Here is a 56,478-nt window from a genome sequence, read left to right on the forward strand (position 1 = left end):
GTGAGTCCGGCGCCGACGGCCACGCCCGCGCTCGTGCCGACCTGGCGCAACGCATTGTTGAGTCCACCGGCGAGACCGGGGCGCGCGGGCCAGGCAGCCATGGTCTCGCCGACGATTGCCGCGGTCATCAGGCCGAGTCCGACGCCGATGCCGAGGAGCCCGGGCACCAGTCCCACCAGACCGGACACCCGACCGAGAGTCGCCAGTCCGACGGCTCCGGCGACGAATCCGCTCGCGGCGACGGCGCGTCGTCCCCGGGCAGCGACGAGTCGGCCGGACATCGGCCCGAGGATCACGAACGGCGCGGTGCCGACCAGCAGCAGGGTGCCCGCCGGTCCGGGCGCCAGATGCAGGTCGTCCTGCATGTGCACGGTCACGACCTGCAGGGTTCCGTTGGCGCCGCTGGTCATGATCGCTGCGGCGACCACCGAGGCCGCAAGGGATCGCGGGCCGGTCGGACGTCCGTGTTCGCTTCGCGCGCGGCGCTCCGGAAGCAGGCGCCGAGTCCCGATCACGGCGACCAGTACGAGTGGGATGTCGATCCAGAACACCGCCCGCCAGTCGAACGCCGCGACCAGGCCGCCGCCGGCTCCCGGTCCGATCGCTGTCGCCACGGCGCTGACCCCCGACCAGATCCCGAGCGTGCGGGCCCGCGGCGCGGGGTCGGTCCAGGTGGTGGTCAACGCTGCCAGCCCGGCGGGAAGCATCGCCGCGGCGGCCAGTCCCTGCAGCAGGCGTGCGGCGAGAACCGCCGACCACGCCCACCCGACGGCGCCGAGCATCGAGGCGGCCGCGAAGACGAGCAGGCCGCCGAGCAGGACGCGGCGCGGTCCGATGCGATCCACGAGCCATCCCGCAGGCAGGAGTCCGACCGCCAGTGGCACCGTATAGGCGCCGACGAGCAGCGACCACTGATCGCGGCCGATCGCATACGCGCGACCGAGGCTCGGCATCGCCACGTTCATCGCGAGCACGTCGAGGAGCACCAGGAACATGGGTGCGCACAGCACGGTGAGGAGCAGGGGAGAGCCGCGGTGAACGGCGGTCGGTGTGGTGGATCTGTTCACACTCGACATGGTCGGCGCCGAATACTTCGACGCCGGCCGAAGTGTCGGGCCGCGATACTGGTATCATGCACGCTCACCCGGATCTGGCCGCCGTCGCCGAGTTGTTCGCCGACTCCTCGCGCGCCCGCATGCTGATGGAGCTCATCGACGGTGCGGCGCGACCGGCAGGCCATCTGGCGACGATCGCCGGGGTGTCGGCGTCGACGGCCAGCTCCCATCTCGCCCGCCTCGTCGAGGCCGAGTTCGTCACCGTCGAGACGTCCGGTCGCACCCGGCGGTACCGCATCGTCGACCCGCGGGTCGTCGCCGCGATCGAGGGGCTGCTGCCGCTGGCCCGCACGGAGCCGCCGACCGGGTTGACCGCGGTCCGCGCCTGGGACCGGCTGCGGGTGGCACGATCCTGTTACGACCACCTCGCCGGCGGGCTCGGCGTCGACGTCCTGGCCGGTCTCGTCGAGTGCGACGCCCTGGTCCGGATCGACGGTGTACCGGGCACCGGACTCGGATCGTCCGACGAACTGAGCTCGTCCGTGCCCGTCGCGCCCTACCGGGTCGGCCCCCGCGGAGCCGAGGTGTTCGGTGTGATCGGCGTCGACCTCGGTGCACTGAACGCCGACAGACGACCACTGATCAGGGCGTGCGTCGACTGGTCCGAACAGCGACATCATCTCGCGGGTGGGCTCGGCGCCGCCGTGATGACCGGGATGATCGGCCGAGGGTGGGTCGAGCGACGCACCGGTCGTCGGGATCTGCGTGTCATCGAGCCGGAGGCGGTCGCGGCGTGGTTGACCGGCGGGTCGGCTTCCGCTGACGCCTCATCCGCTCCGTGATCAGCCGATGACCTCGTCCGAACGATTCCTCGCCAGGCAGACCGCGGGTCAGATCCGCCGCGCGGTTCCGGTGACCACGATGCCGCCCGAGGCCGGTACCCGGACGCGAAGGAGACTCGGGCGGCCGACGTGCTCACCCTGGCGGATGACGAACTCGCCCCCGTCCGGAACGCGGTCGATCGCGCGGAGATACGCACCGGTCGACGCCGCCGACGATCCGGTGGCCGGGTCTTCGGTGATCCGACCGACCGGGAAGAGGTTCCGTGCGGCGAACGCGCCGTCTCCGAGGTCGTGCAGGACGGTGATCGTTCCCGCCCAGCCGTTCTCGTCGAGGAACGCGGCGACGGTCGGCGGCCAGAACCGGAACTGGTCGAACACGTCGCGGTCGCCGACGACGAGGACGGGATGCCAGTTCCCGGCGAAGGACTCACGGGCCGGAAACCTCGGATCCAGATCGGCCGCAGTGAGTCCGAGTGCGTCGAGCAGATCGGCGAGCACGTGATCGTCGAGGTCACGGACCCGTGGTTCGACGCTGGTGAACGACACCGCGATCTCGCCGTCCACCACGGACGCCTCGAGCGAGACGTCGCCCGCCGACGTGTGGAAGAGGTAGTCGCCTGCTCCGTGGCGTCCGGCGAGGACGGACGCCGTCGCCACCGTCGCGTGTCCGCAGAAGGGGACCTCGGCACGCGGGGAGAAGTAGCGGATGTCGACTTCGGAGCGACCCGCATCGCTCGCCCTGACCGACCGGACGAAGGCGGTCTCCGCGTAACCCACGTCAGCGGCGATCGCGAGCATCTCCGCGTCGTCGAGCGCGGACGCATCGAGCACCACACCCGCGGGGTTACCGCCGTGATCGGCAGCAGGGAACGCGGTCATGCGAAGGACGTCGGTCATGCGGCGAGCGTACGCGCGGACGCCGGGAGGCCGTCACCGCGGGCGTTCGTCGATGGGGTCTGCTGCACGGATAGGTGACAGTTTCGGTGTCATGCCGCGGTGAGCGCGGCGGTGTTGAGAATGGCCTCGAATTCGATAGGTGTCAACCGGCCCAGGCGGGCTTGCCGACGTCGGCGGTGGTAGGTCCGTTCGATCCAGGTGACGATCGCGATCCGCAGCTGTTCACCGGTGGCCCAGCGTTGGCGGTCGAGAACGTTGCGTTGCAGCAGCGCAAAGAACGATTCCATCGCGGCGTTGTCCCCAACAGCACCGACCCGCCCCATCGATCCGACCAGACCGTGCCGATTCAATGCGAACACAAACAAACTTCCGTGCACGGAATTGAGATCCCCTGTCCGAGTGGACAACACAACCGGCAACGCTGCCTCTCGGCGGGCGATGGCGTTGTTGAGCGCATTCACGGCCAGGCCGGACTGCATGCGGGAGTCGATGCTGTATCCGACGATACGACCGGAGCAGGCGTCTTTGATCGCGCAGAGATACAGTTTGCCCTCGTCGGTCCAGTGCTCGGTGATGTCGGTGAACCACAGTTGATCGGGTGCGTCGGCGGTGAAGTTGCGTTCGACCAGGTCGTCATGCACCGGCGGGCCCGGTGTTTTGCCGGCCCGGCCAGGCTTCTTCCCGAAGCTCGACCACCACCGATTGGCCGAGCAGATCCGCCAGGCCGTTCGTGAGCTCATCGGCTGACCAGCATGTTCTGCTTCATCGGCGAGGAACCGGTACCCGAACTCCGGGTCATCACGATGGGCGTCGAACAGGGCATCCGCCCGTTGCGCTTCGACACGATCAGAGGTGGTGACCGGGTCTTTGAGCCACCGGTAGTAAGGCTGGCGGGAGAGCTTAAGCACCCGGCACGTCACCGTCACAGGAATCCCAGCTTCGGCGAGCTCTGTCACGAGCGGGTAGAGCCTTTTCCCGGCAGGTTCGCCTGCGACAGATACGCCGCGGCTCTGCGCAGGACCTCATTCTCCTGCTCCAGCAACCGGATTCGCTTGTTCGCTTCCCGTAGCTCCGCCCACTGCCCGCTCGTCACCCCGGGCTTGTTGCCGTCGTCGATATCGGCGCGGCGCATCCACTTCTGCAAGGTCATCGGGTGCACCCCGAAGTCCTTCGCAATCTGCTCGATCGTCACACCGATTTCACGGTCCCGGGCAACCCGAACCACGTCATCACGGAACTCTTTCGGATAAGGCTTGGGCACGATGGTCATCCTTCCAGGCCGGCCTTCCCAGGCAAGCCAGATCAGATGTCACCTATCCGTGCAGCAGTCCCATGCTGTCCGAATCCATGCCGTCATCGGCGGTCGACGCACTACGTCGTCGTGGTGGCTCGCGGTACTGGTTTCGGCAGCGCCGGAGTGCGGGGGGGGCTGGCTATCTCAGTTAGAAGTGGCTCCACTGTGGCGGTTCGAGCTGTCCCCGCCTGCGTTGGCGGGCGGTGGGGTGTCGAAGTTGGCGTGCCGCCCGACGGCGGCGTCGAAGACGACCATGCACAAGGCGAGGTTCTCATCCGGCGATATCCGTTTGTCGAGGTAGGTGGAGAGCGAGCTCTCGCGAACGAACGCGATCCAGCCTGCGAACGCGACTTCAGCGGCGGCGCGATCATGGCCGTCGACGGCGACAGCACCGAGTAGCGAGTCGGCGACTTGACGGAAAGCCTGGTCAACGGGACGGCGGACCGCGGGATCCGCGGAGATCGAGCTTCGGTTGGCGGCGACCACCAGCGGCAGGTTTGCGGCATAGAAGTCGAGGTAGTCGCGGAGGAGTTGCTCGAGCCATGCGCGGGCAGTCGGCGCCGGCGATGCGGGGCGGGTGCGCACTTGCTGGTGCGCTCTGGACCAGATACCGCCGAACAGCTCGGCTTTGGTGGCGAAGTAGTGGTAGAGCAACGCGCGTGTGACCCCGGCATGTTCGGCGATCTCCTGCATGGATACCTCGTCGACGCCGCGTGCGCTGAACAGTCGCTCGCCGACGTCAAGTATCGCCTCTCGGCGCTGATCGGGTGTGAGGCGTCGTCTACGGGTGGGCATCTGGTCACTGTAGTCGCGTGTCAGGTGAGGTGTTGATGTCGACGCGGAGTGCGCGTACCGTCCTATTTTACATCTGTTGAATAGGAGATTCTGGTGAGGCGGATACTCAGCATGTGGCTCGCGGTCTTCGGAGTGCTGATGATAGGAATCGCGTTGGCGCACTTTCTATTCGGTCAGGTCACCTATATCGGTGGCGGCGAGGTCAACGCAACCATGGACTCCGACCTGCGCTTCCTCAATGTTCTGTTCGTGGCATACGGTGCCGCCTTCGTTTGGGCGTCGCGAGATGTCGTCGGCCGGGCCCGGGAGATCAATGTCCTTGGCCTGTTGTTCTTCGTCGGCGCCATCGGCCGCGTGCTGGCGTGGATCCTCTCGGGTGCGCCCACCCCGTTCTATGTGGCCATGCTCATCGTCGAGTTTGTGATCCCCGTTGTGCACTACTTCGCGCTCCGGATGCTGACGACGTCGTCACCGGCAGGCGCCCCGGCCTCTGGTTAGGTAGCAACCGCTGCAGCCTCGGAATCGCTTCCGAGCCGACGCCCGGATACTCGTGCCCGCCACCCGGGCGTCCGCCGGATCTTCGCGAACAACTCCACCTTCGATCCCATCATCGACCACCACCTGATTCGGCTCGTGAAAGTGAGTTCACGAGCAACCATCAGGTGGGCCAGACCAAACCGTCGCAACACCACCGGCGAGTCGCAAACGGGGCCAAGTCAAACCGTCGAGCCGGGGCCTACTCACGCTGTCACGACCAGTGCGGGCGCGCCGACTCCTTCTGCGAGGTCCGGCGGTGCACTCAGGCCTGCGGCGTCCAATCCTGCATCCGGGCCGACGTCGCCGACACGATGCGTGACGGTGCGATCGTCATGGCGGCGTCGCGCAACGAGGCCAGCGGTCCGGACGTCTGCATCACTCGCCCGAGGAGTCGAGCCTGACGTGCGATCCGGCGGCTGCGAGGCCGACGAACTGCGTCGTAGTCGGCGAGTGCGTCGGCGACCGCACCGGCAGTCGGAGCCGTGATGATCGGCCGTAGGCACCGCGCGAGGACTGCCGCGTCTTCGAGACCCTGGTTCGCGCCCTGGCCCAGATCCGGAGTCATGGCGTGTGCGGCGTCACCGATGAGCACCCTGCCGCCGAGAGCGTACGAGTCGAGCCGACCGCGCAGATACTCGATCGGCAGATAAGAGATCCGCGCGTCATCGGTGGTCGCGATCAGCTCGGGGATCGGATCGTGCCAGGAACCGAACGTCGAGCGGAGGACGTCGAGGCCGGGCCGCGCATCGAACGGCACAGACAGACATGCGAACCAGTAGACGCGGCCGTCGCGCAGCGGCGCGATGCCGAATCGCTGTCCGGCGCCGACGGTCTCGCCGCCGTCGCTCACGGAGACGGCGCGCGTGGTGATACCGCGCCAGGCGCCGTAACCCGCGTGATGAGGTGCCGCGGCAGCGGGCCACGCGGACCGCACGCGGCTGCGCAGTCCGTCCGCGCCGACGACGACGTCGAATCCGCCGATTCGGGTGCCGTCGGCGACCCTGACTCCGGTGTCGTCGGCCGAGTCGACGCGGACGCCGTGCCGAATGTCGATACCGTCGCAGGCAGCGACGAGCACTCGATGAAGATCGGTGCGGTCGACGATGCGCAGCTGTTCGGTGACTCCGGGTGTGAACACCGTCATCCAACGGCCGTCCGGACGCCGGGTGCCGCTGCGGCCGGGAGGCGGCGCATCGGCGGCGATCTCACGCACCGCGTCGCCGAGGCCGAGTGCGTCGAGTGCTCGGAATCCGTTGCCGAACATCGAGAGTCCCGATCCGGCCTCGGTGAACTCGGGGGCCTGTTCGAGGACCGTCACGTGCGCCCCGTCGCGGTGCAGTGCACTCGCGAGAGCCAGCCCACTGATACCGGCACCTACGATGAGGACCTTCATCGGCTCCGTTCTCCGCATGGAGAAGACGCTAGCACGGTATCTTCGCCATGTGGAGAAGACGACACGCGAACGGCTGCTCGACGAGGGGCTGGAACTGCTGGGCCAGAGCGGTTTCCGAGCCTGGTCCGCGCGCCGGGTAGAAGATGCGGCCGGCGTGCCGCACGGCTCGGTCCGACATCACTTCGTCGACCAACGCGGTCTGGTCACCGCGATGGTCCATCGTCTGGTGGAGCTCGACGGCCCGCGCGACGGCGAACAGCCCGCCGACCAGATCCGCCGCTGGCTCGGCGACGACCTGTCGCGGACCAGGGCCCGCTACGAGCTGATCGTCGCATCGATGCACGACGACGATCTGGCCGCGGAGATGGTGCGCGGTCGCGATGCATTCGTGGCCTCGATCGTCGCCGTGGGCCTGCCCGAGACCGAGGCGCGCGAACTGGTGGCCGCATTGGACGGACACGTGCTCGACGCAGTGCTGCGCGGTCGCGATCCGGCGGCCGCGGCGGCGGAGACCGGACGTATCATCGGACGGTTCTCGATGCCCTGACCGGTGATCGGTCACTCGCTGCCGGGGGAACAGCGGCGACTCCGGGTTAGGCGGCGTCGAGAAGCGTCGCCAGGAGCGCTTCGACGGCCGAACCGGAGCCGCGGGGCGGGCCATGGGGCAGGAATTCGGGTTCCTGCCCGACGTGGTGGAGTGGATTCACCTGCCACGGGCGGGTCGATCCGGACGGTCGCCACCCGACGCGCCCGGTATGCGGGCCGTCGTGCACGATGCCCGTCTCCCATTTCCCGGGGCCCTTCCCCTCGGCCCGGTTGTGTTTGCCGCACGCCGCACCCAGGTTGATGATATCGGTCGCGCCGCCGTCCTCCCACCGTTGGACGTGGTGGGCTTCGGTCCGGGAGAACGGGACATCGCATTCGGGGCCGCTGCACCCGCGATCGCGGGCGAACAACGCCAGCCGCTGCGCCTTCGACGCCAGGCGCTTTCCCCGTCCGAGGTAGAGGATTTCGCTGGTGTGGCCTTTGAACACGGCCAGGTGTGGGGTGGCGTGGGCGGCGACCTCGACCAGATCCGTCACCGGAACCCGCGCCCCGGTCGCCGTGTGCGCGACACCGGCTTCGGCGGCCAGCTCCTGGTCGGTGACGGTCACGACCAGCTCGGCCGGTATCCGATCCGGACGGCCGAGCGCACCGTGTCCCAACACGAAGTCGAGCATCGCGGCCAGCGCATCATGGTTGCGTTGCGCGGTGCTGCGGGTATCGCGCTCGACGGCGGTGGCGAGAACCTGCGGGTCCAGACCGTCCCGGTCGACGGCCCCGAACAGGGGCGTTTCATCGTCGGGGTTGTTCATCCCGGGTGCGGCCCACGCGGTCAGGACGACGTCGAGTTTTGCCCGGAAAGTCGGGGTGAGTGATCCGCGGAGCTTGGACATCAACCGGGCATCTTGCGGGGCCACGGTGAACCCGCGGGTGCGCTTGCGGTCGCGGTCGTCGGTGAGTTCCCCGTCGGGGTCGAGGTGACCGAGGAGTCGCTCGCCGACGGTGCGTACCCCGTCCGGAGACAGTGTGCGCGCGGTAGCGGCGAGGTGTTCTTCGGCGGCGGTGACGGTGTCGGCGTCGATTGCTGCGGGGATCTTGTCGATCACGTCGGCGATAGTGCGGACGTGTGCCCGGTTGATGCCGCCCTCGCGGAGGGCGTGGGCGGTCGCCTCCAAACGGGCGGGAAGTCGTTGGCCGCCGATCCCGAGGAACTCGCCGGTGGCGAACATGAGTTTCATGCGGGTGTTGGCTTCGGGTGCACCCACCCGGAGACCGGTCGTCATGTACTTCTGCACGTTTTGGAAGCCGCGGGTGTGGAAGGCGTACTGGTCGTTAATTTCGATCATCAACGAGGTGGTGGCCGCTTCGTGGCGGTTGCGGATGCGTTCGTTGGTTTCGGCGGCGGCGAGGAGGTCTTCGCCGGTGAGGGCGGCGAACTTGGTGTCGTTGAGTTTGGCGAACGCGGCCTCGGCGAGCGCGAGGAGAGCTGCGGGTGAATCCGGGAGTGCCGGGCCGTCGTGGGCGGGTTCGGTCATCGGATTCACCCCCTTGTAAGTGCTGGTCATAGCCGTTTCGACCTTTGACCACACACTAACAAGCACCTACGACATTCTCGTTCTCGAACCGACCAGTCGGGGTCAGCCGCGAGACGGATCGAATGGAGTCTCCTGATAGACGCAGTAGTTCAGCCAGTTCGCATACAGGAGATGACCGTGACCGCGCCACCGATTGCGAGGTTCAGCGGCGGGATCGTCGCCGGGGAAATAGTGTGCGGGCACGGGGACCGCGACGCCCTGATCGGTGTCGCGACGGAACTCGCGAGCCAGGGTGTCGGCATCGTACTCCGGGTGACCGGTCACGAAGACCTGTCGCCCGTCCGCGGTCGCCGCGAGGTACACGCCGGCCTCGTCGCTCGTCGCCAGGACGTCCACCTGGCCCGTCGCCTCGATGTCGGCGGCGTACACGTCGGTGTGCCGTGAGTGCGGAGCAAGGAAGACGTCGTCGAAGCCGGTCAGAACGTGCGACGTGGAACCGGTGAGACGATGCTCGAACACCCCCGAGATCTTCTGCGGCACTTCGTGTTTGCCGACGCCGTAGTGATGGAAGAGTCCGGCTTGAGCGCCCCAGCACACATGCAGGGTCGACTGGACGTTGGTTCGTGTCCAGTCCAGGATCCTGGTCATCTCCGGCCAGTAGTCGACGTCCTCGAACTCGAGCTTCTCGATCGGCGCACCGGTGATGATCAACCCGTCGAAATGCCGGTCGGCCACTTCGTCGAAAGTCGAGTAGAACGACTCGAGGTGAGCCGCGGACGTGGTGCGCGAGGTGTGAGTCGCGGTGTGGAGCAAGGTGATCTCGATCTGGAGCGGCGTATTGCTGAGTAGCCGCAGAAGTTGCGTCTCTGTGGTCACCTTCAACGGCATCAGATTCAAGATCGCGATGCGCAGAGGACGGATGTCCTGGTGTCCGGCGCGTTCGTCGGACATGACGAAGATGTTCTCCGCCTCCAGGATCGCTCGGGCGGGCAGGTCGTACGGCATCGTGACAGGCATCGTCGACCAGTCTAATCCGCCGACTCGCGAGCAGAGCGGCCACTTCGAGTACGCGGTGCCGCGTTTCGGATGCGTTCATCCGGGTACTCCGAGAGACAGACGGCCCGCGACCTATCGGCATACGGAAGAGACGTCGGATTCATCGCGCGAGACGCCGAACACCATCCCGAGAACCCGTGGAGGACAGCAGTGGACCTCGAAGCGACAGCGCACCTGCAGAGTGACCATCGGCGGTTGCTGAGACTGCTGGACGGCCTCGACGGACCACTGCCATCGGGTGCGTCCGCCGTCGAAGAACGGCGCACACGAGCCGTGGCACTGCTCGTCGCCGAATCCCGCCATCAGTCTGTCGAGGAAGACGCGTTCTGGCCGATAGTCCGCACGGCACTGGACTGCGGCGGCCGACTGGCCGATCGGGCGCTCGCCGACCACGTCGAGAACCGGCGACTCATGCGGGCCGTCGAGGACTCGGAGGCGGGAAGCGCCGAGTTCGAAGAGGCGCTCTGTGCTCTCAGTACCGCACTACGTGAACACCTCGTGTTCGAGTTGCAGGAAGTATGGCCGCAGCTGTGGACCGCGGCGCCGTCGCAGCCGCTCCGTGATCTGCTTGAGCATCTCGAACGCTGAGGCGATGTCCGCGGCGACTCGATGACGCTCCGCGTCGCAGCGAAGACATCGACGACATCGAGCGATGCGTTCGAACCGACGAAGAGCCGTACCGGCCATTGCGAGGGCGAGCGCTGTCGTCGAGGGGTTCGGCGACGGCCATCGTTCGACCGTCGGCTGCAGAGGTCACGGGCCGCGAACCCCTGAGGCGTTGTCATCACGCCCAGGTCCAGTCTCTGATCTCCGGCAGATCGTCGAAATGTCGGCGGATATAGGAATGGTGGCGCTCGAGCTGCGACCGGCACAGTCGTGCGAGTCGCTCGGCGTCTTCGCTGTCGGCACCTGCTCGTCGAATCGCCTCCAGCACCAGGTGGTACCGACTCATGCGATTGAGGACCACCATGTCGAACGGTGTCGTCGTGGTGCCTTGTTCGGAGAACCCGCGAACGTGGAATCGCCCGGCGTCCGGGCGTCCGTGCAGGAGCTGGTGTAGCGCGCGAGGGTAGCCGTGAAACGCGACGACGACATCGACCGTGGTCGTGAAGACGTCGGCGAACTCGGCGTCGGAGAGTCCGTGGGGGTGCTCTCCCGGTGGCAGCAGCGCCATCAGATCGATGATGTTGACCACGCGGGTGCGCAGGGCCGGCATGTGCTCGCGAAGGAGGGACGCCGCGGCGAGGGTCTCGTGAGTCGGCACATCGCCCGCGCATGCCAGGACCACATCCGGCGCCGCACCGTCGCTCTCGTTTCCGGCCCAGTGCCAGATCGAGGCGCCGGCGGACGTCTGGGTCGTCGCCTCTTCGTCCGTCAGGTATTGCAGATGGGGCTGTTTGTCCGCGACGATCAGATTCACCTGGTCCCGGCTCTCCAGACAGCGTTTGGAGACCGCTAGCAGCGAGTTCGCATCGGGCGGAAGCCACACTCGTACTACGCCGGGCGACAACGACAGGACCGTATCGATCAGTCCCGGGCCTTGATGCGAGAAGCCATTGTGGTCGTTACGCCAGCACGTCGATGTGAGCAGGATGTTCAGTGACGACACCGGTTCGCGCCAGCCCAGTCCTGCTGCGTGTTGAAGCCACTTCGTGTGCTGGACGACCATTGACGCGCTGATCATCGCGAACGCTTCGTAACTGGCGAACAGTCCGTGTCGTCCGGACAGCAGGTAGCCTTCGAGCCAACCTTGACAGAGGTGTTCGCTCAGAACCTCCATCACGCGTCCCGACGGTGCCAGATGATCGTCATCGGATGACGCCGGCAACTGCCAGCACCGCTCGGTCGCCTCGAACACCGCATCCAGCTTGTTGCTCGCCGTCTCATCGGGGCAGAACAGTCGAAACGTGCCGCCGTCGTCGGTTGTACGGTCCGCGCGGTACACGTCGCGCAGGTACTCGCCGAGCACCGTCGTGGTGGGGTAGGTCACCGTCCCAGGTGTGTCGATGCGTAGCGAGTACGGGGCCGGATCGGGGAGCGTCAACGGCTCACGGCGCAGACCGCCGTTCGCGTACGGCGTGCTTCCCATACGCAGCGATCCGTCGGGGGCGAGGACGCTCACGTCGTCGACGACGGCGCCGCGGTCGTCGAACAGTTCATCGGGACGATAGGACCGAAGCCAGGCGTCGAGCTGGCGGAGACGCGCCGGATCGTCCCGGACTCCAGACAACGGAACCTGGTGCGCACGATGGGTGCCTTCGACGAGGTGCCCGTCCACGCGGCGTGGCCCGGTCCATCCCTTCGGCGTCCGCATGACGATGGCGGGCCACCGTGGCGCGGGCCGGTCGGTCCCGGCACGCGCCTCGGTCTGTATCCGACGGATGTCCTCGTATGCGGCCCCGACCGCCTCGGTCAACTGGACGAAGACGTCCCGTGGATCGGTGCCCTCGACGAACACCGGTTCCCAGCCCTTGCCGTGAAGATCGGCGCGGACGTCCGCATCGGCTCTCCGACCCATGACCGTCGGACCGGAGATCTTCGCATCATTGAGGTGAAGGACCGGGAGGACCGCGCCGTCGCGGGCGGGGTTCAGAAACGCGGTCGAGTTCCACGAAGCGCTCAGCGGGCCGGTCTCGGCCTCGCCGTCACCTACGACGCACGCCACGACCAGGTCGGGGGAGTCCAACGCCGCTCCGACCGCGTGCGCGAGCGAGTAGCCGAGCTCTCCGCCCTCGTGGATGCTGCCCGGTGTCTCGACGCTGACGTGGCTGGGGACGCCGCCTGGCGTCGAGAACTGTCGACACAGTCGCAGCAGTCCCTGCTCATCGCGACCGACGTCAGGATAGATCTCCGAATAGGTGCCTTCGAGATAGACGTTGGCTATCAACGCCGGTCCGCCGTGGCCGGGACCGGTGACGAACAGCCATCGCGACTCCGTCCGCTTGATCAACCGGTTGAGGACTGTGTAGATCGCCGACAGTCCAGGGCTGGTTCCCCAGTGTCCGAGAAGACGCGGTTTGATGTCGCTCGGTGTGAGCTCCGAGCGGAGGAGGACGTTTCCTTGCAGATAGATCTGCGCGACGGTGAGGTAGTTGGCGGCGTTCCACCACCTCAGATCGGCATCGATGTCGGCGGACGAGTAGTCCGGCAGTCGCGCTCGCGCCGACCGTGTCGGGTCCGGGTCTCGCCGGAGTGCGGTCTCGCGTGTCACCGAGCCGACCTCCGCGTCGAATCGGCGCCGTCGGTCTGGTCGAACATCGTCCACTGCCCGTCTTGATCGACTTCCATGCGGTAGCCAATGACGTGCGACGGGACTTCGATCTGATGGAACCATTCGTACGCGTCTTGAGCGTTCTCGAACTCCGCGGTCTCGATCACGTCTTCATTCGGATTCAGTACTCGATACATCGCCATCGTCGGGCTCCCGTCTGGTCGGTTCGTTCGTCCTGTTCTCGTCTCCGGATGCACCGCGAACGCTGCCGGGACCGATGTCGCTCGCTGTGGGTCGAAGAGATCCTCGGGTCGACCCCGCGTCGCCTCCTCGGCGCAGAGACGTCTCGGGTCGGCAGCCGCTGGCAGTGCAAGGCGTGGACTTCTGACATCCTCGGGCTACCCGTCGTCCAGGGATCGCAAACACCACGCGTTCGGGCCGGTACGAATCCGCCGTCGCCCTCATGTACGCGCTCGCGATCTGGGCCGACGATGTTTACGACACGGCGTGCGGGGAACCCTCCGTCGAGGGCCGCATGCGGTGGGCCGACGTACGCCGGCCCGCGGACCGCGTCGGCCAGTACCGACGGCAGGACTGGACGGAGTACCCATGACCGAGCAGAACGACCCCACCGACGGCAACGATGTGGACGACAGCGACCAGTTGCAACCCGAAGACACCCTCGACGCCCCTGAGCTCAGTGACGTTCTCGACCGCGGCTATTCACCACCCGACCACGAACCGGCCGGGCACGAGCACCGGTCCCTGGACGACAGACTGGCCGAGCAGGAACCGGAGGTCGACGCGAATCCGGGCGAGCGGGATCCGGACTTCCCTGAGACGGCCGAAGCCGGGGAATTGCGCGCGGGCCGCCTCGTCGATTCCGCGGGACGCGGCGATCCCGTTGTGGATTCAGAACTCGTCGCCGACGACGTCGGAGTAGACGGTGCCGGAGCGAGTGCCGAAGAAGCGGCCGTGCACGTCACCGACCCATCGGAATAGGCGCAGGAGCGCGATCACCGTCGGGCCGCGCCTCGCACCGCGCTGATGCGGAGCGTGCGCGCCGCGAGAACTCCGCATCTCACCGGGCCCGGCGACGTGTGCTGGGCGGCTCAGTCTGCGTAGCGAGAAATCCATCCCGGACCGTACCCGGCCGCGCCGACAAGATAGAGCCCGCGACCGGCTCGCTCCCACGTCGCAGAGTAGTCGTGGACCGGCTCGATCTCCCAACGCTGCGCGGCACTCCGACCGTCGAATGCACTCAGACGCGGAATGTTCGGCTCTTGTTGAGCATCCGGAGCGCCGGCGAAGATCAGGCGTCGGCCGTCGTATCCGAGAAGCGACCGTCCGAACCTCGTCACGAGCGCCCTTCCTTCGCTTCCGGTGTCCGCATCGACGACACGCCAGGTGCGGAAGAAGACGTCCGCGGCATCGAAATCGTCGGTGGCGACCGCGAGTTCGCCGTCGCCGATGCTCTCGACGACATCCGCGCGGTCATAACGCGACCACAGCAGTTCGCCTGACCGCCCGCTCGCGACCGCGAATCGCCGGGTGATCCACTCTTCGACCGGCACCCGATCGCGGTCGATTGTCATGGGCTCGAACTCGTTCGTCATCAGGGTCCAGCCGGGCAGGTCCGGGCCGTGGTGACCGGTCTCGTCATAGAACCGTACGGTCGGCTCGCTGGCCGAATCGATGGCGAAGCCCCCGTCGAAGAGGACATAAGACTCCGGAATGTCGCCACTGGTCCAAACGAGGAGACCGTGGTACTTGGACGCGTACTTCCGGTACGCGTTGCGGGCGTACTCCTCCTCCGGCACGGGGTCGGCCGACGAGTAGACCTGTGCTCCGGTGTCGACTCGGTAGATCGAGAATCCGGCTGCGCGATCGCCTTCCATAGCGACGACGCGGGAGCCCGCGGCCGAGCGCAGTGAGCTTCGGCCGGCGGGGACCGTCGTCGACCAGGATCGATCGCCCGATCCCGAGTAGCCGACGAGGGCGGTCTCGCCGACGGCGACCTCGCTCGCGTCCGGAGCACGATCGTAGGTCGGATCCGGTACCAGACGCTCCTCGATCAGGCTGAGTCCGTCGTCTCTCGTCGCAGCAGCGACGAATCCGTCGCCCACGGCCGCAACGGTGACCGGACCACGCACGTGAATAGTCTGTCTGGAGAGTTCCCTCCCGGAACGGAGGTCGAAGAAGTGCACCCGAGAGACGATCTCGCCGCGGTCGCGGACGTTCTTCGTGCACGCCACAACCTCGTCGCCCCCGACATCGCACCGCTGCCACCGTCCCACGGTCGTGGCGCTCCAGATCTGCTCGCCCGAATCGGCATTCACTGCCGCCAATGTCGCCGTCGGACTGTACGGTTCGGCATAGCCCGACACGACGAGCACATCTTCCGATTCCGCCTCGATGGAGATCCCCGCACGATCGGACTCCGCACCCGCGAGCTGGTCCGCGGTGATCCGCCAGGCCTGTTCCGGCACCGATGCCATGGTCTGCAACGTCGAATCACCCGGCGACTCGCGTTGCGGCCACAACGCGGCGGCCACAACGACGACTTCGGCGAGCATCAGGAGAACGACGATGATCGGCACACGACGCGAAAGGAGCATGCGATTCCTCCAATCATCGCTAGACGCCGGATCGACGGACTTCGGACAACTCTCGTATAGTAGCCCGAACGGATGACACACATCACACTGTGTCGACGGTGGAGGAGGCTTCGATGATCTGTCCGCACTGCAGTAGCAGCGTGCGTTATCGCGAACGCCCCGACCATGTCTGCGGCGTCTGTGATCGCGAGTTCGCACTCGATCCGAAGTCGGAGCCGTTCCAACTGAACGATCTCCGTCTGCTACGTCTCGCGGACAAGCTCCGCACCGATGATCAGCTGAAATACACTTTCGAGCAGCTTCGTTACGCGGCCGGTAGACGCACGGTCGGGACGGACATCCGATCGGGCTGGCGGTTCGCCTTCTGGGGTACGGTCGGCGGATTACTGATCGTCACCCTCGTTCCGGGCCTACCCCTGGCCATGGGGTTCGTTCCGAGCGTCTTCGACGTCTCGGAAGGGACCGGCGTCAAATGGCTCTTCATCGTGTCGGCCTGCGCCATCGCACTCAGCATGATCGTCAACGGAGTGCGCCGCCCATGGATGATCCGGAACCACCGGATCGCGTTGGACGGTTCGCTCGACGACTTCGCGGACACGGTGTCGAACCGGTGGCGCACCGTGTACGGCACGGACGTCCTCGGCGCGGTCGACGAGCGAGACGCCACGATCTCGGGTTCGCCGACGCCGCGATACGCGGTTCTGTGCCCCGATCGCAGCGTGCTCGTCTGTCTGTCTGCGAATCACGTCGCACTCAATCGCGGTCTCGCACTGCTCACCGACCCCGATCAGGTGCCGCCGACGATCCCCGTGCTGGTGCTCCACGATGCGAGCCCCGCGGGCCTGCGATTCGTCGCTGACGCACGACGACGGTTCGGATCCCGCGCGGTGGACGTCGGCCTCAGTCCGCGGCACGCGCTCGCGCGCAGATTATGGCTGCGCGAGCCCCAGCTCTCACCCGACGACGTCGACGCGTTGCCGACTGACCTCTCCGACGACGAACGCGACTGGCTCGGCATCGGATGGTGGTCTCCGATCGCCGCGGTGCCGCCGCGCAAGCTGATCGCCGCCGTCGACCGCGCCGTCGACCGGTTCGAACCGGGTACCGCCTCCGCCCGCGAGATCGGATTCCTCACCTGGCCGACAGCGGGCTGACGGTCACACCGCGCAATTCGGCGACGTCTGCATCTTGCTCGGCCCGCATGCCGGCGCGTCGGCGCGTACGACGTCGCCGACGGTGTTCGGATGGGGAAGGAACATTCTCGAAGCCCCTGAAGAATTCGCCCCCGATGCGGTGCGCACACTGGCCGAGGGTCGTATCAGTTTGAGACGAATCGTAGGCGGACAGTCGCTCCGTCGTAGTCTTCGAATTCATGTCACAGGTCACAATTCTTCGCCTCCGGTCGATTTCTTCGCGGGTATGGCGCGAATGAGTTCGCGTTTGACCGCAAATATGAATCGGCAGCGGAGTCGCATTATGTCGGGCGGAGAGTCTGGAAGGAGCGTAGTCCTCCCACCGTATTGATCGGTGATCTCCCGATCGAAAGGTCAGGGTGCGAACGGAACTCTTTCCTGTCTTTTGTATCGCACCAGAAGAATCCATTTCGGGTTCGACGAATCGCACCCGAATGCTGATGCTGTTGATTTCAGAAAGGAACTATGTCATGAGTGAAGACGTTGGAACACCGCCCGTCGGAAACCCGGCCGCGATAGGGCTGCCGTCCTTCGTGGTCGGGTCGATCGCACTAGGCCTCGTCCTCGTCGGCTACGTCCCCGCGACCGCGACCGGGGCATCGATACCGATCATCTTCGCCGCCACCGGAGTCGGTCTGATCGTGGCGGCAGTCTGGTCGGCCGTAGTGGGCGCGAGCGCCGTCGCCGCGATCTTCGGGATCTTCTCCGGATTCTGGCTGAGCTACGCGATTCTCGTGATCGGTCTCACCCATAACTGGTACGGCATCGATCCCGCCGATGCGGTCGCCACCCAGAAGCTGTTTCTTCTCGCCTGGTTGATCGTCATCGTCGTGCTGACTCTTGCGACGCTTCGTCTGCCGTCGGCGTTCACGCTGCTGTTCGCGCTCATCGACGTCGCGCTGCTGCTGGTGCTGCTCGGCACCGCCAACGCGAGCACCGCTCTGACGAAGACCGGCGGATGGGTGGTGCTGGCCTTCGCTCTGGTCGGTGTCTATCTGTTCTTCGATGTGATGTCACAGGCCACGGGCGGCAAAGCGCTGCCCGGAGGGCGCCCGCTCCTCGGAAGCCGACGTTCGTGATGCAGACGACCCGGATCAGTCCTCGACGTCGAGGGTGAGTCTCGAGAGGCGTCGTCGACAGCGGCGCCTCTTCGGTCACAGTCCGCGACAAAGGGCCGTCGGGATAGGGGCGATGACCGCATAGGCGGTCTCACTGCTCGAAGTCGGCGAGGATCCTCTCGGTGAGCGCGTCGGCGGACTGAGGATTCTGCCCCGAGTAGAGATTGCCGTCGACGACGACGAACGGCCGCAGTGGCAGCGTGGCCTTTCGGTACTCGACGCCCGCAGTCTTCACTGCATCCTCGAGGAACCATTTCGCCTTCCACGCGAATGGATTCAGGCGTTCCTCGATATTCGAGAGGCCGGTCATCCTTCGCCCGTTGAAGGCATTCGTACCGTCGGACTTCTTCGCCGCGAGAATAGCCGCGGGCGCGTGGCACAGAAGGGCGAGCGGCCTGCCCGAATCGAGGCGCCGCGTCAATAGGGCACCGGACGTCTCATCGACGGCGAGGTCTTCCATCGGCCCGTGGCCGCCCGGGTAGAACACGACGTCGTAGTCGTCTTCGTCGACGACGTCGAGTGCGATGGGCGAATCGAGCTGTGGCTGGATGGAGGCCAGGTACTGACGCATCACCTTGCGTTTGGACGGCATCCCGCCGGCGATCCCGAGGCTCAGTTCGTCGAGTGTCGGCGGAACGGCGCCCGGCGTGGCCACGGTGACATCCCACCCGGCGGCACGAAACAACCGGTGCGGCTCGGCCAGTTCTTCGGCCCAGTAGCCGGTGGGGTGCACCGTTCCGTCCTTCAGCGTCCATCCGTTCGCCGCCGTGACGACGAAGACGACTTTGGCCATCGCACGCGCCCCCTCTAAGGTTGACATTGTCAACTTCGACAGTAGGGAGACATCATGGCGACGTCAACCGGCCACGGTGGACATCATCACGGCAACCTGCGCGAGGCGCTCATCGAGGGTGGGATCGAGATGCTCGAGGCGGGGGAGACGTTCAGCCTTCGCGCCGTGGCCCGGCGAGCGGGCGTCTCACAGGCCGCTCCCTACCGGCACTTCGCCGACAAGGAGGATCTCGAGGCCGCGATGGCAGCCAGGGGATTCGAGAAGCTCCAGGAACATCTGGCAGTGGCCGCGGCGAATGAGGCGTCCGCCGAGGGCGGTGCGCGGCTCGCGCAACTGACGATCGCCTACGTCGCGTTCGCGACGCAGCACCCCAGCCTGTACCGCCTGATGCACTCCCGCGCCCACACGTCCGACGGCGCACGCATCCCCGAGTCTGCCTCGGTGTTCGCGCTCATCGAAGAGATGGCCGGGCGGGAGTTCCCCGACGTCGACGCCCATGGGCTCGCCACCGGAGGGTGGGCGCTGGCCCACGGGTTCGCTTCCCTGCACATCGACGGGCAGATCGCCGTACCGTCCGGGACGTCCGTCGACGACCGCATCCGAGCAGGACTGGCCGCATTGGCCGCCGCATCGTGACGCCGTCTAGTTGACAGTGTTAACTCGGCCTCGTACGTTGTTGTTAACATCGTAAACTTGAGGGCGCCGAGTGCTTCGACGGCCGCCGACAACCGCGATCAGAAGGGGCCTCCATCATGCAGACGATCCTCGGGGCCGGTGGGCCCATCGCCGACGGGCTGGTGCGCGAACTGCGCCGTACGTACGACGGCGATATCCGTATCGTCAGCCGACGACCCGCTGAGGTGACCGCGGGCGATCAATTGGTCGCGGCCGACCTCACGGACGCCGCCGCCACCTCTCGGGCCGTCGCGGGCAGCGATGTCGCCTACCTCACCGTCGGTCTGCCGATGGACTCGGATCTGTGGGAACGGCGGTTTCCCACGATGATGCGCAACGTCCTCGACGCGTGCATCGAGCACGGCGCGAAGCTCGTATTCTTCGACAACACGTACATGTACCCGCGAACCTCGACGCCGCAGACCGAATCGACGGCGTTCGAGCCGGTGGGCCGCAAGTCCCAGGTTCGTGCCCACATCGCGACGATGCTCCTGGCCGAACAGGCGGCCGGGCGCGTGGAGGCACTCATCGCGCGCGCCCCCGAGTTCTACGGTCCGGGAAAGACCACGAGCCTGACGAACACATTCGTCCTCGACCGCATCCGAGAAGGCAAGCGGCCGATGGTCCCGGTCAGCGCGAACACGAAGCGCAGCTTGATCTGGACGCCCGACGCCTCGCGCGCGATGGCACTGCTCGGCAACACGGCGGACGCATACGGTCAGACCTGGCACCTTCCGATCGACCCGGATCGGAAGACGTACGCGGAACTGATCGGCCTGGCGGCCGAGGTCGGGGGAGGGAAGATCGGCTACACCGTCCTGCCGCGGTTCGCCTTCGCCGTGGGCGCGCGGCTGCGCGCGGAACTGCGAGAAGTTCACGAACTCGTACCTCGCTACGAGGTGGACAACGTCTTCGACTCATCGAAGTTCGCCGACCGTTTCCCGGAGTTCGTCGCGACGACGTACCGAGACGGCATTCGCGAAATTCTGAACTGAGTACGCCGGGCGCCGTCGAACTGGGCGGTGCACCCGAACGATGTCGACGTGCGATCGCGGATTGGTCGACTCTATCGGAGGCAACCGGCAACGAGCTGTGTACGAGCGGGACGAGTCGTCACGGTCGGTACCATCGTGAGGTGTGAGTCAGTCGGTCGAGCAACGCTGGAACCACAACATCCACTATCACCGAATAGTGTTGGGGGCTGTACCTGCGGGAGCACGTTCCGCGCTCGATGTCGGGACGGGTGACGGTCTCCTCGCAGGGGAGCTGGCTCAACGAGTACCCGAAGTCACTGCGATTGACATCGACCGCGACGTCGTGAGTTCCGCTCGCGCGGAGTTCGACGCGGTCGACTTCGTCGTCGGCGACGTCATGTCTCCCGAGTTCGGCGGACAGTTCGACCTCGTAGCGTCCATGGCTGCCGTGCATCATCTGGGAGACCCGTCGGCCGCATTGCGTCGCCTCGCCGACCTGACCTCGCCCGGTGGAACCTTGGTCGTGGTCGGCCTCGCGCGGCCGACCGGATGGAGCGACTACGCCATGGACGCGGTCGGCGTCGTCCAGCACAAGTGGCTGTCGTGGCGCCGCGGCCTGTGGGAGCATTCCGCGCCCACTGTCTGGCCGCCCGCGCATTCGTACCAACAGGTACGTCGATCCGCACGGCTCGAGCTGCCGGGAGTCTCGTGGCGCAGGCTCCCGCTGTTCAGATACTCACTGGTCGGGCGGAAGCCGTGAGCGAGGCGCGCTCCTGACCCGACCTGGTCGGTGCTCAACGGGTTCGTGTGTTGCGACGTGTCCTCACGTATGTCGACGTGACCGTTCAGCGGGTGCCGACGATGACTGCGCGGAACGCGATCGTGCGCGGCGGGTCGCACGATCTTGAGCCGACCGGTCGCAGCGGTTCGATCGATGTCTCCCGTGAACGGCACCGCGGGAGATCACGAGTCTCCGCACGCCGGGTGGCTCGAGACGCTGTGATCTCCCGCAGTGCCGGTGGGAAGGATCCTCGGTGAATTACTCGTCGACGACGGCGCCCGCGCAGTTCACCAGGCCGCCGTCGATGACGAACTCGGAGCCGGTGGAGTACGAGGACTCGTCGGAAGCCAGGTACACGACCAGATTCGCGACCTCGTCGGCCTCGGCGATCCGTCGGATGGGGGCGGCCAGGGTCGACAGGTCCATTCCTTCGGTCAGGGGAGTCTTGACCGTGCCGGGGTGGACCGAGTTGACCCGCACGTTCTTCCCGCCCAATTCGGCGGCGACGGACTTGGTCAGACCGCGCACCCCGAACTTCGACGCGGCGTATCCGTGCTGACCGGCGCTGCCGGTGAGTCCCGCGGTCGACGAGATGTTGACGATCGACGCCGGGGCCGACCGGACCAGTTCGTCGCGGGCCGCCTTGATGCCGAGGAACGAGCCGGTGAGGTTGATCCCCAGAATGGTGTTCCACTGGTCCACCGAGTAGTTCTCCAGGAATCCGAAGTTGACGATTCCGGCGTTATTCACCAGTACGTTGAGCTTTCCGAATGTGCCGACCGCGGTGGCGACTCCATTGGCCCAGTCGTCCTCGCTGATGACGTCGAGGTGCACGAACGCCGCGCTCTCGCCGAGTTCCTTCGCGAGCGCTGCACCCTTCTCGTCGAGGATGTCGCCGATCACGACCTGCCCGCCTTCGCGGACGACTGCGCGGGCGTGTGCGGCACCCATGCCCTGAGCTGCTCCGCTGACGAGAGCGACCTTGCCTTCGAGTCGGTTGACCATGTGATTGTGCTCCTTACCTGGTGGCGGGGTAGCGGGGTGGGGCGGACCGCCCCGATGACGTGGTGATCGGGTGGGACGACCGGGGCCGTCCCACCCGAAGTCGTGTTACTGCTGAAACAGCGGTGGGATGAGGGCGAGCTCGTCGCCGGTACCCCTGACCGGATCGAGGTAGTTGTCGAGGCTGCGCACGGCATCGACGTTGTCCCTCAGATCCTCCGGCGTGTAATCCGGGTTGAAGTAGCCCTCGCCGACGATGAAGCCGACCCGTGAGACCTTGCCCGACGACGTGCTGAAGACGTCGCCGTTCACCTGCGTGTCGCGGTGGGCGAGCCAGAGCACGGTCGGCGACACAGCCGACGGTGGTCCCATCGGCACCCGGCCCGACTTGAGGTCGTCACGCCAGTCGTCGCTGGCGGACTCCTTGCCGCCGAAGAACGCATCGCGGTTCATCCGGGTGACCGCCATCGGTGCGATGGCGTTGACATGGATGCCGGTGCCTGCGACCTCCTGGGACAGGGCCTTGGTGAATCCGGCGATTCCGAGTTTGGCGGCTCCGTAGTGGACGAGGGTCTCGTTGCCTGCGAAGCCGGCATTCGACGTGGTGTTGACGACGCGGCCGTAATCGTTCGCGAGGAACGTCGGCCACGCTGCGCGAGTCACGAAGTACGTGCCGTTGAGGGTCACCGACACCATGTCGCTCCACAGCTGAGGGGTGATGTCCTCGAGCTTGTGATAGTTGATGATGCCGGCGTTGTTGACCACCACGGTCAGCGTGCCGAACTCGTCGAGCGCATGCTTGACGAGTTCGGCGGCCCCCTCTTCGGTCGCGATGTTGTTGTCGTCCGCGACCGCGGTGCCTCCTGCGGCGACGATCTCGGCGACCGCCTCCTTTGCCACGTCCAGATCGATGTCGTTGAGCACGACGCGCGCGCCGCGCGCCGCGAACTGCTGCGCATGGGACCGGCCCAGTCCTCGTCCGGCTCCGGTGACGATGACGACGTCGTCGTCGAATCTCAGTTGTCCACTCGGCATCGCGAGTCCTCTTCTCTGTGTACAGGTGGTGTCGTGGAGTGCCGGGCCGAAGACAGCGGGCAGGTCGGCGCGTCACGTCGGCGTCGTACCCGGGTCGGCCCGGCGTGGACTGCCGCAGCGGCAGTCCACGCCGGACTCCGGCTCCTCTTGTGCGGTCGGTCGCCTACTCGGCGGCGGCCGTGTCGAGCGTCTTGACGGGTGCGCGGCTGTAGAAGTCGTCGTCGGCGGAGGTCGGCATCTCGATGCCGTAGCGCTTCTGCAACTCGTCGGTCATGTCGATGAGCTTGCCCATGTCGTACTGATTGATGTTGCGGTGCGTCTCGATCAGGTTGTCGTTCTTCAGGACCGGGTCGTAGTTCATGATCTCGTCCCGGAACTCCTGCCCTTCGCCCGTCATCAAGCGCTTGGCGTCCCAGACGGCGAGCTGGATCAGGCGGTCCCAGGTGAGGTAGGTGAGTCCGGGGAAGTGCACGGCACCGGCCGCGTACAGCCCTTCGACCTTGCTCGACAGGGTGCCGAGGTGGAACTTGGGTGCGCCCTGACTCCAGTCCACGAGTTCGGGGTCGAGCCACGGAATGTCGAACCGGTACCCGGTCGCCAGGATGATGAGGTCGACCTCCGCGGAGGTACCGTCCACGAAGTGGACGGTCTTCCCGTCGACCGCCTGGATGTCCTGGTGCGCTTCGAGGTGTCCGTGCGCGATCTGGTACAGCACCTGATCATTCATGACCCAGTGCGTGGCGCCGGGTTCGTGGTCGGGCTTCGGCAGACCGAACGACGTGAGGTCGCCGACGCTCTCCAGGGTCAGCTGCATGGCCTCGGCCTCGGTCAACTCGCTGAGGGGAGTGACCGCCTGGGGAACTGTGCCGGTGCGGCTCAGCACCTGCAGGATCGGCTGACCGAAGATGAGCTTCGGGAAGAAGTGATACCCGCGGCGCACGGACAGGTGCGCCATCGAGCCCGCGATCGCGGCGTCGACCACGATGTCAACTCCGCTGTTGCCCGCACCGACGACCAGGACTCGCTTGCCGACGACCTGATCGATGCGCTTGTACTTGCTGCTGTGGATGATCTCGCCCGTGAAACCGTCGAGTCCCTTGATCTCGGGCTGGTGCGGGGTGCTCTGGAGACCGCAAGCCCACACGACGCCGCGGTAGAGGGTCTCGGCGCCGTCCGCGGTCTTGACGACCCAGCGCTGGCCGTCCGCGGTGTCGATCGGATGGGCCTCGGTCACCTCCTTGCCGGTGACGACGTATTCGTCCAGACCGTTGTCGCGAGCGAACGCGTGCATGAAGTCGCGGACCTCGTGCCAGGTGGGAAAGACCGGGATACCGTCCGGCATGGGGTATCCGACCATGGCGCTGCTGACGCGATCGGAGATGAAGTTGCACGACTCGTACACCGGGCTGTGCGGGTTGTCGATGTTCCAGATTCCACCGACGGCGTCGTGCCGCTCCAAGATGTCGATGTCGAGTCCGGCCCGCCGGAAGGCGCGGGCGGCGATCAGGCCGTTCGGGCCTGCGCCGACGATCGCGAAGCGATTCTCTCGATTTTCCATGGATCTTTCCTCTGTAGCTCTCGTTCTAGATGTCGATGGGTCGGGGAGTGGTCGCCGACGGGATCAGCCGAAGTCGTAGTAGTCGACCAGACGGCCGTCGGCGAACGTCATGAAGGTGACCAGCTCAAGGGCGATGAGCTCCCCCTTGGTGCCGAAACCGGGGACGTCGGCCAATGGAGTGCCTCCCCAGGTGTGTCGCAGAACGACGGTGTCGTCGCTGACCTGCTTGATGAGCGTGCGCTGGGTGAATCCCTTGTCCGGCAGGATGGCGGTGAAATCCCGCATCATCTGGATGGCCGGGGCGGCTCCGGTGTTGTCCACACCGCGAGGGGTGTGCCGCATTCGGATGTTCTCGTCGAGCAGCCCGCCGAGGTAGTCGTAATCCTCGGTGTTGTACGCGGTTATGTACGCGTCTGCGAGCTTCTCGAGGTCGGTCATGGGTTGGACGTCCATCTGGCTTCTCCTGTCTGGTCGGTATTCATTCAACCTACCGACCGTTTGAATAACTGTAGCGCCGATCACAAGCGATGCAAAGTCCCGTGGTGATGCACGTGCGCCGGTGCGCAGATCGTCGCTACTGTCACCTGGCGTTTCATCAGTCCACGGGCCGAGTTCCTGTGTGAAATCGGGTCGAACACGCGCATGGCAGGCGGGCTGCGCTCGACTGTCGACCGCGGCTGTCCGCTGCGTGTCGTCGCTGATGCTGGTGCGCGCAGAGGCGGACCCTACCGCGTGTCGGAGCGCCGAAAGAGGCCGGCCTGTTCAAACTAACGTTTGGCTTAACCCTTGCCGAGTTGAGAGTATGTGCAGTCAGAGACGATCCCGCGTCGACGCGGCACTGAAAGAGACTGGAGAAGACGGTGACATCAGAAGCGGCAGCCCAACCGGCGCGTCGGAAGAGGGGGCGTCCGCCCGCGGCGGGCAAGTCGAAGAAGGATCTCGACGGGGGCAAGTCTCGCGACCGCGAAGTCGTCGCCGCCGCGGTCCGACTCTTCTACAGCAAGGGCTACGCGGCGACCTCCATTCAGGACATCGCCGACGAGCTCGGTCTGCTCAAGGGGAGTGTCTACTACTACATCGACACCAAGGAGACCCTGCTGCGCAGGATCTTCGAGACCTCGCACGAACAAGTTCGGGAGATCGCCGAGAAGTACCAGGCGCCGGAAGACGGATCCGCGTTGGAGCGATTCCGCGGATTCCTTCGCGAATACGCGCTGTGGTACCTGAGGAACATTCCGCGCGCGAGCCTGTTCGCGCGGGAATGGCGGCACGCCAGCGATGAACTCCGAGCGGTGATGCTCGAGCAGCGCAAATACTACGACCACGCGCTCCGTGCGCTGATCCTCGCCGTGGGCGACGAGCGGAGGCTCGAGGTGGCCGACGACGCATCGATGATCAGTAACTTCATCATGTCGGCGGTGTCGTCGCTCCCTGACTGGTTCCACCCCGACGGGAGCCGCAGTGCCGAAGACGTTGCGACGCACTACGTCGACTACGCCACCCGAGTGTTGACGGGCGGCGACGTTCAACCGGGCTGACGCCGCACCCGCGTCCGATCCGATGAGGTGGCCCAGGGCACTTCGCCGACGGGGGAGCGGGGGTGCTCACTGGTGTGATATTCTACCGACCGGTTGATGGAAATTAGGAGGGCGCTTTCGTGAGCATTGACAAGGTCGTCGCGTCGGTCGGAGAGGCGATCGCCGGGATCGGCGACGGTGCAACACTGATGGTGAGTGGTTTCGGGCCGCCCGGTCAACCGACGGAGTTGATCGACGGCGTCCTGGAGAGCGGGGTCGGTGATCTGACGATCATCAACAACAATGCCGGTGCCGGCGGGCGAGCGATCTCGGATCTGTTCGCCGCCAAACGAGTTCGAAAGGTCATCTGTTCCTTCCCGAAGGCCATCGGATCGACTGTGTTCGACGACCTCTATCGAGCCGGTGAGATCGAACTGGAACTCGTGCCGCAGGGCACCCTCGCCGAGCGCATCCGCGCGGGCGGAGCGGGTATAAAGGGCTTCTTCACGCCGACCGCGTACGAGACCGAACTCGCCGAGGGCAAGGAGACCCGAGTCATCGACGGGACCCCGTGCGTGCTCGAGATGCCACTGCACGCCGATTTCGCACTCGTGCGCGCCGACACCGGTGACCGCTACGGCAACCTGACCTACCGGAAGACCGGCCGCAACTACGGGCCGCTGATGGCGGCGGCCGCGGACGTGACGATCGCGGAGATCGCGCATCTGGCCGATCCCGACGACATGGACGCCGAGACGATCGTGACCCCGGGCATCTACACCGACCGACTCTTCGTCGTCGACGGAGGCACCACCGAACAGGAGAAGTCATGAGTCGTTGGACGCGCGACGAACTCGCCGCCCGCATCGCTCTCGACATTCCCGACGGCGCGTACGTCAACCTCGGGATCGGCATGCCGACGATGGTGGCCGACCATGTGCCGGAGGGGCGCGAACTCGTGTTCCACACCGAGAACGGCATGCTGGGGATGGGGCCTGCCGCGGTGGGCGACCAGGTCGACGAGGACCTCATCAACGCGGGGAAGCTCTATGTCACGGAGTCGGTCGGCTGTTCGTACTTCCACCACGGCGACTCGTTCTCGATGATTCGCGGCGGCCACATCGAATACTGCGTCATCGGCGCGTACCAGGTCGGAGCCCGCGGCGACCTGGCCAACTGGCGCACCACGTCCGCCGACGTCATTCCGGGTGTCGGCGGGGCGATGGACCTCGCGGTCGGGGCCCGCAACGTCTACGTGAGCATGGACCTCTTCACCAAGACCGGAGAGTGCAAGCTCGTCGCGGACTGCTCCTACCCGCTGACGGCGCGGCGATGCGTCGACCGCGTGTACACCGATCATGGAGTGTTCGAACCGAACGGCACCGGATTCACCGTGATCGAGCTCAACGGCGCCGCGACCCTGGACGAGATCCAGGCGCGCTGCGTCGTTCCGCTCGTCTCGGCCGGCTGATCGTCGCCGACTGCGCCGACACCGCACCGTCGGCCTCACATCTTCTGGAAGGTTTCACCTATGAGTCTTGTGACGATCGAGCGGCTCGACGACGTCGCGGTGGTCCGGATCGACCATCCTCCGATCAATGCAGGCGACGCCGAGCAGCGGGCGGCTCTGCTCGCGGCGATCACCACGGTCAAGGGCTGGTCGGGACTCCGCGGCGTCGTGGTGACCACTGCGGGACGACACTTCTACGCGGGCTCGGAACTGCGGGAGTTCGACGCCCCGCTCACCGACCCTCAGCTGCCCGCGGTGATCGCCGCGGTCGAAGGGTTGGACGTCCCCGTGGTCGCGGCACTGCGCGGTCTCGCGCTGGGCGGCGGACTCGAGTTCGCGCTCGGCTGCGACGGGCGGATCGCCACCCCGAATGTCGAGCTTGCGTTCCCCGAAGTCGGCTTCGGCATCGTCCCGGGCGCGGGTGGGACAGTGCGCTGCGCGCGCCTGATCGGTGTCGAGGCCGCATTCGACCTGGTGACGACGGGCCGACGCGTCGCAGCGACGGAGGCGTGCGATCTGGGACTCGTAGACGAGATCGTCGACGACGGCGAGTTGCTCACGCGAGCACTCGCGGTGGCGGGTTCACTCGGTGCCAAGCGAAGACTCGTCGACGTCGACCCCGAGTCTGGCTTCGCCGACCGAGACGATCTCCTCGATCGGCTGCCGCGGCGGCATCGGCCGAACGTCCGCATCGCCGGTGAACTCGTCGTCGACGGCGTGTCGCTGCCCGCGGCGGAGGCGCTCGCCGCCGAGCGCGCACGATTCGACGAGCTCCGGGTGTCCGACGAGTCGAACAGCCTGCGCTACCTTTTCTTCGCCCGCCAGGCCGCAGCCAGGGCCCTGCGGTCGCGGTCTGCGGCCGTGCCGGTTCGGCGCGTCGCTGTGGTCGGAGCCGGAACCATGGGGGCGGGTCTGGCGCAGCTGTTCGCGGACAACGGCTACGGGACAGTCGTCGTCGACGGATCTGCGGACGCGCTGTCCCGGATCGCCGGCGACACCATCCAGACCTCGACGTCGCTGGCCGTGTGCGCCGACTGTGATGTCGTGATCGAGGCGGTCTTCGAGGACATGCAGGTGAAACACGATCTCCTCCGACAGTTGGACGGCATCGTCCGCACCGACGCGATCATCGCCACCAACACGTCATATCTGGACATCGACGAGATGAGCGCCGCGCTGTCGGATCCCGGTCGCTTCGCCGGACTCCACTTCTTCAACCCTCCGCAGCGCAATCGACTCGTGGAGGTCATTCCGGGGTCGTCGACCAGCGGACAGACTCGTTCTACACTCGGAGCCCTGGCGACGGCGCTCGGCAAGGCCGCGGTACCCAGCGGCGTCGGCGACGGATTCATCGGCAACCGGGTCTACTCCGACTACCGCACCCAGGCCGAGTTCCTCGTCGAGGACGGGGCGAGCCCCGCCGATGTCGATCGAGCCATGGAACGATTCGGCATGGCGATGGGGCCCTTCGCCGTCGCGGACATGTCGGGCCTCGACATCGCGTGGTCGCGGCGTAAGCGACTCGCGCCGACGCGCGACCCCCGACTCCGGTACGTCCCCGTCGCAGACCGACTGTGCGAGACGGGCCGGTTGGGTAAGAAGACGGGCGCCGGGTGGTACGCCTACCCGGACGGCGCGCGGCGCGGAGCGGAGGACCCGGTCGTCGCCGAACTGATCGAGCGGTGCCGGGCGGAGGCCGGAGTGACCCCGCGGACGGTCGACTCCGCAGAGATCCAGCGGCGCGTTCTCGGCGCGATGGTGGCGGGTGCGACGGCCGTGTTCGACAGCGGTGTCGCGGAACGCGCCGGTGACATCGACGTCGCTCTGACCGAGGGCTTCGCCTTCCCGAAGCACCTGGGCGGTCCGGTCAGGGCGTTCTCTCGGCTGACCCGAGACGACCAGCTGTCGGCGCTGGCCGGAGTCCACTCGTCGGACCCGGTCGCCTATGCGTCGCTGGCCGATGCGTCGGTCGGCGCGATGCCGGCACCCGTCGAACGTCTACTGAAAGGACTTGTGAAATGACCACCAACGACGGCGAGACCACCGTACCGACCCCGGCCGGTGCCAACTGGGGCGGCGGCGTCTGGGAGGGAGCGGTCTCCTGGCCCACGGCCTCGGACCGCGTCTACGACCTCGCGGTGCGGTTCGAGCACGGAATGACGCATCACGTTGCGCACCCTCCGTACTCGTACACGCTGGTCAAGAAGCACGGTCAGCACAACTATCCGGGCGGGATCTCGTCGGCGATGGAACTGCTGACGATTCCCGGCCACGGCGGCACGCACGTCGACGCGCCCGCACACATATCCAAGGACGGCCGCCTGTTCGGGGGCGCGCACGCGGACGATCACCAGACGTGGACCGACGGGATCGACGCCGGTTCCGTCGAGGAGCTCCCACCGCTGGTGGGCCCCGGCTTTCTGGTCGACGGCACCGAGCTGTTCGGCCGGGAGATGACGCACGAGGACGGTTTCGGAGCGGAGGAGCTCGACCGTTGGTTCGCCGAACGTCCGGCCCCCGGCCCGGGTTCGATCGTCCTGTTCCGCACCGGACTGATGCAGTACTGGACCGACCCTGAACGGTACCTCGGCACCGGAGTCGGGGTACCGGGAGTGAAGCAGTCCGGCGCACAATGGCTGACCGACCGCGGAGTGCGCGCCGTCGGAGCCGATACGGCGAGCTTCGAGCACAAGCCCGAATGGACCGTTCCGGCCCTCGACGTCCACGTGCATCTCCTCGTCGAGCACGGGGTGCCGATCATGGAATCGGTCCAGCTGGAGACGCTGGCCCGGGACGAGGTGTACGACGGATTCCACTTCGTCGCCGCCGCGCTGCGCATCAAGGGCGGCACCGGCTCGCCGATCCGGCCCCTGGCCTTCGTTCACACGTAAGCATTTGCGTGTGATCGCCTACACATCTAAACTTATTTCCACCAAACGAACGTTTGAAAGTGAGTTGTAATGGACGTCTCGCCCGCCGACATCAAACTGATCCTCTCGACGCTGCAGGATTCGGAGTTCGACCAGGCTGAAGTGGTGATCGGCGATGTGCGCATTGCGGTCGCCCGCAACGGAATCGCGCTCAATGCGGCCACCGCGGGCGCGCCGGCGACCCCCGCAGCCGTCGACCCCGTCGTGAACACGACCCCCGCGGCCCCGGTGGCTCCGGCGACGCCGGAACCGGTCGCTGCGGCGCAGGCACCCTCACCCGCACCCACGGTCTCCGAGTCGGCGCACACCGTCACGTCACCGAGCGTTGGCGTCTTCTGGCATGCGTCGTCCCCGGGGGCGGCGCCGTTCGTCGAAGTCGGTCAGGAGGTCTCCGCGGGCGACACCATCGGCATCGTCGAGGTGATGAAGTTGATGAACAACGTGGCCGCGGACGTCGACGGTGTGGTGACCTCGATCCACGTCGAGAACGCCGGATCCGTCGAATTCGGCACCCCGCTGGTCACCATCGAGCCGAGGGCCTGACCGGTGACCGAGAAGACCATCCGCCGTGTCCTCGTCGCCAACCGCGGCGAGATCGCGGTTCGCATCATTCGGGCGTGCTTCGACGAAGGCATCGAGAGCGTCCTCGCATGCTCGGCGGCCGACACCGAGACGCTGGCCGCGCGGCTGGCCGACCAGGTGATCGTCATCGGCCCCGCCGCCGCCACCGAGAGCTACCTCGACATCCCCCGCGTCGTGCAGGCGGCGATCTCGGCCGAATGCGACGCACTGCATCCCGGCTACGGATTCCTGTCGGAGCGCCCCGAACTGGTCGACGCGTGCGAAGCGAACGACATCGTCTACATCGGGCCGCCCGCCGAGATCATGCGGCAGTCCGGATCCAAACTCGGTGCGCGAGCAGTGGCCGACGAAGTCGGGATCCCCACCGGCGCGGGCTCCGGCGGACTGTCGAGCGCCGAGGACGCGGTCGCCGCGGCGCGCACACTCGGATTCCCCCTCTTGCTGAAGGCGTCCGCGGGCGGCGGTGGTCGAGGCATGACGATCCTGCGTTCCGAGGATCAGGTGACGGCGGGCTACCTCCGCTCGAGCGTCGAAGCGGAGCGCGCGTTCGGCGACGGCACCGTGTATCTCGAGCCCTACGTCGAGCGCGCCCGCCACGTCGAGGTGCAGATCCTCGCCGACTCGCACGGAAACATCTGCCACCTCGGCGAGCGTGACTGCTCGACGCAGCGCCGCTATCAGAAGATCATCGAGGAGGCTCCGGCGGTTGGCCTGCCCGCACGACTCGTCGACGAGATCCGGACGGCGGCGGTCGACCTCTGCAAAGGTCTCGGCTACGTGGGCGCAGGCACTGTCGAGTTCCTCGTCGACGCGGACAGGAACCGGTTCGTATTCCTTGAGGTCAACGCCCGCGTACAGGTGGAGCACCCGATCTCCGAGGCGGTCACCGGCATCGACATCGTCCGCGAGCAGCTGCGGATCGCCCGCGGGCTGCCGCTGTCCTTCACCCAGGCCGACGTCGCCATCGACGGACATGCCATCGAGTGCCGGCTCAATGCCGAAGACAGCAGGCGAGACTTCGCTCCGACACCGGGCACGATCACTCAGTGGACGGTGCCGAGCGGTGAGGGCGTACGCATCGACACCTTCGCCCACGCCGGCGCCGTGATCTCCCCGTGGTACGACTCGCTGATCGCCAAGGTGATCGTGCACGCGCCCACCCGGGAAGCGGCGATCGACCGGATGCGCAAGGTGCTGAGCAAGATTCACGCCGAGGGCGTCTCGACCACCGCCGACATCCACCAGGCGATCCTGGCGCATCCGGACTTCGCGGAGGCGCCGGTGACGACGAAGTGGCTCGAAGACGTGTTCCTCCCGGCATGGGAGACCGATTCCGAGTCACATCCCACCGGGACGTCGCGTAGACCTCATCGAGGAGGAGAGAACCAATGAACATCGATTTCGTCGAACAGAGTCTGCGGGACGGTCAGCAGAGTCTGTGGGGAATGCGACTGCGTGCCTACGAGGCCGCCGGCGCACTGCCATATCTCACGAACGCGGGTTACCGCACCATCGACCTCACCGGCGCGGGCATGTTCACCGTTCTCCTGCGTGAGTACGGCGACGACCCGTGGGCCACGCTCGACTTCCTCGTCGCCGGTCTGCGGGGGAACGAGCTCCGTTCCGGGCTGCGGACCCTGAGTTGCGTCGGCTTCGCGCCCACCCCCCAGGTGATCATGGACCTGTGGGTTCAGACCCTGGTCAAGCACGGCGCGACCAGCTTCTGGCTGTACGACTGCCTCTACGACATGGACCTGATGAAGCACATGGTGCAGGTCGTCAATGATGCAGGCGGACAGCCGGTTCCGGCGATCATGTACGGGCTCACCGACGTTCACGACGATGCGTACTTCGCCGACCGGGCAGCACAGATGGCGTCGTGGAACGGCGTCGAGTCGGTCTACCTCGAGGACGCCGCCGGTGTGCTCAAGCCCGAGCGCGCGCGCACCCTGCTACCCGCGGTCCGTGAGGCCACGGGGACCACTCCGCTCGAACTGCACTGCCACAACACGACGAACCTCGCCCAGCACAACTACATCGTCGGTGTCGAGAGCGGGTTCTCCCGACTGCACACCGCGTCGCGACCCATGGCCAACGGTCCGTCGCTGCCCTCGACCGAGGCGATGGTCGCGATCATCGAACACATGGGTCACACCCACGGGCTCGACACGTCGACCTTCGGTCCCGTCGCGGAGCACTTCGAGCAGGTGGCCCGTGACGCTGGGCGCGCGACCGGTGTGCCCGCCGAGTACGACCCGCGCATGTACGACCACCAGCTGCCGGGCGGGATGACCGGCACCCTGATCAATCAGCTGGAGCGACACGGGATGGGGCACCGTTTCCCGGAGGTCCTCGAAGCGATCCCGCAGGTCCGCGTCGACCTCGGGTCGCCGATCATGGCCACCCCGTTCTCGCAGTTCGTCGGCGTGCAGACCGTCCTCAACATCGTCACCGGCGATCCGTACTCGATGGTGTCGGACGAGGTGATCCACTACGTCCTCGGGCATTACGGCCCGGTGCCCGCTCCGGTGGCGCCGAACGTCCTCGACAAGATCCTGTCCAGTCCCCGCGCGGAGCAGTTGAAGAACTGGGAACGACCGGATCCCACCCTCGCGGAGATCCGCTCCAAGTTCGCGCCCGGCATCTCGGACGAGGAACTGCTGATCCGTTTCATGATGTCCGACGAGGAGGTGGACGCGATGCTGGCGAAGGGCCCGCTGCGGGTCGATCGGCGTCGCAGCACCAACAACATCGTCGAATCGGTGATCGACCTGCTCGACGATCCCGGAACGAGCAAGTCGTTCTCCGTCTCCACGCCGCATTTCAGCGTCAGTACCTCGAGGAGTGCACGATGAGCGACGAGCTGATCCAGGTCGAGATCGACGGTCACGTCACCTGGCTGACCCTCAACCGTCCCGACCGACTGAACGCCCTCAGTGACGACCTGCTCGAGCAACTCGGTGACGTCCTCGACGCCACCGTGAACACCGACGCTCGCGTCGTCGTGATCCGCGGCGCCGGTCGTGCCTTCTGCGCGGGCTACGACGTCGCTCCCGATTCGGCTGAAGTCGGTTACGCCGCCGAACGCACACCCGTCGAGGACCGCGACCGGCTTCTCGGCAACATCGAGCTGTTCACCCGCATCTGGCGACACCCGCAGCCCGTCATCGCCGCGGTGCACGGTCACTGCGTCGCCGGAGGTGCGCAGTTGGCGTCGATGTGCGACGTCACGATCGTCGCCGACGACGCGAACATCATGACCTCGCCCGCCCTGCCGCTGGGCGGCGGCTACCTGTCGCCGCTGTGGGTACATCGCGTCGGCGGTCAACGCGCGAAGCTGATGTCGATGGATGCGGGGCGACGCATCACCGGCGCGAAGGCCGCCGAGTGGGGCTGGGCCGCGGAAGCCGTGCCCGCGGACGAACTACACGACTTCGTCCGTCGTACCGCGCATTCGATCGCACGTACTCCCGGTCCGCTGCTGCGCTTGAAGAAGGAGGCGGTCAATCGCGCCGTCGAACTGGAGGGGCTGCTGACCTACGCCCGCACGGGTGCCGAGACCGACGCCCTCCTGCATCTGACACCGGAGGTCCGACACGTTCAGTCGCGGATCAAGGAGGTCGGCCTCAAGGCGGCGATCGTCGAGTTCAACGCCGATTTCGACGCCGAGTTCGGCAGCGTCCGGGGTGCGCGATGACCGCGGGGACCATGCCGTCCTACGACGAGCTGCCAGAACTGGCCGAACTCGGGGTGCGGCATTCGTGGGGTCTGCTTCCGCACGAGGCCGGCACCCTGGCGTTCATCGACGCCGACCAGGTCCGACGTGCCGCCGCGACCGTCACCGAAGGCCGCGCGATCGCGCTGAGCGAGCCGATCGCGACCTTCGATCAGCCGCTCTTCGAGCGCGACGCACTGACGCACTCCGTCGTCGAAGTCGGCCGCAACGAGCTCGAAGACGTCTTCGATCGGTTCAATCCCCAGGCGTACTCGCAGATCGACGGACTCGCGCACGTCCGCGCACGCGAGTTCGGCTTCTATGGCGGCCTCGTCGACGTCGACGAGGCCCGCGAACGTCTCGGCATGCACCACTGGGCGCAGCGCTCCATCTGCGGACGAGGAGTGCTCCTCGACGTGCACCGGTCCCGACAGGCCCGCGGCGAGGTCGACGATCCGACGTCCGGATCCGCGATTCTTCCCGACGAGCTCGACGCCGTCGCCCGGGAACAGGGCGTGGCGCTCGAGCGCGGCGACATCGTCCTCGTGCGCACCGGGTGGCTCGAAGCCTTCCGGGACCTGCCCGCCGGCTGTTCGGTCACCACATGGAACGGTCTGCACGCGGGCGAGGCGACCGCGGAGTTCCTGTGGAACTCCGGCGTCGCACTGCTCGGTGCGGACAACCCCGCCGTCGAAGACGCCCCCGGTTCTCGAGACGCGGGGTCGCTGCACAGAAGGCTCCTTCCGGGGCTCGGTCTGTCCTTGCTGGAACTCCTGCGCCTCGACGAGCTCGCGCAGGCGTGTGCCGATGCGCGGCGATGGGAATTCCTGTTCACCGCTGCACCGCTGCCGGTCCACGGTGCGGTCAGCTCGCCCGCCAACGCGGTCGCGATCCTCTGACCGCACGTGCCGGACGCCGTCCAGACCTTGCTATTTATATCAAACGATTATTTGGTGGAAATTCATGACTGTTCAGCCGCTTGACACTGAGCGTGACATCGAGAAGTTCGCCGCGGAAGCCCAAGAATGGCTCGAGACCGCGGTACCGGAACGATGGAAGAACGAACGTGGCTCGATGACGAGTCACGAGATGGACGAGCTCCGTCGGGAATGGGACTTCATCCTCTGGGAGGGCGGCTATTCGGGCCTGTCCATCCCGAAGGAGTACGGCGGCCAAGGACTCAGCCTGTCCGAGGAGATCATCTTCCACGTCCTCGCGGGCAGCGCGCAGGCGCCGGACGGCCTCGCCCGAGTCGGCAAGTCGCTCGTCACGCCGATGCTGATCAAGGGCGGGAGCGAGCGCCAGCGAGCCACCTACATTCCGTCGATCATGAACGGCACCGACGTGTGGTGCCAGGGCTTCTCCGAGCCCGAAGCCGGCTCCGACATGGCGAACATTCAGACTCGTGCCCGGCGGGTCGACGGCGGCTACCTGCTGACCGGAACCAAGACATGGACGTCGTTCGCGCAGCACGCCCGACGCTGCTTCGTCCTCGCACAGACTCAGCCCGAAGCGGGGCGGTATCGCAACCTGTCGATGCTGCTGGTCGACATGCGGGATCCGGGCGTATCCATCAGCGACATCCGCCAGATCTCCGGTGCCGTGCACTTCGCGGAAACGCGCTTCGACAACGTGTTCGTCGCCGACAGCGACCGGGTGGGCGACGACGGCGACGGCTGGGGCGTCGCGATGCGTGTGCTCGGCGACGAGCGCGGCGGAATCGAGACCGCGGCTCGCTACGTGGAGATTCGTTCCGACGTCGACGCACTCCTCGCCGTCCTGGGCGGCAACCCTCGCTATGCCGATCGGTTGCGGGACCTGGACATCCGCACTGAGCTGGTGCGCTGGCAGCTCGCGAAGATCGCCGACCTCGAGGCAGCGGGCGACGAGGCCCGCCTGGCCCGAGCGGGGGCGGTTCTGAAGCTCATGTGGAGCGAGCTGTGGCAGGACGTCACCCGTCTGGGTGTCGACCACGCCCCTGCGGCGGATCACCGGCACTGGACGTACCAGTACCTCGAGTCGCGCGCCGTCACCATCTACGGCGGTTCCAGCGAGATCCAACGCAACATTCTGTCCGAACGAGCGTTGGGTCTTCCCCGATGAGCACCGAACAGCAGGAGACGACTGTGCGATACGCGATGACCACGATGCCGACTGACTTCGGTCAGACCGGAGCCGAGGGAATCCGAGACCTGGTGAGGAGGGCGACCGCACAGGCGCCCATCGCGACCTACGCCGAGGATGCCGACTCGCTCATCTCCTGGGCCGCGATCGCCGGCGCGGGATGGGACTGCGCGGGCATCGTCGAAGACGGCGAGGGAGCGACGACGAGAGACCTGATCGAGATCGCGCGGGAGTGGGGCTACGGATGCATTCCGCAACCGCTGCTGCCGACGATGCTCGCCAAGCGGCTGTCTCCCGCCGCACGCGCGTCGAACGGGCCGGTGACCTTCGCCCTGGCCATGGACGGCGACAGCCTCATCCCGTTCGGTCAACTCGCCGATATCGCGCTGGTGACCGCGCTGGGCGGGGACGGCGGAGCACTGGTCCCGGTCGGGGAGGGCGACGACGACGGCCTCGATCTCATCGGTCGTGGCACGCGGACCACACAACCGGTGACCACGGCGATGACCGTCGACGCCGCGCGCGAGGTCGCGCTGGTTCTGGCCGCGGAGTCGCTCGGCGGTGCGGAACGCCTGCTGGCGGACTCGATCGAGTTCACCAAGCAGCGGACCCAGTTCAATCGGCCCGTCGGATCCTTCCAGTCGGTCAAGCACAAACTCGCGAATGCCGCGGTCGCTGTCGAATCCGCCGAGACGGCGCTGATCTGGGGATCGCAACGCCGCGAACACGCCTTCCGGTCGGCGGTGTTCGCGGTGGACCGCTGCATCGATGCGGCGGAGATCGCCGTGCAGATGCACGGCGGGCTGGGCTTCACCTGGGAGGCCGGTCTGCACTACCCGTTCCGCAAGTTCCTCAGCACGCACCGTGTGACCGACGAACTCCAACGGCGGTACGACGGAGGCGGGGACGACGCCTGACGTCGCCGAAGGCCGCGCTCACACGTAGGAGTCGGCGGCGGGCCCTGCCGGAATCCCTGGTACTCCGCGGTCGATAGAGGCCCATCGGGATGGTGCACGGCGGGCTGGCCTGCACCGTGGGTGGCCACACCTCGGTGAAGGGAGGTCACACTCGGTCAGCGTGAAGAACCGCGCTGGCCCTGGGCGACCGGGAACGCACAGAGAGAATGCGATCAGGGTTGGCACGCAAGATCGATCAGGAGACTCGTGAGGGTGGACCTGTCATGACCGGTCGACGCAGATCGACGCCGATGAACCAGCCGGCTCGTCGAACAGTGCACGGCGGGTCTGTACCAGAAAGCCCGGTGCTAGCCCGCCGTTCTGGGGCGATCAACGAGCCCGAGACGTAAGTGCTCGGAGTGATAGATCGCTTCGTCGAGGAGTTGCGCGACATGGTCGTCGTAGAGGCTGTAGGTGATCGACCGGCCGGCGCGAGTGCCCACGACGAGTCCGAGGTTGCGCAGCAGGCGAAGTTGATGGGACACCGCGGACTGTTCCAATCCAATCGCATCAGCGAGGTCGTTGACCGCCCGGGGACCCTGGCGCAGCTCGGTGAGGATCAGTAGTCGACTAGGCGTGGCCAGGGCCTGCAAGGTGGTGGCGACGTGCTCGGCTGCGTCCGAATCCAGCCGCCCCGAAGGCCGGTCGCGTCCCTCGACCCCATGTCCCATGCGCACGAGGATACCCCCACCATTACACATGAAGAGCTCTTCATATGTTCTGCTATTGTCGGCGTCGTACGGATGAGCGCGAGATGGAGGTGACCGATGTCGGCGTCGACCGTGCTCGACCACGGCGGAATAGCGAGCGCGCAGGGATCTGGGCGAGCACTGCGGATATGGTCGTTGTCCGAGATGCGTTGGGCAACTGCGGCGTTGGGCTTGTTCGTGCTCGGGCTAGCGACCCAACTGGCCGGCGGTCCTGCCTGGTCGTGGTGGACCTTCTATGTGGCCTGCTATGTGTGCGGCGGTTGGGAGCCGGGATTGGCAGGGCTGGTCGCACTGCGGGAGAAGACCCTTGACGTTGATCTGCTCATGGTCGCTGCGGCGATCGGGGCGGCGGCAATCGGACAGGTCACCGACGGCGCATTGCTGATCGTCATCTTCGCGACGTCCGGAGCACTGGAGGCATTCGCCACCGCCCGCACCGAGGACTCGGTGCGCAGCCTGTTGGACCTGGCGCCGGAGACTGCCACCCGTATCTGCGCCGACGGTGAGAGCCGAGTGCCCGCCGCGGAACTCGTGGTCGGCGACGTGGTGGTTGTGCGGCCGGGGGAGAGAGTTCCCGCTGATGCGACTGTCATCGGCGGAGCCGGCGAGGTCGATCAAGCCACAATCACCGGGGAACCTTTGCCGGTCGACAAGGCCGTTGGTGATGAAGTGTTCGCCGGCACACTCAACGGCACGGGAATGCTGCGTCTGCGTGTCGATCGCCGTGCCGAGGATTCAGTGGTGGCGCGGATCGCGGCGCTCGTCGACGAGGCCGGCCAGACCAAGGCAAGAACCCAGTTGTTCATCGAGAAGGTCGAACAGTGGTACTCGATCGGCATGGTGGTGGTGACCCTCGCTGTCTTCACGATTCCACTGCTGGTCGGAGAATCGCTGCAGCGAGCGCTGTTGCGAGCCATGACGTTCATGATCGTGGCCTCGCCCTGTGCGGTCGTCCTGGCGACGATGCCGCCGCTGCTGGCGGCGATCGCCAACGCCGGGCGGCACGGTGTGCTCGTCAAATCCGCCGTGGTGATGGAACGTCTCGGCACCATCACCCGAGTGGCGTTCGACAAGACCGGAACACTGACCCGAGGGACTCCTGAGCTCGCCGAGATCCGCAGCGTCAGCGACGACTACGACACAGACGAGACGTTGCGGCTCGCCGCAACTGCCGAGCACCCCAGCGAGCACCCACTCGCTCGGGCCATCGTGCGCGCTGCTCGTGATCGCGGGCTTCAGCTGCCGCTCGTCGACGACTTCACGGCCCGGCCCGGCCGTGGGGTGACAGCGTGCGCCGAGGGACGATCGATCGAGGTCTGCTCACCAAGCGCCCTGGCCGAGCCGTGTGCGGCCGACACCGCCGCAGCCAACGCGATAGTCGAATTTCATGCACGAGGACAGACCGTCGTCGTGATTCTCATCGACGCCCGACCGGCCGGAGTCGCGGCGATCCGGGACCAACCGCGCCGTGACGCTGCCGTCGCGGTCAGCGCCTGTGAGGCCGTTACCGGCACGGCACCGGTCGTGCTCACGGGAGACAGTGCGGTGACGGCCCGCCAGTTGGCCGCACAGGTGGGGATCACCGATGTCCGCGCCGGGCTGCTGCCTGACGATAAAGTCGGTGCCGTCCATGAGCTGCAGACCGCGGGTGCCGACGTGGCCGTCGTTGGCGACGGTATCAACGACGCACCGGCCCTCGCGGTCGCCGATGTTGGCATTGCGATGGGTGGCGCCGGATCCGACCTGACACTGCAGACCGCCGACGCGGTCGTGATCGGGGATGAGCTGACTTCCGTCCCCACGATCCTCGACCTGGCCCGGCGTGCGCGCCGGATCGTCATCGCGAACCTGATCATCGCGTCCGCCTTCATCGCCGTACTGGCCGTCTGGGACCTGGCGGGCGACTTGCCGCTGCCACTGGGCGTCGCCGGTCACGAAGGGTCCACCATCATCGTTGGACTCAACGGATTGCGACTCCTGCGACGCGCAGCCTGGCGCAAAGCGTCACCTGTTCGCTGTTCGTAACCGATCGTCCGATCCCCTCCTCACCGCCTGCGACACCGACTGGACGCTGATTGCCATGTCTCCGTACGAGACCGATGTGCGGTCCGACCGGTTGCCGATGTCGACGACTTCCGGCACGGTGGAGTCATGAGCGATTCGACGAGTGTCACAGTGGAACGAGTCATCGACGTACCTGTGAATCAGGTCTTCGACGTGCTCAGCAACCCGATGCGCCATCCGGCGCTCGACGGATCGGGGTTCGTCCGATCCGTAGATCACGCCGACCGAATCCACAATGTCGGCGAGGTCTTCACCATGAACATGGCGGGTCCGCACATGGGCGGGGAGTACAAAACCGACAACCATGTCACCGGGTACGCCAAGGACAAGCTCCTCGCGTGGCAGACGGCGCCCGCGGGCACCGAGCCTCCCGGTTGGGAGTGGGTATGGGAGCTCGAGTCGCAGGGCCCTGACAGCACGCTGGTGCGGCACACCTACGAGTGGTCCCGCGTCACAGACAAGGACCTCCTGGACAAGATCAAGTTCCCGCTGGTGAGCGAGGAACAGTTGGAGGACACACTGTCCCGGCTGGCCGCCGAGGCGGCGACGAACTGAGCCAGGCTGTCTCCGGCGGCGACACGATCCGCGCACCGGCAGTGCCGGTGTCTTCATCGACAGCCGTTCTCAGCTCGATGCTGATGCGGGCCGTTACGTGCATCCGGAAAGTGCCTGTCACCGCAGTTCGGCCATTCTTACAGACGGCAGAGTGTCAACTGGAAGTCGCCGGCCGGATCTGTCCACACATCGACCGGCGTGAATCCCGCGGCGGTCACCTCGGCGTCGACCATTGACGGGGTGAACTTCACACTGATCTCGGTGAGCAGGTCGCCGCCTGCGGGCAGCCGCCATCGCCGACGTACCGACGGGAATTGCGCGTCGACGGTGCGGCGTGCGCGGAGCTTCATCTCCACGCGGTGTGCGGCCGGGTTCCAGCAGGCGACGTGGTCGAAGTCGTCGGCGTACAAGCCGACCGCACCGTACCGGGAACGCAGTACTTCGACGACGTTGCGGTTGAAGTCCGCGGTGACCCCGGCCTGGTCGTTGTAAGCGGCGGTGAGACGACCGGTGTCCTTGACCAGGTCGGTGCCGAGCAGGAGGGTGTCGCCGGGGGACAGGGTGTCGGCGAGTCGAGAGAGGAACGCGGCGCGAGCGTGGTCGTCGAAATTGCCGATGGTGCTGCCGAGGAACGCCACCAAGCGTCGCCCGGTCGCGGCCGGCAGTGACACGCGTGCGTCGGTGAAGTCGGCTTCCACCGCGGTGATCGTGAGATCCGGGTAGGCAATGGCGAGGTTCTCCGCCGTCGCCGCCAGCATTTCCGCGCTGACGTCGACGGGCACGTATGTGCTGCCGACGGGCAGGGCGTCCAGCAGTAGCCGGGTCTTAGCGGAAGTTCCCGAACCGAGTTCGACGAGCGTCGTCGCCGCCGATGCGGCGACGATCCGCCGCCCCGCCGCCTGCAGGATCTCCGTCTCACGGCGCGCCGGATAGTACTCGGGAAGTCGGGTTATCTCGTCGAAGAGCAGGCTGCCGCGCCTGTCGTACAGGCAGCTGGCCGGCAGAGCCGGCTGGGCGTTCCACAAGCCCCGCAAGACGGCGTTGCCACTGCCGGTCATCATCGGGCCAGCCTCAGGCCGGAGAACGCCCACCGTGCACGGGCCGGGAAGAAATTGCGGTAGGTGACACGCTCGTGACCCGGCGGGGTGACGGCGGACGCGCCGCGCAGCACATGCTGATCGCACATGAACTTGCCGTTGTACTCGCCGACCGCCCCGTTCGCGGGAACGAACCGGGGGTACGGCAGGTAGGCGCTGGCCGTCCATTCCCACACGTCGCCGATCATCGCCGCGCCTACGCGCCGGGGATGACAACGCTTCGGATCGAGCAATTCCCCGCGGTCGTCGGCGACGGCGCGCGCGGCCGCCTCCCATTCGAACTCGGTGGGGAGACGCGCACCGGCCCAGCGGGCATAGGCGTCGGCTTCGTAGAAGGACACGTGGAGTACCGGCTCGTCTGCGACGATCGGTCGACGACCCGACAGGGTGAAGGTGCTCCACCGTCCGGCATCGTCCTGTTGCCAGTACTCGGGCGCCTCCCAACCGACGTCGACGCGGTGCGCCCACCCGTCCGACAGCCACAATTCGGGCCGCCTGTAGCCGCCGTCGACCACGAACTCCAGCCAGTCCGCATTGGTGACCAGTCGGGACGCGACCTCGACGTCGTCGATGAGCACCTGGTGCACCGGGCCTTCGTTGTCGTATGCGAAACCGTCGCCGGGCGCACCGACCTGGACGATCCCGCCGGGCACCTCACGCCAGGTCGGTGGCGGCGGGGCCGACGTCGGCGGATCGGGCAGGCGATCGATGTACACCGGTCCCGGGGTGAACGGCATCGTCGAGAACAGGTGTTTGAGGTCCATCAGGATCAGTTCCTGATGCTGTTGCTCGTGGTGACAGCCTAGCTCCAGGAGACGCAGACCCTCCTCGTCGAGGGCGCCTGCCTCGAGCGCGGAGTCGATTGCCGCGTCGACGTGGCGGCGATAGTGCGTCACGTCAGTGACGCCGGGGCGGGTGACGAGCCCCCGGCTTGGCCGCGGATGCCGGTCGCCGACAGCCTCGTAGTAGCTATTGAACAGGTATCGGAAGGTGTCGTCATACACGGCGTACGATGGATCCCTTCGCAGCACGAACTCTTCGAAGAACCAGGACACGTGGGCGCGGTGCCATTTGGTCGGGCTTGCGTCGGTCATCGACTGCGGGATCTGGTCTTCCGCCGACAGCGTGTCGGTGAGCCGGTCGGTGAGTGCACGGACGTGCGCGAATCGTTCGCGGAGTCCGGCGGTGCCGCCCGGCGCTGGGCGCGGGCTCTCGGTGGTCGACGCGGTCACCGGGGAACTCCGGGCTCGCTGCTGTCGGTCCGGGCGGACATCACCCACCGCCCGTCCTGGTCGACCTTCATCTGATAGTCCAGTTCGTGGGAGGGCACCTCGATGCTGCTGTGCCAGTCGTAGGCATCCCGCGCGTTGTCGAAGTCCTTCGTATCGATGAACTCGGAGTCGGGCTTGATTGCTAGGTACGTTGCCATCGTCGGCCTCCTGTGATCGTGTCGGCTATCGATATCGGTGTGTCCGGCGCGTGGCTGGTCAGTAGGGCGGATAGGTCCGGTCGGCGAGCTGCGCGGCCAGATGGGTGGCGTTGCGGGCCGCCGTCGCGGTGGTCGCCGCAGTCGGTTCCGGGGTGGTATCGAGGTCGTTGTAGTCCACGCCCTGCATGGACTCGCCGTTCCAGTACGTCCCTCCCTGCGCCGGGATCGTGTACCCGATGTCGTTGAGACCCTGGAAGACATCGGCGATGATCTTGTGTGCGCCGTCCTCGTTACCGACGACGGCGGCGACCGCCACCTTGCCGACCATCCCCGGTCGGTTGCGGTCATCGGTCGCCGACAGTTCGGCGTCGAGACGCTCGAGGGCTCGCTGCGCGACACTCGACATGTGGCCCAGCCACGTGGGCGTGGCGAACACGAGGATGTCGGCGTGGACGAGAGCCCGGCGGATCTCCGGCCATTGGTCGCCGTCGCCCATGTCTGCTTCGACGCCTGGCGCGATGTCGTAGTCGACCACCCGGATCGGTGCGGAGACGGTGACGCCGTTCTGGGACAACTGGTCGAGGACCTGACCGGCGAGGAGTTCGGTGCTCGACTGTGCGGGCGTCGGTTTCAGGCTGCAGGTGAGTGCTACTGCGTGTAGTTCAGTCATGCCCGGCGAGTACCCGCCTGCAGTTGTCCGCAAACGTGACGTTCCGACGTCGAGCGCACCGTCTGCAGCGGCGGAAGACCACCGGCCGCTGGGCGGTGACCGACATTCAGGACAGGTCGTGGAAGGCCTCGACGAACAGGACGATAAGCTCAAGCGCCCGCGTCACTGTCTGCGCGATGATCTCGTCGGTAGTGCCCTCGAAGTCGCGGTACTCGGTGTGAATGGCGTCGCCCGCGACGATCCCGAGCCAGACGGTGCCGGGGTTGTGCCCCTCCTGGCGTCCGGGTCCGGCTGCGCCGGTGACAGCTACGACCACGTCGGCGCCGAGAAGTTCCGCGGTCGTGACGGCCATAGTTCGGGCACTGATCTCGGAGATCACCGGGACGTCGGGCACACGGAGGAGCCGGTGCTTCACCGCGGAGACATAGGCGACGATGCTGCCGAAGTACCACTCCGACGAGCCCGGCGCCGCACCGAGCGTGCAGGCGATCTGCCCTCCGGTGAGCGATTCGGCAGTGGCGACCGACCGGCCCGTCGACCGGGCCGCGTCACCGACACGAGCAGCGAGGCGGGCGTGTTCGTCGGTCGAGGGATCTGCCATCCCTCGCGTATACCCGGCGCACCGGAAGCCGAAACATGTAAGGCTTACGAACGACGACTTCTCGTGGGAGTACATCGCATAGCGCCTTGTCTCCTCGATGACGACATATTTCGTCGCGTGACGAAAGTGGACGGGGACCACCTTTCGTCGAGGTGAGACAGGCTCACACTGCTGGGATCTCTGATCCGTCCCGGGATTTCCGGAGGGTTCGTCTCAAGGGAAGATGGATCTCATGGCAGCAGGAACGAAGCACTACTCGGCGGAGTTGAAGCGTGACGCGGTGACGATGGTGGTGGAGTTGGTGGGTCAGGGTTCGACGGAGTGGGCGGCGATGAAGAAGACCGCGGACCTGCTCGGTGTGGGCGCAGCCGAAACGGTGCGCCAGTGGGTGCGTAAGGCCCCCGGCGTCGGGGCCGCCTCGGTCTCCTCGGGCGGCGCTTCGGCCGATACGGCTGAGGAGGTGCGTCGGCTCCGCAAGGAAGTCGCCGAACTCAAACGTGCCAACGGCATCCTGAAGGCGGCATCAGCTTTCTTCGCGGCCGAGATCGACCGGCCACATCGCTGATCGTGGGGTTCATCGGCGCTCACCAGGGAAACCGGGTGGGCGCCGATGGTCTTGTCTGGGGAGTCGATTCGATGTGCCAGGTGCTCACCGAGCACGGTATGGCCATCGCCCCGTCCACGTACTACGAGTACCGTCGGCGGAGTCCGTCGGCGCGCATGCGGGCGGATGCTCGCGTCATCGACGCGATTTTCACCATGCGCCGGCAGCACCCGCTGACCCGCGTCCTGGGCTCACGCAAGACATGGATCATATTGCGCAGCAATGGAATTGATGTGGCGCGCTGCACCGTCGAGCGTCTCATGAGTGAGATGGGCTGGCGCGGGGCGTCGAAGAAAAAGTCCCCGCGCACCACGACCCCCAACCCCGAGCATCACCGGCCGGCCGACCTGGTCGACCGCCACTTCTACGCGGCCGCACCCAACCGGCTGTGGGTGGCCGACTTCACCTACTGCCGCACCGTCGGCGGCTGGGCCTACACCGCGTTCGTCACCGACGTCTTCGCCCGCAAGATCGTCGGCTGGAAAGTCGCCGCGGAGATGACCTCCGACCTGGTCACCACCGCTATCGACAACGCGATTGACAACCGGAAACGTTGTGGCACAACGGCTTTCGATCATCTGATTCATCACAGCGATGCGGGGTCGCAGTACACGGCTCTCGCGTTCGGGCAACGGCTGGCCGCAGCGGGGATCGCCGCCTCGATCGGCAGCATCGGTGACAGCTACGACAACGCGTTAGCCGAATCGGTCAACGCCGACTACAAGAACGAACTCGTCGACAACCAGCCCCGATTCCACGGCGTCGCGGAACTGTCACTGGCCACCGCCGAATGGGTCGCGTTCTACAACCGGCAGCGGCCTCACAGCTACTGCCACGACCTCACCCCCGACCACGCCGAGCGACTCCACTACGATCGGATCGCCACCCTCAATCCGGAGGAGGCACTCACGACCTGAGCTCTCCGGAAACACCGGGATGGATCACTCACAGGACGGACGCATGCTGGTCTCGCAGGCGCAGGCAATGCAGTGGAGCAGTGGGGCGGTTCAACTTCTGGACAGCCCTCGAGTAGTGCCCCATAAGGTGGTGTAACTCGGTGGCCGGGGCGTGTCAGATGGTGTGTGTAAGCGGTGATGTTCAGTCCTGAAAGGAACTCACCTCGTGACCATCGAAGAGAATGTAGTTGTGGATCAACCTGTTTCGCGTGAAGAACGCCGAGGACGCCAGGCAGCGACCGTCGATCAACTCGTCGCTTCCGGGGCGTTGGACGGCGTGTTCGCCCAGATCGACGCCGGCCAGCCGATCGCCGGCGAAGACGGCCTCCTCAACGCCTTGTTGAAGGCCACCCTCGAGCGAGGGCTCAACGTCGAGCTGACCGAGCACCTCGGCTACGAGACTGGTGACGCCGACGCCTCGTCGTTTCCGAACTCGCGCAACGGCTACAGCGCGAAGACGCTGGCGACCGAGGTCGGCGATGTGGAGATCAGCGTCCCGCGTGATCGGGACGGCACCTTCACGCCGATGCTCGTGCGTAAGGGGCAGCGCCGCCTCGACGGGCTCGACGGGATGATCGTGTCCCTGTATGCGGGTGGGATGGCGATCCGAGACATTCAGCATCACCTGATCTCGACGATCGGCACCGACTTGTCGCACGAGACGATTTCGAAGATCACCGACGAGGTCTCCGACGAAGTGACCCGGTGGCAGACCCGCGACCTCGACGCCCTGTACCCGGTCATCTACCTGGACGCGATCGTGGTCAAGATCCGTGACGGCGGGCACGTGATCAACAAGGCCGCGCACATTGCCGTCGGCGTCGACATGGACGGGGTCAAACACGTCCTGGGCATCTGGATCCAGGAGCATGAGGGTGCCAAGTTCTGGGCTGGGGTCTGCGCCGAGCTCCGCAACCGCGGAGTCGCGGACGTGCTCATCGTGTGCTGTGACGGGCTGACCGGGTTCGCTGAGGCCGTTGAGGCCACGTGGCCGCAAGCGACGGTCCAAACATGTGTGGTGCACCTGATCCGGGCGTCGATGCGGTTCGTCTCCTACACCGACCGCAAAGCCGTCGTGCGCCTGTTGAAGCCGATCTATCAGGCCTCGACCGAGCAGGCCGCCGCCGACGCATTAGACGCGTTCGAAGACTCCGACATGGGGCGGAAGTATCCATCGGCAGTGAAGTCGTTCCGGGCAGCGTGGGACCGGTTCATCCCGTTCCTGACGTTCCCTCCCGAGTTACGGAAGGTCATCTACACGACCAACGCGATCGAGTCGTTGAACTTCCAGCTGCGCAAGGTCACGAAGAACCGCGGGCAGTTCCCCAACGACGCCGCAGCAGTGAAGCTGTTGTGGCTGGCCATCTGCAACATCGAGGACAAACGCGCCCGCGAACGCGCCAAGGAGCGCGGGAAGAACGCCGCTGATCGACGAGCCTCCGGACGCCTCGTCGAGGGTGCGGTCACCACGAACTGGAAACGCGCTCTCGAACAGTTATCGATGGTCTATCCCGAACGAATCGACCGTCACCTCTAACTCGAACACTAGACCGACTTACACAGAAAACTTGACAGGCTCCGGTGGAGAACTTGAATGTTCCCGATCGCCACGGCTGAACGCCGTACTCACGCCAGGCGCGGGCGACCGTGGCGTTCCCGATTCCGAGGTGCCCGGCCAGCAGCCGCGAGGACCAATGCGTGACTCCGTACTTTCTCGGTGGCGGCATCAACGTCGCCGACACGACATCGGCGTGATTGAGATACCTTGGGCGACCGGTCCTTTCAGCGTCGAGCAGACCATCGAGTCCGTCCTGGAGATACCGTGAACGCCACTTGAGGACCGTCGGTACCGACGTCCCGACGGCCTCACTGATTCGCGTATTAGCCATCCCATCGGCAGCAAGCACGACGATCCGCGCCCGACGCGCCAGACCAGCCGACGTCGTGGTCGACCTCAACAACTGATCGAGCTCGTCCGCATCACCATCACGCAGTTCCAGGGCCGGGGCTGGAGTATTAGCCATAACCAATTCTCTCAACCCAACAACCCTAAACTAATTAACGACACGCGACACTAGGCTGGCAAACAACAATCGGCGAGGACGAGTTCTCTCATCTGTTTGAACTCGTCCTAGTTTCAAGCCGATAATATACATTATGTCAACTAAACCTCTGCGTATTACAGCAGATGAATCAATCGCCTGCCCCGGCATGTGCCCCCTTTGTGCATTGCCCTGACCTACGAAAAGTTCCTCTATGTGGAGCCGCTGGCGTCGCCTAGGCAGTAAGTCGCGGCCCAGGAGCACCGCAACATCCTCTTCGGACGACGTTTCTGACCTGCGCCTATTGCCTTCAGGTCTCATCTGATGCAACATTGATTCATCGGGTGAAACCGGATTTGGAGGTTTCGATGCAGATCGACGAGGTTGGCCGCGTCCACTTAGTGAAGTCTGTCCCACTGCTACATCCCGAGGAACGGGTCGTCGAGCTGATGCTCGGTGGCTGGCGAAACCAACAGCTGTCGCGGAATCTGCAGTTCGAGACGATCGATCAACGCGCACGATGTGTCCACCGGTTCATCGCGCACTGCAACGAGGAACCCTGGAAGTGGACGCCCGCGATGGTCGAGGAGTTCTCCGCTGATCTTCGCTCGATCCACCACGTTGCGCACTCAACCCTGCGCGGATATCACAACGCGTTGCGGGCGTTCTGCTCCTACGTCAGCAATCCCGACTACGGGTGGGATCGCGTCTGCGAAGCCTGTTCGGCACCCACCCGGCGCAGGTGTTCTCCGAGTGGAACACCGCACGTCACATCCAGGAGTATGACGGACAGCCGACCAAACGCCCGTACACGCGCGAAGAACTCGACGCGCTGTTCGAGTACGCGGACGAGGAAGTCGCCCGGGTCGGTGCGACCGGCCGCAAAGGCTGGCAGGCCGCATACCGTGATGCGACGATGATGAAACTCGCGTACGCCTACGGGCTCCGGTTCGTCGAGGTCAGCCACCTACAGACGGTCGACTTCGCCCGCAATCCTCACGCGCGCGAGTTCGGCAAGTTCGGCGTCTGCAGAGTCCGGTACGGAAAATCGCACAACGGGTCGCCGCCGAAGCCACGGTCGGTGCTGACGGTGTGGCGCTGGACGCCACCGATCATCGACGACTGGCTCGAGAACGGCCGAGGCCATCCCGACAGTCTGGATGTCTTCCCGAGCGAGCGCGGTGGGCTCGTCGGTGAGTCGACGCTGATCCGGCGGCTCCACCGGTACCGGACCGCACTGGGGATCCCCAAAGCGGTAGATCTGCACTCGTTAGTAGTGCCCCATAGAGTGGTGTAACTCGGTGACCAGGACCGTGGCTGGCCAGCGTGTGGCTGTCGGCATGAGAGCGGTCACCGTGTGATCCTTCGAGTCAACCTTCCACAGAATCCTCGAATGGAGTCATCACGATGACCGCACCCCACATTGTCGATCCTGCCGGCCTGTTAAGCCAAGCCCTCGCCGATGCATCACCTGATCTGATGCGCGAGTTGCTGCAGACGATGATCAACGCTCTGCTATCGGCCGACGCCGACGCCGTCTGCGGCGCAGAATGGAACGCCCGCTCGGCCGAGCGCACCAACTACCGCAACGGCTACCGGCACCGATCCCTCGATACCCGCGTGGGCACCGTCGAGGTCGCCGTGCCGAAACTGCGCTCAGGATCCTACTTCCCCGAATGGCTGCTCGAGCGCCGCAAACGCGCCGAATCCGCGCTGATCACCGTGGTCGCGGACTGTTATCTGGCCGGAGTCTCGACCCGCCGGATGGACAAGTTGGTCAAGACCTTGGGTATCGATTCGTTGTCGAAGTCGCAGGTCTCACGGATGGCCGAAGACCTCGATGAGCAGGTTGCCGCGTTCCGGCATCGCCGTCTCGAGGAGGCCGGCCCGTTCACGTTCGTCACCGCCGACGCGTTGACGATCAAGGTCCGCGAGAACAAGCAGGTCGTCAAAGCCGTCGTCCTGCTCGCTACCGGCGTCAACGGTGACGGCCACCGCGAAGTCCTCGGTATGCAGGTCGCCACCAGCGAGAGCACAGCCTCCTGGAACACGTTCTTCGCCGACCTGGTCGCCCGCGGCCTGGGCGGAGTCCGCCTGGTGACCTCCGACGCCCACGCCGGCCTCATCGAAGCGATCGCAGCGAACCTGCCGGGAGCGGCGTGGCAGCGCTGCCGCACCCACTACGCCGCGAACCTGATGGCCGTGTGCCCCAAGTCCATGTGGCCAGCCGTGAAGGCGATGCTGCACAGCGTGTATGACCAGCCCACCGCCGACTCGGTGAACGCCCAGTTCGACCGGCTCCTGGAGTACACCCAAGGGCGGCTCCCTGATGTGGCCGAGCACCTCGGCGATGCTCGCGAGGACCTGTTGGCGTTCACCGCATTCCCCGACGACGTGTGGCGGCAGATCTGGTCCAACAACCCCACCGAACGCCTCAACCGCGAGATCCGACGGCGTACCGACGTCGTCGGGATCTTCCCCAACAGAGACGCCATCGCCCGCCTCATCGGCGCCGTCCTGGCCGAACAGACCGACGAATGGGCCGAAGGACGCCGATACCTCGGCCTGGAAGTCCTCAGCAGATGCCGACTCACCCTGACCACCGACACCGACACCGACTCGCAGACGGAGGTGAGTACCGACCCGTTGATGGAACTACCCGCCTGATCACCAACGAAGGATCACAAACCAGTTACACCACTACCCGGGACTTGACCCACTCGTTTCGACGCTCGTACGCCACACACTTACTGGAAGCCGGTTGGGACCCACGATTCGTTCAGGACCAGATGGGCCACGAACACGCATCGACCACCGGGATCTACCAATTCACCTCTGACCAGTTCCGTCAATCGACTCTGCGTTCGGCGTTGGATCGGACCATGAAACAGGCACTGCGCAGCGCAGAGAACGGCAAGGAGAAGCAATGAAGCGGAAAGTCGACTACACCTGGCGCCTGGCCGAGCTGATGGCCACACGCGGGATGAACAACACGACCGACCTGATCCCCCTGCTAGCCGAACGCAACATCTCCCTCTCGCGGCCGCAGGTCTACCGCCTGGTCAACCAGCGTCCCGAACGCGTCTCGCTGCAACTAGTTTCCGCTCTCTGCGACGTCTTCAGCTGCGGCCCGGATGATCTCCTCACGGTCACGGCAGTCAATGCGCGCGAACACAAGAAGGCCAGCAACGCTGGCCCGAATGTCGTCTCACTCGACCGGACGGCGCGCCCACGCCGCGCCAACATCCTCGACGAGTAGCCACCCGCGATGAGGTGAACGTTATGGACCCAGACGGGCTGATCCCACACTACTCGGTTCGCGGTCGACCGCGATTGACCGACGGCTACTGGGTGTGCGACCGATGCGGACGATCTACGACCCGTATCCAGGCGCACTGGCCCGAGGGGCGAATCTGCTTCACCTGCTGGTTCACCGCGATCCACACTCACGGCATCTGCCCATGCTGCGGAGCCGCCCGACTCCTACCCGGCCCACCGACACAGGACCGAACACCGCTCTGCGCCGAGTGCGCCGGTATCGGCGACGATCTCCGCTGTGCCCGCTGCGGTGAGGAGAACGGACACCATCGCGGGCGGATCTGTGCTCGCTGCGCCGTTCGCGAGGACCTCTACCAGATCATGGGCGGTACGCCGACCGACCCGATTCTCCTCGGGCTCGTCGACGGGCTGTGCCAAGCGAAACGTCCTGAGTCGACGATGGTCTGGAAACGCTCGCCGAAGGTCATCGCGCTGCTGAGCGGGCTGGGCGACGGGACGATCGCGGCTACGCACGAAGGCCTCGACACACTGCCCGGGCGTGCGACCGAACATCTGCGGGCGCTGATGCAACACCATCAACTCCTCCCGCCTCGCGATCGGTGGCTCCCGCGATTCGAACAGTGGATCGAGATGAAGCTCGACGGCCTACCTGCTGAAGTTGCGCGGCCTGCCCGCCACTTCGCGACCTGGCACCAACTGCGCCGCATCCGCGAGATCGCCGATGACGGCCACGACACCCAACCGTCGGCCCGCTCAGCCAAACAGGAAATTACCGAGACCATCAAGTTCCTGACCTGGCTGCACCAAACCCACGCTCGCACTATCGCATCGTGCACCCAATACGACGTCGATCAATGGATCGCGACGGGACCGACCACCCGACACGCGATCCGCACCTTCCTCGTCGTCTGCAAGCGAGACAAACTCAACACCACCGTGGCCCTCGGTCACCGCGCCGCTCGCACGAGCCCAGAACTCACCCAAGACCAGCGGATCGCGTGGATCGGGGAACTGGTCACCGGTACCAGCGAAACACTCTCCTACCGTGTGGCCGGCATCCTCATCCTGCTCTACGCCCAACCATTGAAAGCAGTAGTGCGACTACGACGAGAAGCCGTCCTCGACGGCGTTCCCATGACCATCGCCTTCGGAACGCACCCAGTCGACGTTCCCGAACCGTTCGCCGACCTCGTCAGGCAACTCCTGCGTCATCGCACGAACCTGCGCATCACTGGCGAAGACACACCCTGGTTGTTCCCCGGCCGGCACGCCGACACCCACATGTTCCCCGACACCGTCATGCATCGACTCCGCAAGATCGGAATGAGCAATCTCGGCGCCCGCAACAGCGCCCTCAACGACCTCGTCATCGAATGTCCACCACCGATCGTCGCCGACGCCCTCGGCTACAGCCACCAAGTCGCGTTCCACCATGCCGAACTCGCTGGGGAGACCTGGGCACGCTACGCCGGCCGAACCATCCGACAGCCCTAACTCCTCTATCAAGTATTGCGGTAAACCCGTAACCGTCGATTCGACATTCATCAAAATGTGGAGGTTGCCATGTCCAGAGTCCAGCTCGCCCTCAACGTTGAAGATCTCGAGCAGTCGATCGCGTTCTACAGCACGCTGTTCAAGACCGTTCCAGGCAAGACGAAGCCGGGACAAGCGAATTTCGTCGTCGAGAATCCGCCCCTCAAGCTCGTCCTGCTGGAAAATCCAGGCAACGGAGGCAGCATCAATCACCTCGGCGTCGAGGTCGACACCAGCGAAGCCGTGCACGAGGAGATCGCACGGCTCAGCGAAGCCGGCCTGTTCACCGACGAACAGATCAACACCACGTGTTGCTTCGCGACACAGGACAAAGTCTGGGTCGAGGCGCCTGATACCGAGCGCTGGGAAGTCTACACCGTATTAGCCGACTCGGAATCCTTCGGGACTCCCCCGACGTTTTCTGACGACACCTCCACCACCTGCTGTGCAGCATCGAACTCATAAACAGGACCAGGCGCCCATTCGCCAGCAGCCCGTTGGCGAATGGGCCGCCACCGCCCCCTAGTGTCGCGTGTCGTTAATTAGTTTCTGGTTTCGGGCTTGAGAGAATGAGTTATGGCGAATTCTCCGGCTCCGGCTTTGGATCTGCGTGAGGGCGATGCTGTCGAACTCGATCGATTGTTGCGGTCGACGTCGACGCCGGCGGGTGTGGTGCGGCGGGCTCGGATCGTGACGTTGGCGGCCGAGGGTATGGCGAACTCGCACATCAGCGTGGTCGTTGGAGTGTCGGTCCCGACGGTACGCAAGTGGCGTGAACGGTACCTGCACGACGGGATGGTCGGTCTGCTCGATGATGATCGACCCGGCCGGCCGCGGCATATCGATCACTCCGACATCGTGTCGGCGACGTTGATGCCGCCACCGAAGAAGTACGGAGTCACGCACTGGTCTTCCCGGCTGCTGGCTGGGCATCTCGGGGTCGGGAACGCGACGATCGCCCGGGCGTGGCGCGAGTACGGAGTGCAGCCGTGGCGGTCGGGAACGTTCAGGTTCTCCACCGACCCAGAACTGGTCGCCAAGGTCACCGACGTCGTCGGCTTGTACCTGGAACCGCCGACGAACGCGATCGTGCTGTGCATCGATGAGAAGTCGCAGATCCAAGCACTCGATCGGACTGCGCCGATGTTGCCGATGCAGCCCGGTCAGATCGAACGCCGAACCCATGACTACAAGCGCCACGGAACGACCACGCTGTTCGCCGCGCTGGATATCGCGACGGGCCAGGTCACGGCCGCGGTCAAGCCGCGACACCGCCACCAGGAGTTCCTGGCGTTTCTGAGGCAGATCGACCGCGCCTACGGCGGCCAGGAACTGCATCTGGTGATGGACAACTACGCCACTCACAAGAAGGCTGAGGTCCGCGACTGGCTGGCCGAGCACCCGAACATGCACGTGCACTTCACTCCGACGTCAGGGTCATGGCTCAACCTCGTCGAGGTGTGGTTCGGGATCATCGACCGGCAAGCGATCCGCCGAGGAGTGTTCACCTCAGTCAACGACCTGAACGCGAAGATCCGAGCATTCATCAACGGATGGAATGGGCGGAAGCACCCGTTCGTGTGGACCAAGACTGCCGACGAAATCCTGAAGAAAGCCCAACCGAAAACTAATTAACGACACGCGACACTAGCTCGTTGAACCGTTCACTCGAGCCTCGTTGCGCAGTACATCGACACCTGTCAATATCGATATATGTCGAAACCGATGGCTCCGGCCGACGACATAGTCCGCTGCTCACCGCTCGTGCGCGAGCCACTCAACGAGGGCCAGGCAGCCGACCTCGCGGCAGCCTTCAAGGCGCTGAGTGATCCCGTCCGACTTCGACTACTCAGTTTGATCGCCAGCCATGAAGGCGGTGAGGCATGCGTGTGCGACATCTCTACCGCAGTCGATGTGTCACAGCCGACGATTTCGCATCATTTGAAGATTCTTAGGGTCTGCTGCACGGATAGGTGACAGTTTCGGTGTCATGCCGCGGTGAGCGCGGCGGTGTTGAGAATGGCCTCGAATTCGATAGGTGTCAACCGGCCCAGGCGGGCTTGCCGACGTCGGCGGTGGTAGGTCCGTTCGATCCAGGTGACGATCGCGATCCGCAGCTGTTCACGGGTGGCCCAGCGTTGGCGGTCGAGAACGTTGCGTTGCAGCAGCGCAAAGAACGATTCCATCGCGGCGTTGTCCCCAGCAGCACCGACCCGCCCCATCGATCCGACCAGACCGTGCCGATTCAATGCGAACACAAACTTCCGTGCACGGAATTGAGATCCCCTGTCCGAGTGGACAACACAACCGGCAACGCTGCCTTCTCGGCGGGCGATGGCGTTGTTGAGCGCATTCACGGCCAGGCCGGACTGCATGCGGGAGTCGATGCTGTATCCGACGATACGACCGGAGCAGGCGTCTTTGATCGCGCAGAGATACAGTTTGCCCTCGTCGGTCCAGTGCTCGGTGATGTCGGTGAACCACAGTTGATCGGGTGCGTCGGCGGTGAAGTTGCGTTCGACCAGGTCGTCATGCACCGGCGGGCCCGGTGTTTTGCCGGCCCGGCCAGGCTTCTTCCCGAAGCTCGACCACCACCGATTGGCCGAGCAGATCCGCCAGGCCGTTCGTGAGCTCATCGGCTGACCAGCATGTTCTGCTTCATCGGCGAGGAACCGGTACCCGAACTCCGGGTCATCACG

General features: G+C 65.8%; 56 protein-coding genes and 3 pseudogenes (2 of these 59 running past the window's edge). 34 read left to right on the forward strand and 25 right to left on the reverse strand.

What is annotated here, in order from left to right; genetic code table 11:
• Positions 1-1,067, reverse strand: the 5' portion of a protein-coding gene (locus tag BKA16_RS14220) for an MFS transporter (protein ID WP_183371278.1). Its footprint begins 139 nt before the window's first position; only the first 1,067 of its 1,206 coding nucleotides appear in the window; it begins with the start codon at positions 1,065-1,067; the stop codon falls past the left edge of the window.
• Between the two features lie 65 nt (positions 1,068-1,132).
• Between BKA16_RS14220 and BKA16_RS14225 the strand changes: the two genes are divergently transcribed.
• Positions 1,133-1,897, forward strand: coding sequence for an ArsR/SmtB family transcription factor (locus BKA16_RS14225; RefSeq protein WP_183371280.1), 765 nt, complete (start codon positions 1,133-1,135; stop codon positions 1,895-1,897).
• Positions 1,898-1,945: 48 nt separating this feature from the next.
• On the opposite strand, the gene BKA16_RS14230 is transcribed toward BKA16_RS14225, so the two are convergent.
• From BKA16_RS14230 to BKA16_RS14240, 4 genes are all read right to left on the reverse strand, one after another.
• Complete coding sequence (locus tag BKA16_RS14230; RefSeq protein ID WP_183371282.1) at positions 1,946-2,794, reverse strand: PhzF family phenazine biosynthesis protein; 849 nt, start codon at positions 2,792-2,794, stop codon at positions 1,946-1,948.
• A gap of 89 nt (positions 2,795-2,883) precedes the next feature.
• Entirely contained in the window at positions 2,884-3,750 is an 867-nt protein-coding gene (locus tag BKA16_RS14235) for an IS3 family transposase (protein WP_343067426.1), read from the reverse strand.
• Positions 3,747-4,064 carry a transposase gene (locus BKA16_RS23905; protein WP_246371777.1) on the reverse strand — a complete coding sequence of 106 codons (318 nt, stop codon included), beginning with the start codon at positions 4,062-4,064 and terminating at the stop codon, positions 3,747-3,749. The genes BKA16_RS14235 and BKA16_RS23905 overlap by 4 nt, the downstream gene beginning before the upstream one ends.
• 168 nt (positions 4,065-4,232) lie before the next feature.
• Complete coding sequence (locus BKA16_RS14240) at positions 4,233-4,781, reverse strand: TetR/AcrR family transcriptional regulator (protein ID WP_246371779.1); 549 nt, start codon at positions 4,779-4,781, stop codon at positions 4,233-4,235.
• Between the two features lie 213 nt (positions 4,782-4,994).
• Between BKA16_RS14240 and BKA16_RS14245 the strand changes: the two genes are divergently transcribed.
• Positions 4,995-5,381, forward strand: coding sequence for a DUF4345 domain-containing protein (locus tag BKA16_RS14245; protein ID WP_183371286.1), 387 nt, complete (start codon positions 4,995-4,997; stop codon positions 5,379-5,381).
• A 301-nt stretch (positions 5,382-5,682) separates the two neighbouring features.
• On the opposite strand, the gene BKA16_RS14250 is transcribed toward BKA16_RS14245, so the two are convergent.
• Positions 5,683-6,831 carry an FAD-dependent monooxygenase gene (locus BKA16_RS14250; RefSeq protein WP_343067427.1) on the reverse strand — a complete coding sequence of 383 codons (1,149 nt, stop codon included), beginning with the start codon at positions 6,829-6,831 and terminating at the stop codon, positions 5,683-5,685.
• A 31-nt stretch (positions 6,832-6,862) separates the two neighbouring features.
• Between BKA16_RS14250 and BKA16_RS14255 the strand changes: the two genes are divergently transcribed.
• Positions 6,863-7,360 carry a TetR/AcrR family transcriptional regulator gene (locus tag BKA16_RS14255; RefSeq protein WP_343067428.1) on the forward strand — a complete coding sequence of 166 codons (498 nt, stop codon included), beginning with the start codon at positions 6,863-6,865 and terminating at the stop codon, positions 7,358-7,360.
• A gap of 46 nt (positions 7,361-7,406) precedes the next feature.
• On the opposite strand, the gene BKA16_RS14260 is transcribed toward BKA16_RS14255, so the two are convergent.
• Positions 7,407-8,921: an HNH endonuclease signature motif containing protein gene (locus tag BKA16_RS14260; RefSeq protein WP_246371781.1), complete on the reverse strand. Its 1,515-nt coding sequence runs from the start codon at positions 8,919-8,921 to the stop codon at positions 7,407-7,409.
• Between the two features lie 72 nt (positions 8,922-8,993).
• Complete coding sequence (gene metA, locus BKA16_RS14265; protein ID WP_183371290.1) at positions 8,994-9,908, reverse strand: homoserine O-acetyltransferase MetA; 915 nt, start codon at positions 9,906-9,908, stop codon at positions 8,994-8,996.
• Between the two features lie 69 nt (positions 9,909-9,977).
• On the opposite strand from metA, the gene BKA16_RS14270 reads away from it, so the two are divergent.
• Entirely contained in the window at positions 9,978-10,535 is a 558-nt protein-coding gene (locus tag BKA16_RS14270) for a hemerythrin domain-containing protein (RefSeq protein ID WP_281378416.1), read from the forward strand.
• A gap of 196 nt (positions 10,536-10,731) precedes the next feature.
• Here BKA16_RS14270 and BKA16_RS14275 read toward each other — a convergent pair whose 3' ends face one another.
• A complete protein-coding gene (locus tag BKA16_RS14275) occupies positions 10,732-13,098 on the reverse strand; it encodes a phosphoketolase family protein (RefSeq protein WP_246372332.1) in 2,367 nt (788 codons plus the stop codon).
• 56 nt (positions 13,099-13,154) lie between these two features.
• On the reverse strand, positions 13,155-13,361 hold the full coding sequence (locus BKA16_RS14280; RefSeq protein WP_183371297.1) for a hypothetical protein: 207 nt from the start codon (positions 13,359-13,361) through the stop codon (positions 13,155-13,157).
• Between the two features lie 406 nt (positions 13,362-13,767).
• Here BKA16_RS14280 and BKA16_RS14285 point away from each other — a divergent pair, with 406 nt between their 5' ends.
• Complete coding sequence (locus BKA16_RS14285) at positions 13,768-14,160, forward strand: DUF5709 domain-containing protein (RefSeq protein WP_183371299.1); 393 nt, start codon at positions 13,768-13,770, stop codon at positions 14,158-14,160.
• 110 nt (positions 14,161-14,270) lie between these two features.
• Here the strand turns inward: BKA16_RS14285 and BKA16_RS14290 are convergent, their stop codons facing one another.
• On the reverse strand, positions 14,271-15,776 hold the full coding sequence (locus BKA16_RS14290; protein WP_183371301.1) for a PQQ-binding-like beta-propeller repeat protein: 1,506 nt from the start codon (positions 15,774-15,776) through the stop codon (positions 14,271-14,273).
• A 140-nt stretch (positions 15,777-15,916) separates the two neighbouring features.
• On the opposite strand from BKA16_RS14290, the gene BKA16_RS14295 reads away from it, so the two are divergent.
• Complete coding sequence (locus tag BKA16_RS14295; RefSeq protein ID WP_183371303.1) at positions 15,917-16,930, forward strand: hypothetical protein; 1,014 nt, start codon at positions 15,917-15,919, stop codon at positions 16,928-16,930.
• A gap of 509 nt (positions 16,931-17,439) precedes the next feature.
• Complete coding sequence (locus tag BKA16_RS14300) at positions 17,440-18,048, forward strand: GPR1/FUN34/YaaH family transporter (RefSeq protein WP_183371305.1); 609 nt, start codon at positions 17,440-17,442, stop codon at positions 18,046-18,048.
• Between the two features lie 130 nt (positions 18,049-18,178).
• Here the strand turns inward: BKA16_RS14300 and BKA16_RS14305 are convergent, their stop codons facing one another.
• Positions 18,179-18,880 (reverse strand): type 1 glutamine amidotransferase domain-containing protein, encoded by a 702-nt coding sequence (locus BKA16_RS14305; RefSeq protein ID WP_183371307.1) that lies wholly within the window; start codon positions 18,878-18,880, stop codon positions 18,179-18,181.
• A gap of 54 nt (positions 18,881-18,934) precedes the next feature.
• Here BKA16_RS14305 and BKA16_RS14310 point away from each other — a divergent pair, with 54 nt between their 5' ends.
• The 3 genes from BKA16_RS14310 to BKA16_RS14320 all read left to right on the forward strand — a co-directional run bounded on the left by BKA16_RS14310 (position 18,935) and on the right by BKA16_RS14320 (position 21,289).
• Positions 18,935-19,516 (forward strand): TetR/AcrR family transcriptional regulator, encoded by a 582-nt coding sequence (locus BKA16_RS14310; protein WP_183371309.1) that lies wholly within the window; start codon positions 18,935-18,937, stop codon positions 19,514-19,516.
• Positions 19,517-19,632: 116 nt separating this feature from the next.
• A complete protein-coding gene (locus BKA16_RS14315) occupies positions 19,633-20,550 on the forward strand; it encodes an NAD-dependent epimerase/dehydratase family protein (protein WP_183371311.1) in 918 nt (305 codons plus the stop codon).
• 196 nt (positions 20,551-20,746) lie between these two features.
• Positions 20,747-21,289, forward strand: a complete 543-nt coding sequence (locus tag BKA16_RS14320) for a class I SAM-dependent methyltransferase (protein ID WP_343067609.1) — start codon at positions 20,747-20,749, stop codon at positions 21,287-21,289.
• Positions 21,290-21,568: 279 nt separating this feature from the next.
• On the opposite strand, the gene BKA16_RS14325 is transcribed toward BKA16_RS14320, so the two are convergent.
• The 4 genes from BKA16_RS14325 to BKA16_RS14340 all read right to left on the reverse strand — a co-directional run bounded on the left by BKA16_RS14325 (position 21,569) and on the right by BKA16_RS14340 (position 25,358).
• Positions 21,569-22,315 carry an SDR family oxidoreductase gene (locus BKA16_RS14325; protein ID WP_183371315.1) on the reverse strand — a complete coding sequence of 249 codons (747 nt, stop codon included), beginning with the start codon at positions 22,313-22,315 and terminating at the stop codon, positions 21,569-21,571.
• A 105-nt stretch (positions 22,316-22,420) separates the two neighbouring features.
• Complete coding sequence (locus BKA16_RS14330; RefSeq protein ID WP_183371317.1) at positions 22,421-23,347, reverse strand: SDR family NAD(P)-dependent oxidoreductase; 927 nt, start codon at positions 23,345-23,347, stop codon at positions 22,421-22,423.
• 163 nt (positions 23,348-23,510) lie between these two features.
• The gene (locus BKA16_RS14335; RefSeq protein WP_183371319.1) at positions 23,511-24,905 is read right to left on the reverse strand and encodes a flavin-containing monooxygenase; all 1,395 of its coding nucleotides are present in this window, start codon (positions 24,903-24,905) and stop codon (positions 23,511-23,513) included.
• A gap of 63 nt (positions 24,906-24,968) precedes the next feature.
• On the reverse strand, positions 24,969-25,358 hold the full coding sequence (locus BKA16_RS14340; protein ID WP_183371320.1) for an ester cyclase: 390 nt from the start codon (positions 25,356-25,358) through the stop codon (positions 24,969-24,971).
• Positions 25,359-25,765: 407 nt separating this feature from the next.
• Between BKA16_RS14340 and BKA16_RS14345 the strand changes: the two genes are divergently transcribed.
• The 12 genes from BKA16_RS14345 (at position 25,766) to BKA16_RS14400 (ending at position 38,200) form a co-directional block, all read left to right on the forward strand.
• A complete protein-coding gene (locus BKA16_RS14345; RefSeq protein ID WP_183371321.1) occupies positions 25,766-26,443 on the forward strand; it encodes a TetR/AcrR family transcriptional regulator in 678 nt (225 codons plus the stop codon).
• 119 nt (positions 26,444-26,562) lie between these two features.
• Positions 26,563-27,255 carry a 3-oxoacid CoA-transferase subunit A gene (locus tag BKA16_RS14350; protein WP_183371322.1) on the forward strand — a complete coding sequence of 231 codons (693 nt, stop codon included), beginning with the start codon at positions 26,563-26,565 and terminating at the stop codon, positions 27,253-27,255.
• Positions 27,252-27,893 carry a 3-oxoacid CoA-transferase subunit B gene (locus tag BKA16_RS14355; RefSeq protein WP_183371323.1) on the forward strand — a complete coding sequence of 214 codons (642 nt, stop codon included), beginning with the start codon at positions 27,252-27,254 and terminating at the stop codon, positions 27,891-27,893. The genes BKA16_RS14350 and BKA16_RS14355 overlap by 4 nt, the downstream gene beginning before the upstream one ends.
• Positions 27,894-27,953: 60 nt before the next feature.
• Positions 27,954-29,954 (forward strand): 3-hydroxyacyl-CoA dehydrogenase NAD-binding domain-containing protein, encoded by a 2,001-nt coding sequence (locus BKA16_RS14360; protein WP_183371325.1) that lies wholly within the window; start codon positions 27,954-27,956, stop codon positions 29,952-29,954.
• Positions 29,951-30,823 carry a cyclase family protein gene (locus BKA16_RS14365; protein ID WP_183371327.1) on the forward strand — a complete coding sequence of 291 codons (873 nt, stop codon included), beginning with the start codon at positions 29,951-29,953 and terminating at the stop codon, positions 30,821-30,823. Before BKA16_RS14360 ends, BKA16_RS14365 begins: the two co-directional genes overlap by 4 nt.
• Before the next feature lie 69 nt (positions 30,824-30,892).
• The gene (accB, locus tag BKA16_RS14370; protein WP_183371329.1) at positions 30,893-31,405 is read left to right on the forward strand and encodes an acetyl-CoA carboxylase biotin carboxyl carrier protein; all 513 of its coding nucleotides are present in this window, start codon (positions 30,893-30,895) and stop codon (positions 31,403-31,405) included.
• A 3-nt stretch (positions 31,406-31,408) separates the two neighbouring features.
• Entirely contained in the window at positions 31,409-32,836 is a 1,428-nt protein-coding gene (locus tag BKA16_RS14375; RefSeq protein WP_343067429.1) for an acetyl-CoA carboxylase biotin carboxylase subunit, read from the forward strand.
• Positions 32,833-34,299, forward strand: coding sequence for a carboxyltransferase (locus BKA16_RS14380; RefSeq protein WP_183371331.1), 1,467 nt, complete (start codon positions 32,833-32,835; stop codon positions 34,297-34,299). Before BKA16_RS14375 ends, BKA16_RS14380 begins: the two co-directional genes overlap by 4 nt.
• Positions 34,296-35,141: an enoyl-CoA hydratase-related protein gene (locus BKA16_RS14385; RefSeq protein ID WP_183371333.1), complete on the forward strand. Its 846-nt coding sequence runs from the start codon at positions 34,296-34,298 to the stop codon at positions 35,139-35,141. The genes BKA16_RS14380 and BKA16_RS14385 overlap by 4 nt, the downstream gene beginning before the upstream one ends.
• Positions 35,138-36,058 carry a cyclase family protein gene (locus tag BKA16_RS14390; protein ID WP_183371335.1) on the forward strand — a complete coding sequence of 307 codons (921 nt, stop codon included), beginning with the start codon at positions 35,138-35,140 and terminating at the stop codon, positions 36,056-36,058. Before BKA16_RS14385 ends, BKA16_RS14390 begins: the two co-directional genes overlap by 4 nt.
• Positions 36,059-36,122: 64 nt before the next feature.
• A complete protein-coding gene (locus tag BKA16_RS14395) occupies positions 36,123-37,262 on the forward strand; it encodes an acyl-CoA dehydrogenase family protein (RefSeq protein ID WP_183371337.1) in 1,140 nt (379 codons plus the stop codon).
• Positions 37,259-38,200 carry an acyl-CoA dehydrogenase family protein gene (locus BKA16_RS14400; RefSeq protein WP_183371339.1) on the forward strand — a complete coding sequence of 314 codons (942 nt, stop codon included), beginning with the start codon at positions 37,259-37,261 and terminating at the stop codon, positions 38,198-38,200. The genes BKA16_RS14395 and BKA16_RS14400 overlap by 4 nt, the downstream gene beginning before the upstream one ends.
• A gap of 347 nt (positions 38,201-38,547) precedes the next feature.
• Here the strand turns inward: BKA16_RS14400 and BKA16_RS14405 are convergent, their stop codons facing one another.
• The gene (locus tag BKA16_RS14405; RefSeq protein ID WP_183371341.1) at positions 38,548-38,910 is read right to left on the reverse strand and encodes an ArsR/SmtB family transcription factor; all 363 of its coding nucleotides are present in this window, start codon (positions 38,908-38,910) and stop codon (positions 38,548-38,550) included.
• A gap of 96 nt (positions 38,911-39,006) precedes the next feature.
• Between BKA16_RS14405 and BKA16_RS14410 the strand changes: the two genes are divergently transcribed.
• Positions 39,007-40,974: a heavy metal translocating P-type ATPase gene (locus tag BKA16_RS14410; protein WP_183371343.1), complete on the forward strand. Its 1,968-nt coding sequence runs from the start codon at positions 39,007-39,009 to the stop codon at positions 40,972-40,974.
• A gap of 126 nt (positions 40,975-41,100) precedes the next feature.
• Positions 41,101-41,568: an SRPBCC family protein gene (locus BKA16_RS14415; RefSeq protein WP_183371345.1), complete on the forward strand. Its 468-nt coding sequence runs from the start codon at positions 41,101-41,103 to the stop codon at positions 41,566-41,568.
• 137 nt (positions 41,569-41,705) lie between these two features.
• On the opposite strand, the gene egtD is transcribed toward BKA16_RS14415, so the two are convergent.
• From egtD to BKA16_RS14440, 5 genes are all read right to left on the reverse strand, one after another.
• Entirely contained in the window at positions 41,706-42,629 is a 924-nt protein-coding gene (gene egtD / locus BKA16_RS14420) for an L-histidine N(alpha)-methyltransferase (RefSeq protein ID WP_387995668.1), read from the reverse strand.
• Complete coding sequence (gene egtB, locus BKA16_RS14425) at positions 42,626-43,897, reverse strand: ergothioneine biosynthesis protein EgtB (protein WP_183371347.1); 1,272 nt, start codon at positions 43,895-43,897, stop codon at positions 42,626-42,628. The genes egtD and egtB overlap by 4 nt, the downstream gene beginning before the upstream one ends.
• The gene (locus BKA16_RS14430) at positions 43,894-44,094 is read right to left on the reverse strand and encodes a hypothetical protein (RefSeq protein ID WP_183371349.1); all 201 of its coding nucleotides are present in this window, start codon (positions 44,092-44,094) and stop codon (positions 43,894-43,896) included. Before BKA16_RS14430 ends, egtB begins: the two co-directional genes overlap by 4 nt.
• 58 nt (positions 44,095-44,152) lie before the next feature.
• Complete coding sequence (locus BKA16_RS14435) at positions 44,153-44,764, reverse strand: flavodoxin family protein (RefSeq protein WP_183371350.1); 612 nt, start codon at positions 44,762-44,764, stop codon at positions 44,153-44,155.
• A gap of 106 nt (positions 44,765-44,870) precedes the next feature.
• Complete coding sequence (locus BKA16_RS14440; protein ID WP_183371351.1) at positions 44,871-45,365, reverse strand: CinA family protein; 495 nt, start codon at positions 45,363-45,365, stop codon at positions 44,871-44,873.
• Between the two features lie 232 nt (positions 45,366-45,597).
• On the opposite strand from BKA16_RS14440, the gene BKA16_RS14445 reads away from it, so the two are divergent.
• Both BKA16_RS14445 and BKA16_RS14450 read left to right on the forward strand, forming a co-directional pair.
• Positions 45,598-46,886, forward strand: a protein-coding gene (locus tag BKA16_RS14445) for an IS3 family transposase (RefSeq protein WP_183369294.1) whose coding sequence is annotated in 2 segments (ribosomal slippage) — positions 45,598-45,892 and positions 45,892-46,886 — 1,290 coding nt in all. Because the reading frame shifts where the segments join, the coding sequence is not laid out codon by codon here.
• A 229-nt stretch (positions 46,887-47,115) separates the two neighbouring features.
• Positions 47,116-48,462, forward strand: a complete 1,347-nt coding sequence (locus BKA16_RS14450; protein WP_183373080.1) for an IS256 family transposase — start codon at positions 47,116-47,118, stop codon at positions 48,460-48,462.
• On the opposite strand, the gene BKA16_RS14455 is transcribed toward BKA16_RS14450, so the two are convergent.
• Complete coding sequence (locus BKA16_RS14455; RefSeq protein ID WP_183371352.1) at positions 48,389-48,949, reverse strand: helix-turn-helix domain-containing protein; 561 nt, start codon at positions 48,947-48,949, stop codon at positions 48,389-48,391. The genes BKA16_RS14450 and BKA16_RS14455 overlap by 74 nt on opposite strands.
• 386 nt (positions 48,950-49,335) lie before the next feature.
• On the opposite strand from BKA16_RS14455, the pseudogene BKA16_RS14460 reads away from it, so the two are divergent.
• The 4 genes and pseudogenes from BKA16_RS14460 to BKA16_RS14475 all read left to right on the forward strand — a co-directional run.
• Positions 49,336-50,237: pseudogene (locus BKA16_RS14460) on the forward strand (tyrosine-type recombinase/integrase); the annotation flags it as partial.
• A 137-nt stretch (positions 50,238-50,374) separates the two neighbouring features.
• Entirely contained in the window at positions 50,375-51,634 is a 1,260-nt protein-coding gene (locus BKA16_RS14465) for an IS256 family transposase (RefSeq protein ID WP_183369212.1), read from the forward strand.
• Between the two features lie 50 nt (positions 51,635-51,684).
• A pseudogene (locus BKA16_RS14470) lies at positions 51,685-51,897 on the forward strand (tyrosine-type recombinase/integrase); the annotation flags it as partial.
• Complete coding sequence (locus BKA16_RS14475; RefSeq protein WP_183371353.1) at positions 51,894-52,226, forward strand: helix-turn-helix domain-containing protein; 333 nt, start codon at positions 51,894-51,896, stop codon at positions 52,224-52,226. The pseudogene BKA16_RS14470 and the gene BKA16_RS14475, both read left to right, overlap by 4 nt.
• Positions 52,227-52,450: 224 nt before the next feature.
• Here the strand turns inward: BKA16_RS14475 and BKA16_RS24190 are convergent, their stop codons facing one another.
• Positions 52,451-52,663 carry a hypothetical protein gene (locus tag BKA16_RS24190; protein WP_183371354.1) on the reverse strand — a complete coding sequence of 71 codons (213 nt, stop codon included), beginning with the start codon at positions 52,661-52,663 and terminating at the stop codon, positions 52,451-52,453.
• A 21-nt stretch (positions 52,664-52,684) separates the two neighbouring features.
• Here BKA16_RS24190 and BKA16_RS23915 point away from each other — a divergent pair, with 21 nt between their 5' ends.
• The 4 genes and pseudogenes from BKA16_RS23915 to BKA16_RS14500 all read left to right on the forward strand — a co-directional run.
• On the forward strand, positions 52,685-53,740 hold the full coding sequence (locus BKA16_RS23915; protein WP_343067430.1) for a hypothetical protein: 1,056 nt from the start codon (positions 52,685-52,687) through the stop codon (positions 53,738-53,740).
• 69 nt (positions 53,741-53,809) lie between these two features.
• On the forward strand, positions 53,810-54,244 hold the full coding sequence (locus BKA16_RS14490) for an ArsI/CadI family heavy metal resistance metalloenzyme (protein WP_183371355.1): 435 nt from the start codon (positions 53,810-53,812) through the stop codon (positions 54,242-54,244).
• Positions 54,245-54,355: 111 nt separating this feature from the next.
• Positions 54,356-55,414 (forward strand): IS630 family transposase, encoded by a 1,059-nt coding sequence (locus BKA16_RS14495; protein WP_183371356.1) that lies wholly within the window; start codon positions 54,356-54,358, stop codon positions 55,412-55,414.
• 90 nt (positions 55,415-55,504) lie between these two features.
• Positions 55,505-55,735: pseudogene (locus BKA16_RS14500) on the forward strand (ArsR/SmtB family transcription factor); the annotation flags it as partial.
• Between the two features lie 32 nt (positions 55,736-55,767).
• Here BKA16_RS14500 and BKA16_RS14505 read toward each other — a convergent pair.
• The gene (locus BKA16_RS14505; RefSeq protein ID WP_183373082.1) for an IS3 family transposase occupies positions 55,768-56,478 on the reverse strand (it continues 458 nt past the right edge of the window). Within the gene, positions 55,768-56,478 belong to an annotated coding region that runs on past the window's edge; the region does not span the whole gene.

The sequence above is a fragment of the Gordonia humi genome (assembly GCF_014197435.1).
In the GTDB taxonomy this organism is placed as follows: domain Bacteria; phylum Actinomycetota; class Actinomycetes; order Mycobacteriales; family Mycobacteriaceae; genus Gordonia; species Gordonia humi.

Bases quoted from the DNA above. Each gene is read 5' to 3' on its own strand.
- BKA16_RS14225 (WP_183371280.1), top strand. From the start codon at position 1,133: ATGCACGCTCACCCGGATCTGGCCGCCGTCGCCGAGTTGTTCGCCGAC.
- BKA16_RS14230 (WP_183371282.1), bottom strand. From the start codon at position 2,794: ATGACCGACGTCCTTCGCATGACCGCGTTCCCTGCTGCCGATCACGGC.
- BKA16_RS23905 (WP_246371777.1), bottom strand. From the start codon at position 4,064: ATGACCATCGTGCCCAAGCCTTATCCGAAAGAGTTCCGTGATGACGTG.
- BKA16_RS14240 (WP_246371779.1), bottom strand. From the start codon at position 4,781: ATGCAGGAGATCGCCGAACATGCCGGGGTCACACGCGCGTTGCTCTAC.
- BKA16_RS14245 (WP_183371286.1), top strand. From the start codon at position 4,995: ATGTGGCTCGCGGTCTTCGGAGTGCTGATGATAGGAATCGCGTTGGCG.
- BKA16_RS14250 (WP_343067427.1), bottom strand. From the start codon at position 6,831: ATGCGGAGAACGGAGCCGATGAAGGTCCTCATCGTAGGTGCCGGTATC.
- BKA16_RS14260 (WP_246371781.1), bottom strand. From the start codon at position 8,921: ATGACCAGCACTTACAAGGGGGTGAATCCGATGACCGAACCCGCCCAC.
- metA (WP_183371290.1), bottom strand. From the start codon at position 9,908: ATGCCTGTCACGATGCCGTACGACCTGCCCGCCCGAGCGATCCTGGAG.
- BKA16_RS14270 (WP_281378416.1), top strand. From the start codon at position 9,978: ATGCGTTCATCCGGGTACTCCGAGAGACAGACGGCCCGCGACCTATCG.
- BKA16_RS14280 (WP_183371297.1), bottom strand. From the start codon at position 13,361: ATGGCGATGTATCGAGTACTGAATCCGAATGAAGACGTGATCGAGACC.
- BKA16_RS14285 (WP_183371299.1), top strand. From the start codon at position 13,768: ATGACCGAGCAGAACGACCCCACCGACGGCAACGATGTGGACGACAGC.
- BKA16_RS14290 (WP_183371301.1), bottom strand. From the start codon at position 15,776: ATGCTCCTTTCGCGTCGTGTGCCGATCATCGTCGTTCTCCTGATGCTC.
- BKA16_RS14300 (WP_183371305.1), top strand. From the start codon at position 17,440: ATGAGTGAAGACGTTGGAACACCGCCCGTCGGAAACCCGGCCGCGATA.
- BKA16_RS14305 (WP_183371307.1), bottom strand. From the start codon at position 18,880: ATGGCCAAAGTCGTCTTCGTCGTCACGGCGGCGAACGGATGGACGCTG.
- BKA16_RS14310 (WP_183371309.1), top strand. From the start codon at position 18,935: ATGGCGACGTCAACCGGCCACGGTGGACATCATCACGGCAACCTGCGC.
- BKA16_RS14315 (WP_183371311.1), top strand. From the start codon at position 19,633: ATGCAGACGATCCTCGGGGCCGGTGGGCCCATCGCCGACGGGCTGGTG.
- BKA16_RS14325 (WP_183371315.1), bottom strand. From the start codon at position 22,315: ATGGTCAACCGACTCGAAGGCAAGGTCGCTCTCGTCAGCGGAGCAGCT.
- BKA16_RS14330 (WP_183371317.1), bottom strand. From the start codon at position 23,347: ATGCCGAGTGGACAACTGAGATTCGACGACGACGTCGTCATCGTCACC.
- BKA16_RS14335 (WP_183371319.1), bottom strand. From the start codon at position 24,905: ATGGAAAATCGAGAGAATCGCTTCGCGATCGTCGGCGCAGGCCCGAAC.
- BKA16_RS14340 (WP_183371320.1), bottom strand. From the start codon at position 25,358: ATGGACGTCCAACCCATGACCGACCTCGAGAAGCTCGCAGACGCGTAC.
- BKA16_RS14355 (WP_183371323.1), top strand. From the start codon at position 27,252: ATGAGTCGTTGGACGCGCGACGAACTCGCCGCCCGCATCGCTCTCGAC.
- BKA16_RS14360 (WP_183371325.1), top strand. From the start codon at position 27,954: ATGAGTCTTGTGACGATCGAGCGGCTCGACGACGTCGCGGTGGTCCGG.
- BKA16_RS14365 (WP_183371327.1), top strand. From the start codon at position 29,951: ATGACCACCAACGACGGCGAGACCACCGTACCGACCCCGGCCGGTGCC.
- accB (WP_183371329.1), top strand. From the start codon at position 30,893: ATGGACGTCTCGCCCGCCGACATCAAACTGATCCTCTCGACGCTGCAG.
- BKA16_RS14380 (WP_183371331.1), top strand. From the start codon at position 32,833: ATGAACATCGATTTCGTCGAACAGAGTCTGCGGGACGGTCAGCAGAGT.
- BKA16_RS14385 (WP_183371333.1), top strand. From the start codon at position 34,296: ATGAGCGACGAGCTGATCCAGGTCGAGATCGACGGTCACGTCACCTGG.
- BKA16_RS14390 (WP_183371335.1), top strand. From the start codon at position 35,138: ATGACCGCGGGGACCATGCCGTCCTACGACGAGCTGCCAGAACTGGCC.
- BKA16_RS14395 (WP_183371337.1), top strand. From the start codon at position 36,123: ATGACTGTTCAGCCGCTTGACACTGAGCGTGACATCGAGAAGTTCGCC.
- BKA16_RS14400 (WP_183371339.1), top strand. From the start codon at position 37,259: ATGAGCACCGAACAGCAGGAGACGACTGTGCGATACGCGATGACCACG.
- BKA16_RS14405 (WP_183371341.1), bottom strand. From the start codon at position 38,910: ATGGGACATGGGGTCGAGGGACGCGACCGGCCTTCGGGGCGGCTGGAT.
- BKA16_RS14410 (WP_183371343.1), top strand. From the start codon at position 39,007: ATGTCGGCGTCGACCGTGCTCGACCACGGCGGAATAGCGAGCGCGCAG.
- BKA16_RS14415 (WP_183371345.1), top strand. From the start codon at position 41,101: ATGAGCGATTCGACGAGTGTCACAGTGGAACGAGTCATCGACGTACCT.
- egtD (WP_387995668.1), bottom strand. From the start codon at position 42,629: ATGATGACCGGCAGTGGCAACGCCGTCTTGCGGGGCTTGTGGAACGCC.
- BKA16_RS14430 (WP_183371349.1), bottom strand. From the start codon at position 44,094: ATGGCAACGTACCTAGCAATCAAGCCCGACTCCGAGTTCATCGATACG.
- BKA16_RS14435 (WP_183371350.1), bottom strand. From the start codon at position 44,764: ATGACTGAACTACACGCAGTAGCACTCACCTGCAGCCTGAAACCGACG.
- BKA16_RS14440 (WP_183371351.1), bottom strand. From the start codon at position 45,365: ATGGCAGATCCCTCGACCGACGAACACGCCCGCCTCGCTGCTCGTGTC.
- BKA16_RS14455 (WP_183371352.1), bottom strand. From the start codon at position 48,949: ATGGCTAATACTCCAGCCCCGGCCCTGGAACTGCGTGATGGTGATGCG.
- BKA16_RS14465 (WP_183369212.1), top strand. From the start codon at position 50,375: ATGACCGCACCCCACATTGTCGATCCTGCCGGCCTGTTAAGCCAAGCC.
- BKA16_RS14475 (WP_183371353.1), top strand. From the start codon at position 51,894: ATGAAGCGGAAAGTCGACTACACCTGGCGCCTGGCCGAGCTGATGGCC.
- BKA16_RS23915 (WP_343067430.1), top strand. From the start codon at position 52,685: ATGGTCTGGAAACGCTCGCCGAAGGTCATCGCGCTGCTGAGCGGGCTG.
- BKA16_RS14490 (WP_183371355.1), top strand. From the start codon at position 53,810: ATGTCCAGAGTCCAGCTCGCCCTCAACGTTGAAGATCTCGAGCAGTCG.
- BKA16_RS14495 (WP_183371356.1), top strand. From the start codon at position 54,356: ATGGCGAATTCTCCGGCTCCGGCTTTGGATCTGCGTGAGGGCGATGCT.